At 65.1% G+C, this 43535-nt stretch carries 40 protein-coding genes; 15 read left to right on the forward strand and 25 right to left on the reverse strand.

Going from position 1 to position 43535, the window contains the following annotated elements:
• Nucleotides 1-184 (forward strand): hypothetical protein (locus P9273_RS00005; protein ID WP_278047077.1); only part of this gene is annotated, 184 nt, incomplete at its 5' end.
• 78 nt (nt 185-262) lie between these two features.
• On the opposite strand, the gene P9273_RS00010 is transcribed toward P9273_RS00005, so the two are convergent.
• From P9273_RS00010 to P9273_RS00035, 6 genes are all read right to left on the reverse strand, one after another.
• On the reverse strand, nt 263-1261 hold the full coding sequence (locus P9273_RS00010) for an ABC transporter ATP-binding protein (RefSeq protein ID WP_041000390.1): 999 nt from the start codon (nt 1259-1261) through the stop codon (nt 263-265).
• 15 nt (nt 1262-1276) lie between these two features.
• The gene (locus P9273_RS00015; protein WP_278047078.1) at nt 1277-2338 is read right to left on the reverse strand and encodes a Gfo/Idh/MocA family protein; all 1062 of its coding nucleotides are present in this window, start codon (nt 2336-2338) and stop codon (nt 1277-1279) included.
• A complete protein-coding gene (locus tag P9273_RS00020; protein WP_278047079.1) occupies nt 2335-3174 on the reverse strand; it encodes a carbohydrate ABC transporter permease in 840 nt (279 codons plus the stop codon). Before P9273_RS00020 ends, P9273_RS00015 begins: the two co-directional genes overlap by 4 nt.
• Before the next feature lie 8 nt (nt 3175-3182).
• Entirely contained in the window at nt 3183-4112 is a 930-nt protein-coding gene (locus P9273_RS00025; RefSeq protein ID WP_278047768.1) for a carbohydrate ABC transporter permease, read from the reverse strand.
• 243 nt (nt 4113-4355) lie between these two features.
• Nucleotides 4356-5615, reverse strand: a complete 1260-nt coding sequence (locus P9273_RS00030; RefSeq protein ID WP_278047080.1) for an ABC transporter substrate-binding protein — start codon at nt 5613-5615, stop codon at nt 4356-4358.
• 53 nt (nt 5616-5668) lie between these two features.
• Nucleotides 5669-6577, reverse strand: a complete 909-nt coding sequence (locus P9273_RS00035) for an N-acetylmuramic acid 6-phosphate etherase (protein WP_278047081.1) — start codon at nt 6575-6577, stop codon at nt 5669-5671.
• A 200-nt stretch (nt 6578-6777) separates the two neighbouring features.
• Between P9273_RS00035 and P9273_RS00040 the strand changes: the two genes are divergently transcribed.
• From P9273_RS00040 to nagA, 4 genes are read left to right on the forward strand one after another with little or no spacing between them, the layout of a single operon-like run.
• The gene (locus P9273_RS00040) at nt 6778-7659 is read left to right on the forward strand and encodes an N-acetylglucosamine kinase (RefSeq protein ID WP_278047082.1); all 882 of its coding nucleotides are present in this window, start codon (nt 6778-6780) and stop codon (nt 7657-7659) included.
• The gene (locus P9273_RS00045) at nt 7656-8435 is read left to right on the forward strand and encodes a GntR family transcriptional regulator (protein ID WP_278047083.1); all 780 of its coding nucleotides are present in this window, start codon (nt 7656-7658) and stop codon (nt 8433-8435) included. Before P9273_RS00040 ends, P9273_RS00045 begins: the two co-directional genes overlap by 4 nt.
• On the forward strand, nt 8432-9466 hold the full coding sequence (locus P9273_RS00050; protein ID WP_278047084.1) for an SIS domain-containing protein: 1035 nt from the start codon (nt 8432-8434) through the stop codon (nt 9464-9466). Before P9273_RS00045 ends, P9273_RS00050 begins: the two co-directional genes overlap by 4 nt.
• The gene (gene nagA, locus P9273_RS00055; RefSeq protein ID WP_278047085.1) at nt 9463-10623 is read left to right on the forward strand and encodes an N-acetylglucosamine-6-phosphate deacetylase; all 1161 of its coding nucleotides are present in this window, start codon (nt 9463-9465) and stop codon (nt 10621-10623) included. The genes P9273_RS00050 and nagA overlap by 4 nt, the downstream gene beginning before the upstream one ends.
• 148 nt (nt 10624-10771) lie before the next feature.
• Here the strand turns inward: nagA and P9273_RS00060 are convergent, their stop codons facing one another.
• The 13 genes from P9273_RS00060 to P9273_RS00120 form a co-directional block, all read right to left on the reverse strand.
• The gene (locus P9273_RS00060) at nt 10772-10960 is read right to left on the reverse strand and encodes a hypothetical protein (protein WP_278047086.1); all 189 of its coding nucleotides are present in this window, start codon (nt 10958-10960) and stop codon (nt 10772-10774) included.
• Between the two features lie 133 nt (nt 10961-11093).
• Complete coding sequence (locus P9273_RS00065) at nt 11094-12620, reverse strand: malonate--CoA ligase (protein WP_278047087.1); 1527 nt, start codon at nt 12618-12620, stop codon at nt 11094-11096.
• Nucleotides 12621-12727: 107 nt separating this feature from the next.
• Nucleotides 12728-13459, reverse strand: coding sequence for a GntR family transcriptional regulator (locus P9273_RS00070; protein ID WP_278047088.1), 732 nt, complete (start codon nt 13457-13459; stop codon nt 12728-12730).
• A 260-nt stretch (nt 13460-13719) separates the two neighbouring features.
• On the reverse strand, nt 13720-14397 hold the full coding sequence (rpe, locus tag P9273_RS00075) for a ribulose-phosphate 3-epimerase (RefSeq protein ID WP_278047089.1): 678 nt from the start codon (nt 14395-14397) through the stop codon (nt 13720-13722).
• A 200-nt stretch (nt 14398-14597) separates the two neighbouring features.
• Nucleotides 14598-18311, reverse strand: a complete 3714-nt coding sequence (locus P9273_RS00080; RefSeq protein WP_278047090.1) for a DUF7929 domain-containing protein — start codon at nt 18309-18311, stop codon at nt 14598-14600.
• Nucleotides 18308-20287, reverse strand: coding sequence for a hypothetical protein (locus P9273_RS00085; protein WP_278047091.1), 1980 nt, complete (start codon nt 20285-20287; stop codon nt 18308-18310). Before P9273_RS00085 ends, P9273_RS00080 begins: the two co-directional genes overlap by 4 nt.
• A 356-nt stretch (nt 20288-20643) precedes the next feature.
• Nucleotides 20644-21585, reverse strand: coding sequence for an alpha/beta hydrolase (locus tag P9273_RS00090; protein ID WP_278047092.1), 942 nt, complete (start codon nt 21583-21585; stop codon nt 20644-20646).
• Nucleotides 21586-21712: 127 nt separating this feature from the next.
• Nucleotides 21713-22495 (reverse strand): carnitinyl-CoA dehydratase, encoded by a 783-nt coding sequence (locus P9273_RS00095; protein WP_041000356.1) that lies wholly within the window; start codon nt 22493-22495, stop codon nt 21713-21715.
• On the reverse strand, nt 22488-24566 hold the full coding sequence (locus P9273_RS00100; protein WP_278047093.1) for an acetate--CoA ligase family protein: 2079 nt from the start codon (nt 24564-24566) through the stop codon (nt 22488-22490). The genes P9273_RS00095 and P9273_RS00100 overlap by 8 nt, the downstream gene beginning before the upstream one ends.
• A 64-nt stretch (nt 24567-24630) precedes the next feature.
• Nucleotides 24631-25794, reverse strand: a complete 1164-nt coding sequence (locus P9273_RS00105) for an acyl-CoA dehydrogenase family protein (protein ID WP_278047094.1) — start codon at nt 25792-25794, stop codon at nt 24631-24633.
• A gap of 4 nt (nt 25795-25798) precedes the next feature.
• Nucleotides 25799-26947: a carnitine 3-dehydrogenase gene (locus tag P9273_RS00110; RefSeq protein WP_278047095.1), complete on the reverse strand. Its 1149-nt coding sequence runs from the start codon at nt 26945-26947 to the stop codon at nt 25799-25801.
• A gap of 2 nt (nt 26948-26949) precedes the next feature.
• A complete protein-coding gene (locus tag P9273_RS00115) occupies nt 26950-27573 on the reverse strand; it encodes an HD domain-containing protein (RefSeq protein WP_278047096.1) in 624 nt (207 codons plus the stop codon).
• Nucleotides 27574-27590: 17 nt separating this feature from the next.
• Nucleotides 27591-28514 carry a 3-keto-5-aminohexanoate cleavage protein gene (locus P9273_RS00120; RefSeq protein ID WP_278047097.1) on the reverse strand — a complete coding sequence of 308 codons (924 nt, stop codon included), beginning with the start codon at nt 28512-28514 and terminating at the stop codon, nt 27591-27593.
• Nucleotides 28515-28652: 138 nt separating this feature from the next.
• Here P9273_RS00120 and P9273_RS00125 point away from each other — a divergent pair, with 138 nt between their 5' ends.
• The gene (locus tag P9273_RS00125; protein ID WP_041000351.1) at nt 28653-29633 is read left to right on the forward strand and encodes a GlxA family transcriptional regulator; all 981 of its coding nucleotides are present in this window, start codon (nt 28653-28655) and stop codon (nt 29631-29633) included.
• Here the strand turns inward: P9273_RS00125 and P9273_RS00130 are convergent.
• From P9273_RS00130 to xylA, 3 genes are all read right to left on the reverse strand, one after another.
• On the reverse strand, nt 29614-30375 hold the full coding sequence (locus tag P9273_RS00130) for a TIGR01458 family HAD-type hydrolase (RefSeq protein WP_336619352.1): 762 nt from the start codon (nt 30373-30375) through the stop codon (nt 29614-29616). The genes P9273_RS00125 and P9273_RS00130 overlap by 20 nt on opposite strands.
• Before the next feature lie 75 nt (nt 30376-30450).
• Complete coding sequence (locus tag P9273_RS00135; protein WP_041000347.1) at nt 30451-30654, reverse strand: hypothetical protein; 204 nt, start codon at nt 30652-30654, stop codon at nt 30451-30453.
• 184 nt (nt 30655-30838) lie between these two features.
• The gene (gene xylA, locus P9273_RS00140; RefSeq protein ID WP_041000345.1) at nt 30839-32164 is read right to left on the reverse strand and encodes a xylose isomerase; all 1326 of its coding nucleotides are present in this window, start codon (nt 32162-32164) and stop codon (nt 30839-30841) included.
• Between the two features lie 111 nt (nt 32165-32275).
• On the opposite strand from xylA, the gene P9273_RS00145 reads away from it, so the two are divergent.
• Nucleotides 32276-32638 (forward strand): nuclear transport factor 2 family protein, encoded by a 363-nt coding sequence (locus tag P9273_RS00145; protein ID WP_278047099.1) that lies wholly within the window; start codon nt 32276-32278, stop codon nt 32636-32638.
• A 92-nt stretch (nt 32639-32730) separates the two neighbouring features.
• Here the strand turns inward: P9273_RS00145 and xylB are convergent, their stop codons facing one another.
• From xylB to P9273_RS00160, 3 genes are all read right to left on the reverse strand, one after another.
• The gene (gene xylB, locus P9273_RS00150; RefSeq protein WP_278047100.1) at nt 32731-34185 is read right to left on the reverse strand and encodes a xylulokinase; all 1455 of its coding nucleotides are present in this window, start codon (nt 34183-34185) and stop codon (nt 32731-32733) included.
• Nucleotides 34186-34267: 82 nt separating this feature from the next.
• Complete coding sequence (locus P9273_RS00155) at nt 34268-35587, reverse strand: tetratricopeptide repeat protein (protein WP_278047101.1); 1320 nt, start codon at nt 35585-35587, stop codon at nt 34268-34270.
• A gap of 29 nt (nt 35588-35616) precedes the next feature.
• The gene (locus P9273_RS00160; protein ID WP_278047102.1) at nt 35617-36240 is read right to left on the reverse strand and encodes a LysE family translocator; all 624 of its coding nucleotides are present in this window, start codon (nt 36238-36240) and stop codon (nt 35617-35619) included.
• Nucleotides 36241-36584: 344 nt separating this feature from the next.
• On the opposite strand from P9273_RS00160, the gene P9273_RS00165 reads away from it, so the two are divergent.
• The 8 genes from P9273_RS00165 (at nt 36585) to P9273_RS00200 (ending at nt 43474) form a co-directional block, all read left to right on the forward strand.
• On the forward strand, nt 36585-37253 hold the full coding sequence (locus P9273_RS00165) for a L,D-transpeptidase (RefSeq protein WP_442920181.1): 669 nt from the start codon (nt 36585-36587) through the stop codon (nt 37251-37253).
• A gap of 85 nt (nt 37254-37338) precedes the next feature.
• Nucleotides 37339-38505, forward strand: coding sequence for a diphosphate--fructose-6-phosphate 1-phosphotransferase (locus tag P9273_RS00170; RefSeq protein ID WP_041000333.1), 1167 nt, complete (start codon nt 37339-37341; stop codon nt 38503-38505).
• A gap of 14 nt (nt 38506-38519) precedes the next feature.
• Nucleotides 38520-39266: an MBL fold metallo-hydrolase gene (locus P9273_RS00175; RefSeq protein WP_442920182.1), complete on the forward strand. Its 747-nt coding sequence runs from the start codon at nt 38520-38522 to the stop codon at nt 39264-39266.
• 188 nt (nt 39267-39454) lie between these two features.
• Complete coding sequence (locus P9273_RS00180) at nt 39455-40990, forward strand: DegQ family serine endoprotease (RefSeq protein WP_278047104.1); 1536 nt, start codon at nt 39455-39457, stop codon at nt 40988-40990.
• Between the two features lie 122 nt (nt 40991-41112).
• Entirely contained in the window at nt 41113-41724 is a 612-nt protein-coding gene (locus P9273_RS00185) for a sulfite oxidase-like oxidoreductase (protein WP_278047105.1), read from the forward strand.
• Between the two features lie 23 nt (nt 41725-41747).
• On the forward strand, nt 41748-42494 hold the full coding sequence (locus tag P9273_RS00190) for a ferredoxin reductase (protein ID WP_278047106.1): 747 nt from the start codon (nt 41748-41750) through the stop codon (nt 42492-42494).
• A 469-nt stretch (nt 42495-42963) separates the two neighbouring features.
• Nucleotides 42964-43170, forward strand: a complete 207-nt coding sequence (locus P9273_RS00195) for a DUF680 domain-containing protein (protein ID WP_041000325.1) — start codon at nt 42964-42966, stop codon at nt 43168-43170.
• Nucleotides 43171-43240: 70 nt separating this feature from the next.
• Complete coding sequence (locus P9273_RS00200; RefSeq protein WP_278047107.1) at nt 43241-43474, forward strand: DUF680 domain-containing protein; 234 nt, start codon at nt 43241-43243, stop codon at nt 43472-43474.
• Nucleotides 43475-43535 lie beyond the last annotated feature (61 nt).

Genomic DNA, 43535 nt, shown 5'->3' on the forward strand with positions numbered 1-43535 from the left:
CAAGATCCGGCTGGCCAGCCGGATCTTGGCTCAATCGCTTCAATCCCACGAAATCTCTCTCGTGGAGATACAAGGTGTCGAGCGAAGCTCGACGGAGTGGGGGTCGACCTGGCTCGACCATTGTTATTTCAAGCTGAGCAACGATCAGGGCTCTGTGGTGAGTCGTCAGCGGCGGCGCATTTGAGGACTGCCTTCCCCCACTCCGTCGCCGCTTCGCGGCGCCACCTCTCCTCCCTCCGGAGGGAGAGGAAAGAAGCGCCGCCTACTTCAGCACCTTCCCATCCGCCCCGAACCTGTATGTCTTCGCCGCATCCGGCGTCGCGTAGAGCGTTGCGCCCGGCTCGGCATTGTAGACGCCGAAGATGCGCACGGTGATCAGTCCGGCCTTCTCGCAGTCGAGATAGAGGTTGGTGTCGGCGCCGAGATGCTCGGCATGCACCACCGTGCCTTTCCACGTGCCGGATTTCGCGTCGACCGTCAGATGCTCCGGCCGCACGCCGATGGTCTTGGCCGTCTCGCCCAGCCGCGCGCCGTCGATAAAGTTCATCTTGGGCGAGCCGATGAAGCCGGCGACGAACTCGTTGGCCGGCGCATTGTAGAGTTCCATAGGGCTGCCGATCTGCTCGATCCGCCCGGCATTCAGCACCACGATCTTGTCGGCCAGCGTCATCGCCTCGACCTGGTCGTGCGTGACATAGATCATCGTCGCTTTCAGCCGCCGGTGCAATTGCGCGATTTCGAGTCTCGTGTTGACCCGCAGTGCCGCGTCGAGATTCGACAGCGGCTCGTCGAAGAGAAAAAGCTTCGGCTCGCGCACCACGGCGCGGCCGATGGCGACGCGTTGGCGCTGGCCGCCCGACAGTTCTGCCGGCCGGCGTTCGAGATAGGGCTCGAGCGACAGCATGGCGGACGCGATCTTGATGCGGCGCTCGATTTCGGCCGCCGGCGTGGCGGCCTGCTTGAGGCCCAGCGCCATGTTGTTCTTCACCGTCAGATGCGGGTAGAGCGCATAGGTCTGGAATACCATGGCGATGCCGCGTTTCGCCGGCGGCGTGACCGAGACGTCCGCGCCGTCGATCAGCACCCGGCCGGAGGTCGAGTCCTCCAGCCCGGCGATCACGCGCAGCAGCGTCGATTTTCCGCAGCCGGACGGGCCGACGAAGACGACGAACTCGCCATCAGTCACTTCGAGGTCGATGCCCTTCAGCACCTCGACCGGCCCGAAAGCCTTCTTCACATTCTCGATCTTCAGCGAGCCCACGGCTTCGTTCCTGTTCTAGAGTTTGACGGCCTTGCCGCTGCGCACGCTCTCGTCGGCGGCGAGGCAGACGGCGAGGGACTTCACGGCATCGTCCATGTGGCGGGTTAGGTCGATATCTTCGCGGATGGCCTTGAGCAGGAAGGCCTGCTCGAGGTCGCAGAGCTCCTGGTGGCCCGGCTCGCCCTCCATCGACAGCAACTGGTCTTGCCTGGTGAATTTGCCGTCCGGTCCGGTCGCGGCACTGTGCAGCCGGATGGTCGAGGTCTTGGTATGGGTGTCGATGTCGTCGGACTTCACACCCTCCTTCATCACGATCGATACGCAGCCCTTGGGCGACATCACGTCCTTCACGAAGAAGGCCGTCTCCGAGATCATCGGCCCCCAGCCGGCTTCGTACCAGCCGACCGAGCCGTCCTCGAACAGCACCTGGAGATGGCCGTAATTGTACATGGAGGGCGCCAGCTCGTCGGAGAGTCGCACGCCCATGCCGCGCACCTCGACCGGTCTCGCATCGGTGATCTGCAGCATCACGTCGAGATAATGCACGCCGCAGTCGACGATCGGCGATGTCGTCTGCATCAGCTGCTTGTGCGTCTCCCAGGTGTGGCCGGAGGATTGCTGGTTGAGGTTCATGCGGAAGACATACGGGCCGCCGAGCTTGCGCGCCTCGGCGATCAGCCGCACCCAGGACGGGTGGTGGCGCAGGATATAGCCGATCACCAGCTTCCTGCCGTTGGCCTTGGCGGCGTCGACCACGCGTCTGGCGTCGGCAACCGTCGTCGCCAGCGGCTTCTCGACGAAGACATGGCATCCCGCCTCGAAAGCCCGCACCGCATAGTCGGCATGGCTGTCGGAATAGGTGGCGATCGCTGCCACATCCGGCTTCTCGTCGCGCAGCGCCTCCTCGAAAGAGCGCCTGATGCCGTAGCCCGAGAGAGCGTCGGGCAGCGGCACGTCGGAGCGGTTGACGAGCGCGGCGACCTCGAAGCCCGGATTGGTGTGATAGGCGAGCGCATGGCTGCGGCCCATATTGCCGAGCCCGGCAACGATGACGCGGAGAGGTGTTTGCGAACTCATTTCACGGCTCCCGACGTGATGCCGCGGATCAGCTGCCGCGAGAAGATGACATAGAGGATGAGCACCGGCAGGATCGCCAGCGACAGCGCCGCCAGAATGGCGTTCCAGTTGGTGACGAACTGGCCGAGAAAGAGCTGCGCGCCGAGCGTCACCGTCTTGGTCTCTTCCGACGGCGCCAGGATCAGCGGGAACCACAGATCGTTCCAGATTGGGATCATGGTGAAGACGGCGACCGTCGCCATCGCCGGCCGCACCAGCGGCAGCACTAGGCGGAAGAAGATCGTGTATTCCGAGAGCCCGTCGATGCGGCCGGCATTCTTCAAATCGTCGGACACCTGCTTCATGAACTCCGACAGGATGAAGATCGCCAGCGGCAGGCCTTGCGCGGTGTAGACCAGGATCAGCGCCGCCAGCGTGTTGACCAGCCCCGTCGCCACCATCAACTGCAGGATGGCGACGGTGCCGAGGCGGATCGGGATCATGATGCCGAGCGCGAGGTAAAGCCCCATCAGCGCGTTGCCGCGGAAACGGTATTCCGACAGCGCGAAGGCGGCCATCGCCCCGAACAAAAGCACGAAGAACAGCGAAAGCACGGTGACGATCAGGCTGTTCTGGAAATAGTGCAGGAAATCGCCCTGGCCGAACACGGTGGTATAGCCGATCAGGTCGAAGGTCTTCGGCGTCGGCGGCGTCAGCGGCGCGCCGAAGATGCCCGCGCGCGACTTGAACGAATTCATCACCACCAGGATCACCGGAAACAGCGCGATCACGGTGTAGGTGATAAGGATCGCATGCGCGCCGATGGTGCGGGGAAGCGAGCGGGTGGCTGTGCTCATGGCGCGCCTCAGAACTGGTAGCGACGCAGTCGCGTCTGCACGAGGAACAGATAGACGCAGACGCCGGCGAGGATGATCAGGAACATGATCGTGGCGATCGCGGCGCCCATATTGGGATCGCCGACCTGCAGCTGGAAGCCGAAAAAGGCGCGGTAAAGGAAGGTGCCGAGGATGTCGGTCGAATAGTTCGGCCCGGCGAGCGCGCCTTGCGCGGTGTAGATCAGGTCGAAGGCGTTGAAATTGCCGACGAAGGTCAGGATCGAGATGATGCCGATCGAAGGCAGGATCAGCGGCAGCTTGATCTTCCAGAACTGCGCCGTGCCGGTGACGCCGTCGCATTCGGCCGCCTCGATCACCTCGTCGGGGATGGACAGAAGTGCCGCATAGATCAGCATCATCGGGATGCCGACGAATTGCCAGACCGAGACCAGGCTGAGCGCGGTGAGCGCATATTGCTCCTTACCGAGCCATGGCGTGAAGAAGCTCTTCAGGCCGACGAAATCCATCAGATGCGGCGCCACGCCCCAGATTGGGGACAGGATCAGCTTCCAGGCGAAGCCGACAATGACGAAGGACAGGATCGTCGGCACGAAGATCGCCGTGCGGTAGAAGGCGGTGAAACGCAGCCTGGGGCTGGAAAGCAGCGCCGCGAGCAGGATGCCGATCGGGTTCTGCACCAGCATATGGATGATGAAGAACCAGACATTGTTTCTCAGCGCATTCCAGAAATTCACCGACCAGTTCGGATCGCCGAACAGCGTGCGGAAATTGCTGAAGCCGACGAAGACCTGGGACTGCTCGATGTTGCGGAACATGGAGAGCTGGAGTGTGCCGAACAGCGGCAGGATCATGAAGGCCGTGTAGACCAGCACCGCCGGCGCCAGGAAGACGCCGACATGCCAACGGATCGATCTTTTCGCCCGCGTTTCTGCAGCCATAGTTTCGGTAGCCATGAGTTCGGTTCCCCGCCGTCTCTGGGTTCCAGTTCAGGTGATGCTAGCTGATGCCTCGATGCACGGCCCGGCTGTCCCCTTCGGGGGAAGACAAGGCCAGCGACAGATCGGCTCCGTCTTCCCCGCGCGATCGAGGGTAAGACCGGGAGGCTGCGCCGACAATCGCTATCTGGAACTTGGTCGATGCCGGCCGGGCGCGTGCCCGGCCGGCACCGCTCTTTGATGTTCTTACTTCGCCGGCTTGTACCAGCCGTCGAGGCCGTCCTGCAGCTTCTTGGCCGCTGCCTCCGGCGTGTCGGTGCCGTTGATCACATTGGCCGATTCAACCCAGGTCTCGTTCTCGAGGTTCGGCGTGCCGCGCGACAGGATCTGGTAGGTCGAGCGGATGGTCGACTTGCACTTGCCGCGCCAGGAGACGAATTCCTGTGCCAGCGGGTCTTCCATCTTCACCGGCGTCGAGTTCAGGCTGAAGAAGCCGGGCAGCGCATTGGCATAGATGGTGGCGAAGTCGGGCGAGGCGACCCATTCCAGGAACTTCTTGGCTTCCTCCGGGTGCTTCGAGGCCGCATTCAGGCCCATGCCGATGTCGGTATGGTCGGAGATGTAGCAGGTGTCGCCGGCCTTCTCGACCGGCGGCGGGAAGGCGCCCATCTTGAACTGGGCCTGGGTGTTGAACAGCGCGATTTCCCACGATCCGGCCGGATAGATGGCGGCGCGGCCGAGCGTGAACAGGTTCTGGCTGTCCGGATAGGTTTGCGCCTCGAAGCCGTCGCCGAGATAGGGCTTCCACTTGGCCAGTTCCTCAAAGGGCGCGACCCAGTCCTTGTCGGTCAGCTTTTGGTCGCCCTTGATCAGCGCCAGGCGGCCTTCCTCGCCTTTCCAGTAGTTCGGGCCGATATTCTGGTAGCCCATGGTCGCGGCTTCCCAGAGATCCTTGGTGCCCATCGCCATAGGAATATAGGTGCCGTCGGCCTTGATCTTGTCGAGCGCCGCGAAGAACTCGTCGCGGGTCTGCGGCACCTTGATGCCGAGCTTGTCGAAGGCGTCCTTGTTGTAGATGAAGCCGTGGATCACCGAAGCCATCGGCACGCAGAAGCTCGTTTTGCCGTCGTCGGTCTGCCAGGCGGCCTTGGCGACGGGCGAGAAGTTCTCCATGCCGGGCAGCGAGCTGATATCGGCGAGGTTGCCCTTCTTGAACAGTTCGAGCGACTTGTCGAAGGGGCGGCAGGTGATCAGGTCGCCGGCCGATCCGGCGGCAAGCTTGGCGCCCAGCGCCGCATCATACTCCGTCGGGGCCGAAGGCGCGAACACCACCTTGATGCCGGGGTTCTTGGCTTCGAAGGCCGGGATCAGCTTGTCCTTCCAGATGGTCAGGTCGTCGCCGCGCCAGCTTTCGATGTTGAGCGTCACGTCCTCGGCCAGCGCCATCCCGGTGGTGCCGAGGATGCTTGTGCCGAGCAGAAGGGCCGTCAGTAGTTTGGTCTTCATCTTCAGTCTCCCTGTTGACCTTTTTCAGGTTCGGTTCTGATGAGAACAGGAGCTCAGCGCCCCTTGCTCCCCTCGATCGCGGAAAGCGCCGGCCGAAGCTTCTGGCCGGTTCCTTCCAGTATCTTCTCGGCCGCATCGGTGCTGGCAGCACCCGCGGCGAGCAGAATGGCGGTTTTTACGACGCCGCCGCTTTCCTCGAGCAGGCGCGCGGCGTCGTCGCGGCTCTTGCCACTGATGGCGGCAACCATGCGCACGGCGCGGTCGCGCAGCTTGATGTTGTCGGCGGTGAGATTGACCATGTAGCCGTCATGGACATGGCCGAGATGGATCGCGGTCAGCGTCGACAGCATGTTGAGCGCGATCTTCTGCGCAGTGCCCGCGCCCATGCGCGTCGAGCCGGCGATCAATTCGGGCGGGGTTTCGAGCAAAATGGCGACGTCGGCCTGTTTGAACAGCGCCGCGCCCGGGTTGTTGGCGATTGCGATGGTCGCCGCGCTGCGGCTGCGCGCATCCTGGAGCGCCTGAAGCGCATAGGCGGTCGAGCCGCTGGCGGAAATAGCGATCAGGCAATCGCCCTTGCCGATGGCGGCCGCGGCGACCGCCGCCGACGCTTCTTCGGTGTCGTCCTCCGGCCCGCCGGCCAGCGTGCGGAAGGCCTCGTCGCCGCCGGCGATCAGGATGGCGATGCGGTCACGCGCGATGCCGAACGTGCCGGGCAGTTCCAGCGCGTCGGCCACCGCCATCAGGCCGGAGCTGCCGGCCGCCGCATAGGCGAGCCTGCCGCCGCTCTTCAACTGCTTCGCAATGAGCTCGGCCGCGGCGGCGATCGCTGGAATGGCGCCGTGCACAGCCTTGGCGGCCTCGATCTGGGCATTGGCCAGGAATGCCAGGATAGCTTCCGGGGCCTGGACATCCAGCCCCTCGGCATTCTGGTGGAGCGCTTCCGTGCGCGTCTCGGCCATGCATTTTCCTCCAACTGGGTGAACAATACCAAAAAAATACCACTTGTCCACACGCATTAACGAATTTCAGGCCGGGGAATTCACTTCTCGGCAAATTGCTGCGGTTTTTCAATAAAATACGCCTTAATCTTTTTTGAACCGAAATTAACCCTTGGCTATTGGTATTTTATTGGTATTATCCGGTTCCGAGGAGAAATTGCGTGAAATTCGTGCTTGGCATCGATGGCGGCGGCACCAGCTGCAGGGCGGCCCTTGCGGCCGTCGACGGCGCTGTCGTCGGCCGCGCCAAGAGCGGCGCCGCCAACATCCGCACCGACCTCACCGGCGCCCGCGCCAACATTGTCGAGGCGGCCAGGCAGGCTTTCCTTGCCGCCGGCGCCGATCCGGAACTGATTCCCCAAACGCCTGCCATTCTCGGCCTCGCCGGCGCCAATGTCGGCACCTACCGGCAGCAGCTCGAGGCGATCCTGCCCTTCAGCCGGAGTCGCGTCGAAACCGATGCCGAGATCGCGCTCGAGGGCGCGGTCGGCTCCGGTGACGGCGCCATGGCGATTCTGGGCACCGGCACCGCCTATATGGCGCGTAAAGAGGGCAAGTCGCGCGCCATCGGCGGCTGGGGCTTCCAGGTCGGCGACCAGGGCAGCGGCGCCCGCATCGGCCGCGACCTGCTGGAACAGACCCTGCTTGCCTATGACGGCATCCGCCCGGGCTCGCCCTTGACCGACGCCATGCTCGCCGTCTTCCGCAACAATCCCGAGGACGTGGTCGAATTCACCACCAACGCCAAGCCCGGTGATTTCGGCGGCTTCGCGCCGAAGGTCTTCGAGCATGCCGAAAAGGGCGATCTCGTCGCCAACTTTATCCTCGACAAGGCGGTGGCCGATGTCGAGGCTTCGCTTGGCGCGCTCGATCTTTCCGACGACGCTCCGCTCTGCCTGCTGGGCGGCCTGGCGCCGCTTTACGCGCCGCGCCTGTCGGCGCGCTATCAGTCGTTGCTCAAAGCCCCGCTCGACGACGCGCTCGGCGGCGCCGTGCAGATGGCCCTGCGCCTCTTTGCCGGCAAATCGGAGGCCGCCCGATGAGCGCCGCCGACCAGATCTTCGCCATGCTGAGGGAGTCGTCGCAGAGCGGCGCGCCGCTTTACCTGCAGCTCAGGCGCAGCATCGAAGAGGCGGTCAATCGCGGCCTGATCGGCCCGGGAGATGCGCTGCCCTCCGAGCGCGATATCGCCAGCAAGGCCGATATCTCGCGCGTCACCGTGCGCAAGGCTGTGCAGGACCTGGTGAAGGGCGGCATCCTCGTCCAGCGCCATGGCTCGGGCACTTTCGTCGCGCCGCGCATGGAGCGCGTCGAGCAGTCCCTGTCGCGGCTCACCTCCTTCACCGAGGACATGGCGCGCCGCGGCATGACCGTGCGTTCGGTCTGGCTCGACCGCGGCCTCTATGCGCCGTCGCCGGACGAGATGATGGTGCTTGGCCTGTCCTCGACCGAGCTGGTGGCGCGCGTCGCGCGCCTGCGCATCGCCAACGACACGCCGCTGGCGATCGAGCGCGCCGCGCTCTCGGCCAGCGTCCTGCCCGATCCCGAAGCGGTCGGCTCCTCGCTCTATGCGGCACTGGGCACGAGCGGCAATCGCCCGGTGCGCGCCGTGCAGCGCATCTCGGCCACCAATCTCGGCGATGCCGATGCGCGCCTCCTGGCGGTGCCGCCGGGGGTTGCCGGACTGCAGATCGAGCGCATTTCCTATCTGGCGAGCGGCAAGGTGATCGAGTTCACCCGCTCGGTCTACAGGGGCGATGCCTATGATTTCGTCGCGGAACTCCGGCTGACCGGGCCGGGAGAGGAGATCCGGCCATGAGCGCCAGCACCACCACCCATATGCGGCGTGAGATCGACGAGATCCCGGAAGCCGCCGCCCGCCTTCTCGATGGCTCGGCCTCGGCGCTGGCCGATGCGGGGCGCGGCCTGCGCGAGCGCGACCCGCATTTCGTCGTCACCGTGGCGCGCGGCTCGTCCGACCATGCCGCGACCTTCATGAAATATGCCGTCGAGCTGACGGCAGGCCTGGCGGTCGCCTCCGTTGGGCCATCGATCGCTTCGATCTATGGCGCCAGGTTGAAACTCCGAGGTTCGGCGTGTCTGGCGGTCTCGCAGTCGGGCAAGAGCCCGGACATCGTCGCCATGGCCGAAACCGCGCGGGCCGGCGGTGCGCTGACCGTCGCCATCACCAACACGGCGGACTCGCCGCTGGCGCGCGCTTCCGACTACGCCATCGACATACTGGCCGGGCCGGAACGTTCCGTCGCGGCCACCAAGACCTTCGTCAATTCGGCCGTCGCCGGTCTCGCGCTGATGGCGCATGCCACCGACGACCAGCCACTGCTCAAGGCGCTCGCCGGCCTGCCCGGCCATTTCGAGAAGGCGATCGCCTGCGACTGGATGGCGCTCGCTGCCGCGCTGGAAAATCCGCAATCGCTGTTCATCCTCGGCCGGGGCCCGTCCTTCGCGATCGCCAGCGAGGCGGCGCTGAAGTTCAAGGAAACCTGCGCCATGCATGCCGAGGCCTACAGCGCCGCCGAGGTCATGCATGGGCCGCTGGCGCTGGTCGGGCCGGGTTTCCCGGTCCTGGCGCTTGCCGCCCGCGATGCGTCCGAACCCTCGCTCGCCGAGGCCGCCGATGGTTTGACGGCCAAGGGCGCCGCCGCCTTCATCACCTCCGACAAGGCGAAGGCCGCGAGGCTTCTTCCCCATGTCGCCACCGGCCATCCGCTGACCGATCCGCTGCCGCTGATCGTGTCCTTCTACGGCTTCGTCGAGGCCTTCGCCCGCCATCGTGGCCTTGACCCCGATACGCCGCGCAATTTGCGCAAGGTGACGGAAACCGTATGAGCGGCCGTTTCGCCCTCACCGGCGCCCGCATCTTCGACGGCGCCGACTGGCATGACACCGCCGCCCTTGTCGTCAAGGGCGACGTGGTCGAGGCCATAGTACCCGCCGGCGCCATTCCCTCCGGCGTTCCGGCGGTCGAGACCGGCGGCGGCCTGCTTGTGCCGGGTTTCGTCGACATCCAGGTCAATGGCGGCGGCGGCGTCATGCTCAACGACCACCCCGATCTCGCCTCGATCGAGACCATCTGCAAGGCGCATGCGCCTTTCGGCACCACGGCGCTGCTGGTGACGCTGATCACCGACACGCCGGCGATCACCGCCGCCGCGGTCGCCGCTGGCGCCGAAGCGGCCAGAGAGAAGGTGGCGGGCTTCCTCGGCCTGCATCTGGAAGGGCCGCATCTCTCCATAGCCCGCAAGGGCGCGCATGATCCGGCGCTGATCCGGCCGATGACGGACGCCGATCAGGCGGCGCTGATCGCGGCGCGCAGGGAGCTTCCCGTCCTGCTCACCACGGTCGCGCCGGAATCGGTAGAACCGGCCCGCGTCGCGGCGCTGGCCAAGGCCGGCGTGGTCGTCAGCCTGGGCCACAGCGATACCGACTACGCGACGGCCACCGCCTTCGCCGAAGCCGGCGCCACGGTCGTCACGCATCTCTTCAACGCCATGAGCCAGATCGGCAACCGCGAGCCGGGATTGGCGGGCGCGGCGATCGATACCGGCGGCTTGTATGCCGGCATCATCGCCGACGGCATCCATGTCCATCCGGCCACCATGATCCTCGCGCTGCGCGGCAAGCCGGGACCGGGCAAGATCCTGCTGGTCACCGACGCCATGGCGACGATCGGCACCGACATGACCTCCTTCACGCTGAACGGCCGCACCATCTACCGCAAGGACGGGAGTCTGCGGCTTGCCGACGGCACGCTCGCCGGCGCCGATCTCGACATGATTTCCGCCGTGCGCTACGTCCACCGCGTCGTCGGGCTCGAGCTCGACGAGGCCCTCCGCATGGCCTCGCTCTATCCGGCCGAGGCAATCGGCCAGGCGCACCGCCTCGGCCGTTTCGCCAACGGCACGGCCGCCGACATCGTTGGTCTGTCGGACGGCCTGGACGTCAGGAATGTCTGGATCGGCGGTGAAAAGGTGTTTGGAGCGTAGGCTTACTCCTTCGTCATACTCGGGCAGGTTTCTGCCGGGGTAGACATTTTCTGACCATGAAGATTGAGGCTTGGTGCTTATCGGCCTTAAAATGTGCCGCGCATTTTGAGAATTTCGCGACAAAAGAGATGCGCGAAAGGTAGAAATGTCAGGGCTTGTATACCGTGACCCTCGGTACGCCGTCTTCGCCGACCTCGATCTTGATGCGTTCATCGCTAGGGGTAGGGGGAGGTGCCAAACTGACAACTTTTCCATCCTCCAGCCGATCCTCGGCTAAAAGTTCCTTTCCTCTTGCCGTTTTAAGGCGTTCCAGATGATCGATTATGATCCCTGACATCTTTGCCTTCCAATGAACACGAAAGTAGGCGCAGAGCGCTCCCGAAGAGATGTATGTCATCGCGACATGATCTGCAAAGAAAATAGTACAACAACCGCGATGATCGGAATAATGGCGCCTTAGAAGAAATACGCTATCGTGCCCGGTTCGCCAGGTAAATATCCTTATACGTCTCGCGCAGCACGTTCTTCTGCACCTTGCCCATCGTGTTGCGCGGCAATTCGTCGACGAAGATCACCTGCTTCGGATGCTTGTATTTCGCCAGTCGCCCGCCGATGGCCTGGGCTATGTCGGCGGCGCCGATCGACGATCCCGGCTTGCGCACCACCACCGCGGTGACGCCTTCGCCGAAATCGGGATGGGCGACGCCAATCACCGCGCTTTCGCTGACGCCGTCCAGCGCGTCGATCTCGCTTTCGATCTCCTTCGGATAGACATTGTAGCCGCCCGAGATGATCAGGTCCTTGCCGCGCCCGACGATGTGCACATAGCCGTCGGCATCGATCAGCCCGAGGTCGCCGGTGATGAAGAAGCCGTCGTCGCGGAATTCGGCTTTGGTCTTCTCCGGCATGCGCCAATAGCCGGCAAAGACGTTCGGGCCCTTGACCTCGATCATGCCGATCTCGCCCTGGGGCAGCGGCCTGGCGGTCTCGGGATCGGTGATGCGCAGCGAGACGCCTGGCAAGGGGAAACCGACCGTGCCGGCGCGCCGCTCGCCGTCATAGGGGTTGGACGTGTTCATGTTGGTCTCAGTCATGCCGTAGCGCTCGAGGATGGCGTGGCCGGTCCTTTCGCGCCAGGCCCTGTGCGTCTCGGCGAGCAGCGGCGCCGAGCCGGAGATGAAGACCCGGATCGTTTTCGCCGCCTCGCGTGTCAGGCCGTCCTGCTGCAACAGCCGCACATAGAAGGTCGGCACGCCCATCAGCGCCGTCGCGTGCGGCATCAGGGACAGGATGCGCACCGGATCGAATTTCTGCTCGAAGAACATTTTCGCGCCGGACATCAGGACGACGTTGGTGGCCACGAATAGGCCATGCGTGTGGAAGATCGGCAGCGCGTGGATCAGCACATCGTCGGCGCCGAAACGCCACTGCTCCACCAGCACGCGCGCGTTGGAGGCGAGGTTCTCGTGGCTGAGCATCGCGCCCTTGGAACGGCCGGTCGTGCCCGAAGTGTAGAGGATCGCGGCAAGATCGTTCGGCCCGCGCGCGACATCGCTGAAATCCGTCGCCTGCCGCGACGCCTGACCGGGGAGCGTTCCCTGCCCGTCGCGGCCGAGTGTGAGCACCGTGGCGCCGACCGCCGCAGCAAGCGGTTCAACGCCCGAAAGACGGTCCGGATCGCAAACGATCAGCCTCGGCTCCGCGTCGCGGAAGAAATAGTCGAGCTCGGGCAGCGTGTAGGCGGTGTTGAGCGGCAGGAAGACCGCGCCGGCGCGCAACGAAGCGAGATAGAGCAGCGCCGCCTCCGGGCTTTTCTCGACCTGGACCGCGACTCGGTCGCCGGGCTCGACGCCCGCTTGCGCCAGCGCATGCGCCAGCTGCGCAGACTTCATCAGCATGTCGCCATAGGTGATCGAACGGCCGTCATCCGTCTCCATCAGCAGCCGGTCGGGGGCCGGCATGCGGGAACGGAAGGCGCTGAACAGATGATTGGTCATGCAATGTCCTCAAGGCGGACGAAGGCCGAATGGCGCATGCGATGCGCTCGCCTGAGCGAATACCAGATTTGGCAGCCGGAGCAAAAATTGCGCGGCAGTTTCAGTCGCTATCTGCGGCGCGCCTTGCTGACGCCGACCCTCGCATCATAGGCGAAGCGTTCCATGCACATCGCCGCGGTGAGCCGGTAATGGTTGAGAAGCGCCTCGACTGCGCCGTCGGCGTCGCCATCCAGCGTGCGCTCGGCGATGATGCGGTGCTCGCCAAGATCGTCGCGTCCCATCCCCGGCGCGTTTTGGGAGATCAGGCGGTAGCGCGAGGCTTGATCGGAAAGCTGATCGCAGAAGGCGATCAGCCACTTCGACCGGCATGCCGCGATCAATGCGCGATGAAAGGCGCGGTGCAGCTTTTCCCACTCGGGATTGTTGGTTGTCGGGTCATCCGGCAGCCGGCGCTCGGCGCGCGCAAGGCGGTGCAGGGCGAGCACCAGCTGCTCTTCCCACTCGGCGGTGCGGTGCGCAATGGATTCGCGCAGCGCCCGCTCCTCCAGCCAGCAGCGCGTGCGCGTCAATTCCTCCAGTTCCGCGGCGCTGACCGGCATCAGGAAGAAGCCGCGCTGGTCGTGACGGCCGAGCAGGCCCTCGGCGGCCAGCCGGTTGAGTGCCTCTCGTACCGGCGAGGCGCCGGCGCCGTAGCGGGAAACGACCCATTCGACCCGCAGTTTCGTCTCGGACTCCAGAGCGCCGCGCAGCAGGTCGTCGCGCAGTTGCTGGTAGACCGAGCTGGCAAGCGTGCTTTTGCCGCCCTTGCTTTCGCCCGGCTCGGTGTTTCCGTTTGTCAAACGAACTCCTGTTGCTTGCCCCTGGTGTGCCAGGGCCCCTCGGCGAAGCAATTTCCCGTAACTATATTATACAGCCGGGCAACGGCGCCTCAAGCGGAAGATGAGATATTCGACTTTAAGACAAGACGACGCGTTTATTCATTGAACAAAGTAGAATCTCGGCAAAAAGCCGATATTTCTGCACTGCTTCGCTTTATTGAACAGTCGTTCAATCTCCCATGCGCTCTGCAACTTACGCGGGAGATCGCATCGGTACACGTTCAGCTTGCGGTCCCGTCGGCAGCCGTGCGAATTGCTTCGATGTTTGCCCGATAGGCCTCGACGCTGCCGCCCTTGAAGACGGCGGCGCCCGCCACCAGCACATTGGCCCCGGCCGCGGTCACCAGCGGCGCCGTCTCGGCCGAGACGCCGCCGTCGATTTCGATATGGATCGGCCGGCTGCCGATCAGCGCCTTCACCCGCTTCACCTTGTCGACGATCGCCGGGATGAAGGCCTGCCCGCCGAAACCCGGATTGACCGTCATGATCAGGATAAGGTCGAGCCGGTCGAGCACATATTCGATCGCCGTTTCCGGCGTCGCCGGATTGAGCGAGACGCCGGCCTTCTTGCCCAGGCTCTTGATGGTCTGCAACGAGCGGTCGAGATGCGGCCCCGCCTCGGCGTGCACCGTCATGCCGTCGCAGCCGGCTTCGGCGAAGGCCGCCAGGTAAGGATCGGCCGGCGCGATCATCAGATGGCAATCGAAGAAGGCCTTGGTGCGGTTGCGGATCGCCTTGATCACCGGCGGGCCGAAGGTGATGTTGGGCACGAAATGGCCGTCCATCACGTCGAGGTGGATCCAGTCGGCGCCGGCCGCCGCGACGGCCTCGACCTCATCGCCCAGCTTCGAAAAGTCGGACGCCAGCACTGATGGCGCGATCAGGGTCTTCTTGCTCATCAAAGGCCTCTCCAGGCGTCCTCATCGGCGCGCTGCCTGCACGCCTTCATGCGGCGTCTGCCTAGACCATCGTCCAGCCAAGGGGAAGCACGTTTTCCGCATCGGTCGGCGGACAGGCAAAAACCGCTGGCCCCGACCCGGGAAAGAAAGACCCCGCCGGATTGCTCCGGCGGGGTTCGGGCGCGGTAATAACCGGCTCCTTACTGAAGGTTGTTGGTCGCGGGGTTCCGCTGCAACCTTGGTCGGTCTCGTGGCACCAACTGCTGCAGGATATCGGGATTGAGCAGCAGGTCCGGATCGATCTCCAAGCCTGGCCGTCGGCGGATCGGGAAGCAATCCGGGTACCGTCCGGTCGTCCCGACCGGGCATCGCCGCCGGATGATCGGCTGGCAAATGCCATCGATCATCTCCGAGCCCGGAGCGCATTCAGCGTCAACAACCCTGCGGCACGCGCCTTCGATCACTTCCGTTCCGCGCGGGCACACACAGGCGCCGCGCTTGTTGAGGATCTGGCCGCGGATGGAGCAAGCTTGCGGTTTCCTGACTGGCGCGCAAACCTTGCCTCTCACCTCCGTCCCTTTCGGGCAGACGCAATCGCCATCGGCATTGCGCACTTGGCCACGGATGCGGCACTGGGCGGGCGGCTGCCTGTCAGGCACGCAAGCCTTGGCGGCGCGGTCGAAATGCGTACCCTTGGGGCAGACACACCCGTTCGCCGTCGGCACCGCGCCGCGAATCGTGCATTTCGGCGGGGCGACCTGACAGACGCCGTTCACCAACTCGCCGCGGCGGCAGACGCAGTTGCCCTCCTGGTCGCGGTACTGGCCAGGACGCAATGTGCATTGCGGCTCCTGCGGCTCGCCGCCTTTGACGCACTTGCCGTTTTCCAGCTCCGTGCCGCGCGGGCAGATGCAGCGCCCGTCCGCCGTCCGGATCTGGCCCTGCAGCAGGACGCAGCGCGGCGGCACCGGCAGCGGTTGCAGCTTGCCGCCGCCCGAACTGCACTGGCCGTTGCGGAAGGTGGTGCCTTCCGGGCAGGCGCAGCGGCCGGCCTGGTTGAGCACCATGCCGTTCGAGCACTGGTCCTTCACCTCATGCCGGATGGTGAAGGAATGGCAGGCATAGGCCCTGCCGCGATCGCCCTGGACGTTGGTCTGGTCGCGCGACAGCACATCGCCGCCTTGCACCGGCGTGTTCGGAGGAAGTGCGCCGACGCAGTTCTGGCCGTTGACCGTGCCCTTGAGATCGGCAAGGCGCCCGTCCTCGGGAAGGGTCACGGTGACGTGGTGGCTGTGGCTTTCGCCGGCGCCCAGCGTCAGATCGGCGATGCAGGACGCAGGCAGCGCCGTCGGCTCGGGCGCGCAGCCGAAGGGCGGGTCGATCGAGGTGATCTGAACGCCTTCCAGCCGGCCGAGACCCTCCACGCCGATCGCATCGCCGATGCGGACCGGACCGGAGAAGGGATTCGGCCCGTCATTCGTGATGGTGATCTCGAACGAGCAGGGTTGTCCCGGCTGGCACTCGGCATCGCCGGTCTTCTCGACGCGGATGGTGGAGGCGCCGCCGCCCTTCGCGCAAGCCTGGCCGATCGGATAGACGATGTCGTCGCCCGGCGCTGGCCCCAAGCTGCCGCGCGCGCAGTTCTCGAACGCACCGTTGCCGCTCACCGTCACGTCGAAGTGCCGGCTGGTTCCGGCCGTCACTGCGGCGCCGGGAATCTGGCACGACAGCGTGTCGGCAGGCACCGGTCCGCAAGCCCACTCCGCGCCGTCAGGGGTGACGGTCTGGATCTGGACAGGCGCGCCGCCCGATACCAGCGTCGCGGCATCGCTCACCCGCACCGGTCCGGTGGGAGCCGAGGTGCCGGCATTGGTGACGGTGATGCGGCAGGAAACAGCGGCACCGGCCAGAGAGCCGCCGCAGGTCTTGGTGATGCGCAGGCCGGGCTGGCCGCCATTCGGATGGCGGATGCGCTCGATCGCGCAGGCCTTGTTGTTGGCGAGGTCGGCCTCGCCGGGAATGCCTTTCACCTCGGCGCAGTTCTCCACCGTGTCCGGCCGGTAGTTTGCCGGCATCGCCGCCTTGACGACGATCGGCGTCGAGGCGCCCGGAGGCAGCGAGATGCCGGCATTGTCGCAGCGGAACTGTCCAGGGCCGTTCGGCCTGCAGTTCCATGGCGGGCTCGGCCCGAAGGTCGACGAGGTCGGCGCGCCGCCCGGATAGGTGTCGATCACCGTCAGCGGCCCATTATAGGTGCCGGTGCCGTTGTTGATGATGTCGATCACGAAGGTGCAGACGCCGTCCGGTGTGCAGACCGGGGTGCGGGCGCGCTTCTTCAGGATCAGGTCGACCTTCTTCTCCACCGGCGGACTGCACTGCGGATCGCGGTCGCCACGGCGGCAGATTGGGATCGAGGCGCAGCCGCGGTCGTTCTCCTGGCTGCCGAACAGCGGCTTGCCGCTGGCCTTGTAGTCATAGGCGACGCAATTGCGCAGCACGCCGCCCTGCCAGCCGCCCGCCGGCTTGAAGCCGAGCTTGAGGTTGACGGAAGCTCCGGGATTGAGCGTGGTGGCCGGATAGGTGCAGGTCATCGGCGTCGTGCCTGGCACGCAGGCCCAAGGCGCGTTTGGCCCGGAGGTCAGCACGGAGCCGGCCGGCAGCGTCACCTCGTCGAGCACGATGTTGCCGTTATAGGGCGCGTCGCCGACATTGGTGACGGTGATGGTGAAATCGCAGCCGCCGGCCATCGTGCAGCGCGGCACGTCGGCATGCTTCTCGACCTTGAGGTCGGGCTGTTTTTCGGGCGGGCACTTCAAGTCGCGCGGGATGACGATGTCGATCACCTGCGTGCAGCAGAGCCCCCAGCCCTCCTTCGGCCCGGCATAGGTCTCGATGCCGGTGACGATGAGGTGGATGGCCTCGCCGGGCGAGGCGCCGATGATCTTCCAGTTCAGCACGCCGCCGCCGACCGGCACCTTCTGCGTGTCGGGAACGATGCTGATGCCTGGTGTCGTCGTCGACACCTGCACCCATTTGCCGGCCATCTCGGGTCCGACCGGCATATGGTAGATGAAAGCGCCGCCGCCGGGCACGCAGTCGACTGTGCCGTGCTCGACCTTGAAGCATTCCTTGTCCGGAGGCGGAGGCGGCGGGTTGCACTTGGTCGGGTCGATCTTGATCGAGGTCTTCACCCCGGTAAGGAAATCGCCGTCGTCGGGCTTGTCCGGATCCTGCGAGGGGATCGTTGTTGGCGGACCGCCCCTGAAGACCACCTCGATCTCACCCTGATTGTCGACCGCCGTCGGCACGGGAAAGGTCGCATGGTCTATCTTGGCGGTGATGCGGAAAGTGATGACGCGTTCGTTTGCGGCGCCCGCGCCATCGAGGTTGGCAGCACTGATGCGGAAGTTGGAAACGCTCGCCGTGTCGTTCGGGCCGGCCGACGTGCTGATGGAAGCAGCCGGCAGCGGTCCGCCGGAAGCGCCAGTGCCGTCGCCGGCGACATCGACGCTGACGATCTGCAGGCCGTGCGGCAGTTGGTCCTTGAAATCGAGCCTTGTCGCCTTGAGCAAGGCAGCCACGCTTGGCCGGTCGAAGTCCTGCGGGTCGCCATGGATGCCGAAGCTCAGGACATATTCGACCGCATCGCAGCTTCTCTGGCCGCCTTTCTTGGTGAAGAACGGCACGATCCGCGCAAGCTCCGCATTGATGCCGCGTGACGCTGGATTGGCGGCCTGGTTGGTCGCGGCCGGAGCCTGGTCCTGGGCGAGCGCCGGCAAGGCCGGCATCATGGCGACTGCGATACCGGCCGCCATCAGCCAGCGCGCGCCGCGCCTGGCATATGACAGGGGTTTCGTGATCATTTTCATGACGCTTTTGCGCGAGGCGAAGCGGGAATGGGCGAGATCGCTCATCTGTCCCTCCTCGGCGCTTCGCACTCGACGGCTGGCGTCCTGAGCGGCAGTGTCATCTTGCAGCAAGGGTAGTAGCCGCCCTTGTCCTGATCGGACTTGCGGTAGAAGCAGAGCCCGACATCGACGGTGTCGCCTGGATTGTGGCCGGTGATGTCGACCGTGTAGGGCTTGCCCGGAACATGCGACATGGGGGTTGTCACCCCGACGCCGGGCGTCCTGGACTGCGCCTTGATCGAATCGCCGCCTAAGCCGGCATGGTCATGGAGAGTAAGTTCGGCCCGCAGCCCGCGCGGCGTGCAGTAATAATGCACGTCCTCGACATCCACACAGGGCGGCGTATTGCCGGGCGGCGGGAAATCGGGCGGATAGAACGGAGGCAGATAGCCGCCGCCGGGGATTTCCTCGTAATAGCCGGCGCGGCCCTCGCAAGGGCGCCAGACCCTGACGTCGCCGACATGGCCTTGGACACCGGGGTCTTCGAAATAGCCGTCGAAATCGACGAACCAGGACCCGAAAGGCGGCACGTTGGCCGGCTTGACCAGCGCGCTCGGCGTCAGCTGCACGCCATGCACGGCAAGCGGTCCGCCGGCACCGAGCCGCTCGGCGAGCTCGGGATTGTCGCGCAGCTTGTCGCCGGTGTTGATGACGGTGTCGGTGCAGACGGACGTGTCGAGATTGCCCTCGGCGTCGTAGCGATATTGCAGGTCGACGCCGCCGGCCGACTGGCGATTGCGCTGTGGGAAGCCGACCGCATATTCCTGCGGCGCCTCGACCCAGGCCGATTCCGTCGCCGGATCGTCTGGATCCTCGCGCCAGTAGCGGATCAGCTCGCCTTTGCCGGAGGAGGCGAAACGGCTGTAATCGAAGCGGTTCTCGACCGGGCCGCGCTGGGCGAGATACATGAAGCCCTTGTTGTCGAAGGCGATGTCGGTGACGGCGTAGTCCTGGTCCGCCTTGACCGTCAGCTCCCAGCGCGGATCGCCGGCAAAGCTTCCGTCGCTCGCAGTGCCGACCGACCAGATCTCGGCCTTCTCGCCGACGGAATAATAGAGCCGCCCGCCATGATAGGCGACGGCCCGGACGCGGCGCGCATCCTGCGTATAGCCCCAGGTCTCCGGGTTTTCGCTATCGAAAGCGGCAGCCTGGATGTCCATCACGGCGCCGTCGTCGGCGACCGGGGCGAGTCCATGCGCCGGGCGTCCGGCAACGCCGTGGTCGAAACTGTCGATCAGATTCCCTTCGATATCGATGCGGTGAATGAGCCCGGTGTCGAGATCCGAAGCGAAGAACTCGCGATGGGTCGGATCGAAGGCGAGATTGCCGATACCGGGCCCGCTGTTGGTGTCGATATCGGCGAATTTCGAGACCGCGCCCGTGATGCCGTCGATCTTCCAGATCGTGCCTGGACCGCCGCCATTCTCGGTGCCGAACTGGCCGTCCATGAAGACCGCACCCGCGGCGCCGCGGCGCTGCCGTTCCGGTCTGCCGTCATTGTCGGCGTCCGGCGTGACGATCTCGATGCCGTGCAGCGAGGTCGCGGCCGCGTAGAGGTCGGGAACGCTCGATGGCACGCCGTCGCGCACGCCGTCGTCATAGGCGAGGCCGAACACCTCGCCGATCTGGCCGGCCGTCACCTCGAAGGGCGGAGGCGTGTTGACCAGTTGGCCGGAAGCCGGCCCGCCGAGATTGGAAACATTGAAAACGCGCAATGAGGCGCGGGATGTGTCGATGAAGGTCTCGTCGACCGGGTCGACGCCGGGCGGCAGGCCCTGATCGAAATCGGGAATGGTAGTGCCCGGAAAGCCGGTGACCGCCATCGAGCCGGGATAAATGATCCGGGTTTCCTGCGCCTTCGCCACGCCACCGAGAAAGAGGCCGGCGGACAGCGCCAGGGCAAGAATTCCGCTGCTTGTCGCGATTGCGCGGAGCAAATTGTCGCCGTGGGAACGCAGGAACGAGCCGCGAACGCCAGACATTGAACTCCCCCCGAAGCCGCTGGAAGGAACGTCCGCCTCCGCCGCTCCAATCAGGGCAAGGCGCGGCGTTGCAGCACGTTCTTCCCTGATCGAATTGTCTGTTTTCCTCCTTGTGACGATACGCCGGCTCCTATGCGGGGTCAACGAAATCAGCCGGAAGCCCAGCGCGTCGGCCCCTTCCCGAAGGCGGTGATCGCGCTGGACTCCCGTTGCTCCCGGAGACCGCGAAGTCTCTGGGTTCCTGATCATGGCGGCTTTCCTTTCCGGGCCGCACCATAGCGGCGCCTGACCGTCAGTCGCTGGCTGGCGGGAAAAGGTTCACGGGAAGATAGCGGAGCGGAAAGCGCCCTCGATTGTCACCAGATCCAGTCGCCCCGGCCGAGCGCCGAAACCGCCTCGACGATGCGGGTGAAGCTCGTCCGTGCACGGCCGACCATGTGCCGGGCCCTGAGGTAACCATGCACCAGCCCTGGCTCCTCGAACCAGGTGGCGCGTCCGCCGGCCGCGACGACACGGTCGCGATAGGCTTCGCCGTCGGAGGACAGCGGATCGCATTCCGCGGTGATCAGCACCGTTGGCGGCAAGTTTGCGAAATCGGCATCGGCGAGCGGGTAGAGCGTGATGTCGCCGGTCAGGTCGGCGCCGCCGGTGCGGATATGCTTGTAGAAGTCGAGGTCGCGCACGGTCAGCATCGGCGCCTCGGCATGGGTCACATAGGAGCCGCGCGAATGGTCGCCGCCAAGGCCGGGATAGATCAGCACCTGGCCGGCCGGCTTTTTCCTATGGCCGCGGGTCGCATGCGCGACGGCCGCGCAGAGATTGCCGCCGGCGCTGTCGCCGCAGAGCAGCACCGGGCAGTCATAGGTCCTGGCGGACCATTCGAAGGCGTCCATGGCGTCGTCGAAAGCGGCCGGATGCAGATGCTCGGGTGCCAGCCGGTAGTCGAGCGAGACCACATCGAAGCCGGTGCGGGCGCAAAGCTCGGCGCAGACATCGTCATGGCTGTCCAGCCCGCCAAGAATGAAGCCGCCACCATGGATATAGAGCACCATCGCGGTCTTGTTCGGCGCCGCATTGCGGTAGATGCGGATCGAGATCTTATTGGTGGGCGCGGCAACGGCCATCGTCTCCGCCGTCACCCCTTGCGGATAGCCGGCAAAGAACTCACGGCACATCCGGTCGTAGATCGCCCGCTGCTCTTCGATCGTGTAGTCGATCGTATCGGGCGGGTAGTAGGAGTTGGTTTTCTCGATGAAGGCCCAGGTCTCGGCGTCGATGAGGGTTTTGTAGTCGGTCATAGACACTCCTTACCTCCCCCTCGATGGAGGAGGTCGCCGCGAAGCGGCGGGTGGGGGTGGCGGCGCTTCACCCCGCCCCCCGGACCTTCGGTCCGACCCTCCCCATCGAGGCGAGGGTAAGGCAGCGTTATCGTCCCTTCCACACCGGGTCGCGCTTCTCCGCGAACGCGCGGAACCCTTCCATATTGTCTTCCGACCCGTAGAGCTTGTCGACCGTCGGCAGCTGCCGGCGCGTCACCTTGTTCATGGCGTCCTGGAAGGTCAGCGCCTCGGCAACTCGCGCCGTCTCCTTGATCGAGGCGAAGACCAGCGGCGGGCCGCTGGCCAAAAGCCTCGCGATCTCCCAGACGCGCTCCTCGAGCTTTTCCTTGGGCAGCACCTCGTTGACCAGGCCCCAGCGATGCGCTTCCGCCACGTCCATCCAGCGGCCGGTGAACAGGAGGTCCATGGCGATGTGGTAGGGAATGCGCTTCGGCAGCTTGATCGTCGCCGCGTCGGCCAAAGTGCCGGCGCGGATCTCGGGCAGCGCGAAGGAGGAATGGTCCGAGGCATAGATGAGGTCGCAGGATAGCGCCAGCTCGAAGCCGCCGCCCACCGCCATGCCGTTGACGCAGGCGATCACCGGCTTGTTGAGATCGCGCAACTCCTGCAGCCCGCCAAAGCCGCCGACCCCATAGTCGCCGTCGACCGCATCGCCGGCGGCGGCCGCCTTCAGGTCCCAGCCGGCGCTGAAGAACTTGTCGCCGGCCGTCTTGACGATGGCGACGCGCAATTCCGGATCGTCGCGGAACGCCTTGAAGGTCTCGCCCATTAGTCGCGATGTCTTGAGGTCGATCGCATTGGCCTTCGGCCGGTCGAGCGTGACCTCGAGGATCGCGCCTTCGCGGCGGGTGGTGATGACGTCAGCCATTCTTCTTCTCTCCAAGCACGAGCAGGGCGTCCGCGATCCATGCGCCCTTGCCTTCGGCGCAGACGATCAGCGGGTTGATGTCGAGTTCTTCGATCTCGCCTTCGTTCTTCTGCACGAAGTCGGCGATGCCGGCGATGGCGTCGATGGCGGCGTTGACGTCGGCCTTCGGCCGGCCGCGATAACCTTCGAGGAGAGGATAGAGCTTGAGCCCACGCAATGCCGCCTCGATGTCGTCACGCGTCGCCGGCAGCATCAGGGTGACGCTGTCGCGCAGCAGCTCGACCAGCACGCCGCCGGTGCCGAGCGTCATCACCACGCCGAACATCGGGTCGCGGGTGAAGCCGACGATCAGTTCGGCGACGCCGTCGCGCACCATGCGCTCGGCATAGAGTCCCGTGCCGAGCGGCAGAAGGTCATGCGCGGCGGCGCTGACGGATTCGGCATCCTTGAGGTTCAGCCTGACGGCGCCGACTTCCGATTTGTGCGTCACGCCGAGCGCCTTGAGCGCCACCGGAAAGCCCAGCGTCATGGACGAGATCACCGCCTCGACCGCATTGGAAGCACGTTCGCCCTTCGGCACCGGCAGGCCGGCCTTGATCAGCCTTTCCTTGGCTTCGGCCTCGTCCGGCGTGACGCGCTTGGCTTCGGCCGCGCCGGCGGCCGTTGTATCGACCGGCTGCGCCTGCGGCTCGCGCCACGCCCAGCCGATGAAGGCGGCGGCCTGGGCGGCATCCATGGCTTCGGAGATGCCGAACAACGGCACCATGCCGCGCGCCATCAGGCCGGCGGTGTATTCCTCAGGCAGGTTCTCCGGCAGCGAGGAGACGATCGCGCCTTGCGCCTTGTTGGTCTTCAGCGCCGCCTCGAAGGCACGCAGCGTCGCCCACCAGTCCACGTCCGAGCAGCGGTCCGGGCGCGGGAAGTCGAGCACCAGCATGTTGAGATCGAAGCCGCCCGACACCATCGCGGTGAAGGTGGCGGTCATAGCCGGCTCGTTGTTCCAGATGAAGGTGTGGTAGTCGAGCGGATTGGCGACAGCGACCAGCGGGCCGAGCGTCGATTTGACATGCGCGCGATGCTCGGCCGTCAGTGCGGGGAAATGCACCCAGCGCCCCTCGGCGCTGTCGGCCATCACCGAAGCCTCGCCGCCGGAGCAGCTCATCGACGACAGCCTGTAGCCGGGGAGAGGCCCGGTAATGTGCAGCAGCTTCAGCGCCTCGATGAAGGCCGGAATGGAATCGACGCGCGCAATGCCAAGCCGCTTCAGGAAAGCGCCGGAGGCGGCGTCGGAGCCGGCCAGCGAAGCGGTGTGCGAGACCGTCGCCTGCCGCGCCTGTTCGGACCGCCCGACCTTCATGGCGATGATCGGCTTCTTCAATTCGCGCGCCCGTGCCGCCAGCTTCTCGAAGCCGGCGACTGAGTCGAAGGCTTCGATATGCAGGCCGAGCGAGGTGACGCGTTCGTCCTCGATCAGGCCCAATGCCATTTCCGAAAGGCCGGTCTGCGCCTGGTTGCCCGCCGTCATCAGGAAGGCGATCGGCAGGCCGCGCTTCTGCATCGTCATGTTGATGGCGATGTTGGACGACTGGGTGATGATGGCCACGCCCTTGCCGCCCTCAGCCAGGCGGATGCCGCCATGCTGGTCGGGCCACAGCAACGCGCCATCGGCATAGTTGATCAGGCCGTAGCAGTTCGGGCCGATGATCGGCATATTGCCGGCGGCGGCGACGAGCTCCGCCTGCAGTCGCTCGCCGTCCTCGTCATAGGCTTCGGTCTCGAGGAAGCCGGCGGCGAAGCAGACGGCGCCGCCGGCGCCGCGCTCGGCCAGCGCCTTGATCACCTCGATGGTGAGATGCCGGTTGACGCCGACAAAGGCGGCGTCCGGCGCTCCGGGCAGGTCGGCGACCGAGCGGTAGGCCTTGCGGCCGGCGACCTCGTCCTTGGTCGGGTGCACCGGCCAGATTTCGCCGGCAAAGCCCATCTTGATCGACTGCGCCACGACGGCGGCGGCCTGCGCCCCGCCGAACACGGCGATCGATTTCGGGCGCAGGAGACGTTCGAGTTTATGCATGGCCATCTTTTCGTTTGAGCGCGATCTTGTCCAAGGCCGGATTCCGGCCTTGGCATATCATGCTCTAAGCTCCGAACGGACGCAGCAGCGCCCGCGAAATAATATGTCGCTGAATCTCCGAGGTCCCTTCCCAGATGCGCTCGACACGGGCGTCGCGCCAGATGCGCTCCAGCGGCAGGTCGTCCATCAGCCCCATGCCGCCATGGATCTGGATGGCTTCGTCGGCGACATAGGCCAGCATTTCGGTGGCCTTGAGCTTGGCCATGGCCATGTCCTGGTCGGTGACGGTGCCCTGATCGTACTTCCAGCCGGCTTCGAAGACCATCAGGTCGGCGGCTTTCAGTTCCGTCGCCATGTCGGCGAGCTTGAAGGAGATGCCCTGGAACTTGCCGATCTGCTGGCCGAACTGCTGGCGCTGCGCGGCATATTCGATGGCATGCGACAGCGCGCGCTCGGCGCGGCCGAGGCAGGTGGCGCCGACCTGGAGCCGCGTGGCGCCGAGCCAAGAGTTTGCAACTTCGAAGCCCTTGTGCACTTCGCCTAGAATCTGACTTGCCGGCAGCCGGCAGTCGTCGAACTCCAGGATCGAGTTGGTATAGCCGCGATGCGAGACATTGCGGTAGCCGTCGCGCACCGTGAAGCCCTTGGTGCCCTTGTCGACGAAGAACGCGGTGATCTTCTTGCGTTTGCCACGCGGTGAATCCTCTTCGCCCGAGGCCATGAAGACGATGGCGAAGTCGGCGATGTCGGCGTGGCTGATGAAATGCTTGGTGCCGTTGAGCACCCAGTCAGAGCCGTCCTGCATGGCGGTGGCCTTCATGCCGCGCAGGTCGGAGCCTGCGCCCGGCTCGGTCATCGCCAGGCAGTCCCACTTCTCGCCGCGAATGCAAGGGAAGAGGTATTTCTCGCGCTGCTCCGGCGTGCCGGCGAGCAGGATGTTGGACGGGCGCGCCACGCAGGTCCAATGCAGCGCGTAATTGGCGCGGCCGAGCTCCTTCTCGTAGAGCAGCCAGCTCACCGTATCGAGGCCGGCGCCGCCGACATCGGCCGGCATGTTGGCCGCGTAAAGCCCGGCCTCGATCGCCTTGGCCTTCAATTCGTCGATCAGCTCGCGGCGCAGCACGCCGGTGCGCTCCACCTCGCGCTCATGCGGGTAAAGCTCGTTCTCGACGAAGGCGCGCGTTGTGTCGACGATGAGCTTCTGTTCTTCCGAAAGACCGAAATGCATCGCCTCACCCCTTCTTCTTGCTCTTCTTTGCCTTATCGGCCTTGGCGGGCTTCCCGGCTTTTATCGGCTTTTCAGCCTTTGCCGGCTTCTCGGCCTTCTTCGCCGGCTTGGTCGCCTTGGCCTTTGCGACAGGCTTGGCCGGGCTCTTCCTTGCCGCCAGCTTGGCGAGCTGCCTGGTGTAGTCCTTGTGCAGCGCGCCGGCGCCCCAGCCCTTGCCCTTGTTCTGCTTCGATAGCGCTTCCATGATCGCGACCAGATTGTCGTCGCGGATGCGCTCCAGCTCGCGGATCGAGAGGCCATGCGCCTGCTCGTCCGACTGCGTGGCGATCAGGTCGACCAGTTCGTCGTTGAACTCCGGCACGTCCATCAGCTTGGTCCATGGCCATTTCAGACACGGTCCGAACTGCGCCATGAAGTGGCGCATGCCGGCCTCGCCGCCGGCGACGCGATAGACCTGGAACATGCCCATCTGCGCCCAACGCAGGCCGAAGGAATAGCGCATGATGTCGTCGAGCTCCTCGACGGTGCAGATGCCGTCCTTGACCAGCCACAGCGCCTCGCGCCAGGCGGCTTCGAGCAGGCGGTCGCCGACAAAGGCCTCGATCTCCTTGCGCACCACCACCGGCTTCATGCCGATCGAGGCGTAGAGCTCCTTGGCGACCTCGATCGCCTCGGGGAAGGTCTGTTCGCCGCCGACGATCTCGACCAGCGGCAGAAGATAAACGGGGTTGAACGGATGGCCGACGACCAGCCGCTCCGGATGCTTCTTCATCGCCACCTGCATGTCGGTCGGCTTGATGCCGGAGGTGGACGAGCCGACGATGGCGTTGGCCGGCGCATGCTGGTCGATCTCGGCCAGCACCTTGTGCTTGAGGTCGAGCCGCTCCGGCACGCTTTCCTGGATGAAATCGGCGTCAGCGACCGCCTCGGCGATGGTCTTGGCAAAGGTCAGCTTGCCTTCCTTGGGCAGGCCGTCCGGCAGCATCTGCTTATAGGCGCGGCGTGCGCCCTTCATCACTTCGCCGACCTTGCGCGACGCTTCCGGATCCGGATCGAAGATCGACACATCTATGCCGTTGAGCAGCAGCCGCGCCACCCAGCCGGCGCCGATGACGCCGCCGCCGATGGCGGCCGCCTTGTTGATGATGCTCATGGTCAGGCTCCGGTTCTCGTCTTGGCTATATCGGGATTGGTGAGGGCGACGCGCTCGCCGGCGCGGATCACCGCCGGATCGTAGGCCTTGCGGGCAAACACTTCGAGCACGAAGGGCCGGAAGAACTCGACCGGCAGCGTCTCGTAGTCGGGATCGAAGCTCGACTGGTCCCAGCGCTCGCAGAACTGGTCGCAATCGTCGAAATAGGGATGGCCGGCGAAGCGGTCGCGGGCATGCCGGTTGCCGCCCAGGTGATGAGCGTAATAGAGGCGCTGGAAGTCGCCGTGCTTCTCCACCACCCAGGTGCATTGCTCGCGCACAAAAGGCTTCAGGATCGTCGCGGCATACTCATCGTGATTGTAGGGCGCGTAGATATCGCCGATGTCATGCAGCAGCGCCGAGACGATCCAGTCGGTGTCGGCGCCATCCTTCCAGGCGCGCGTCGCCGCCTGCAGGGAATGGTCGAGCCGGGTGATCTTGTAGCCGGAAAGCCCTTCGTCCAACTGCACGAGCGCGTCGAGCAGCCGGTCGCCCGTCTTGGCGGCATAGTCGATCTCATGGGCGGTCAGGAATTCGTAGTCTTCCTTGTCGCCGTCCTTCATCGCGGTGAATTTGACGGTAGCCATGATGCCCGCTCCCCGCCTTATGCCGCGGCTGTGATCGGCGCCCGCTTGGTCAGATTGAGCTTCTTGCGCACTTCCTCAGGCCCGAGCACGCGCGCGCCGAGATTGGTGACGATGCTCACGGCGCGTTCGACCAGCTGTGCGTTGGTGGCCAGCACGCCCTTGTCGAGCCAGAGATTGTCCTCGAGGCCGACGCGGACATTGCCGCCGGCAAGCACGGCGGCCGCCGCATAGGCCATCTGGTTGCGGCCGATCGAGAAGGCCGACCAGTTCCAGGTCGAGGGCACGTTGTTGACCATCGCCATGAAGGTGTTGAGGTCGTCCGGCGCGCCCCACGGCACGCCCATGCAGAGCTGCACCAGCGCGTCCGGGTTGAGCACCTTCTCCTCGACCAGCTGCTTGGCGAACCACAGATGGCCGGTATCGAAGGCCTCGATCTCCGGCTTGACCCCCAGTGCCGTCATCATGCCGCCCATGGCGCGCAGCATGCCCGGCGTGTTGGTCATCACATAATCGGCCTCGGCGAAGTTCATCGTGCCGCAATCCAGCGTGCAGATCTCCGGCAGGCACTGGCGGACATGCTCCATGCGGTTCGACGCGCCGCCCATGTCGGTGCCTTTCTCGCTGAGCGGCAGCGGGCTTTCCGGCGGGCCGAACACCATGTCGCCGCCCATGCCGGCGGTGAGATTCAGCACCACGTCCACATTCGCCTCGCGGATGCGCTCGGTCACTTCGCGGTAGAGATGCACGTCGCGCCTGGGCTTGCCGGTCTCGGGGTCGCGCACATGGCAGTGGACGATCGCGGCGCCCGCCTTGGCCGCATCGATCGCCGAATCGGCGATCTGCTTGGGCGAGCGCGGCACGTGTGGGCTGCGGTCCTGCGTGCCGCCGGAACCGGTCACGGCACAAGTAATGAAGACCTCACGGTTCATCGCGAGCGGCATCGTCTTTCCTCCCAGATTCGATCGGCCATCCATGTCGAGCAAAAAGCTGGAAACCGGCTTTGCTATGACAACCATGCGCCGAAGCTAGCCAAGAATGACCGACTTGCCGGAAACTGTTTTGCGTTTTACGAAGCTCTCATGATAAAAAGCGAAAAGCCGACCATCTTTCGTGCCGAGCGCGAAACGCTGAAGGTTACGTTCCTGGTGTTCTCGGGCTCGTCGATCATGTGCGTGGCTTCGGCGGTCGATCCGTTGCGCGCCGCAAACCGCGTCTCGGGCGAGACGCTGTTCGATTTCAAGCTGGTCTCGGTTACCGGCGAGGCGCCGGTCACGACTTGCGGCCTTCCCGTGTCCGTCAGCGGCCGCTTCGACGCGGCCGAGCCGACCGACATGCTGGTCGTCGTCGCCGGCTTCGGCACGCAGAACTACGCCACGTCGGCATTGCTTGCCGGCTTGCGCAGGGCGGCGCGTGCGGCCCGCGCCTGCGGCGGCGTCGAGGCCGGCACCTGGCTGGTGGCGCGCGCCGGCCTGCTCGAGGGCCGCAGCGCCACCACGCATTGGGAGGACATGGAGGATTTTTCCGCCGCATTCCCGGGCGTCGACGTTCGGCCGGACCGCTATGTCATCGACGGTCCGGTCTTCACCTCTGGCGGCGCCTCGCCAACCTTCGACCTGATGCTGCATCTCGTCCGCACAAGGCTCGGCATGGCCGTGGCGCTCGATGTGGCGAGCGTCTTCATCTACGACCAGGCCCGCGCCGCGACGGATGCGCAGCCGCTGGTCTCGCTCGGCCGGCTCGACGGCTACGACCCCAGGCTCGCCCAGGCGATCCGCCTGATGGAATCGCATGTCGACCAGCCGCTCACCATCGATGCGGTGGCAAAACGCGCCGGCGTCACGGCACGGACGCTGGAAGGCATTTTTCGCAGATCGATCGGCGAGACGCCCGGCGCCTACTATCTGAGGCTGCGCCTCAGCGCCGCCCGCCGCTTGGTGGTCGACACGCGCATCGCCATGGCCGATATTGCCGGACGCACAGGCTTTTCGTCCGCCGCGGCCTTTTCCAGGGCGTTCTCCAGGGCGTTCGGCGAGGCGCCGGTCAGGCTGCGGCGCGGCTGATTATCCAATCGGTCGCTGCCGCCAGATCGTCGACCACAGCTGTAGGCGCCGGGTCGAAGCGCGTTTCGTCGCCAGGACGGTACTTGCCGGTCCGCACGAGCAGCGCCGCGCCGAGCCCGGCGCGCAAAGCACCGGCAACATCGCTCTCCGCATCGTCGCCGACCATGACCGCATCGGCCGGCGGGCAACTCAAACCGGCAAGCGCCGAGTGGAAGAATTCAGGCGACGGCTTGCCGAGCACGACCGGGCTGCGGCCGCTGGCGAATTCGAGCGCCGCGACGAAGGCGCCGGTGTCGAGGCTGAGCAGTCCGTCAACATCCTTGAAGGTGCGATTGGTGGCCAAAGCCAGAAAATCGGCGCCGGCGATCAGTTCGCGGAACGCTCGGTTGAGGCGTGCATAATCGAAAGCCTCGCCGGCATCGCCGACGACGACGGCTTTATCGCTTCCGCCTTCCGCTCCGGAAAACTCGACCTCGAGGTCGGGATGGACGAGCAGATGCGGCCGGCGGCCATGTTTGCGGAGCCATTCGACGGCTGCGCGCGCCGGCGTCTGCAATTCCTCGTCATCTATCTCGATGCCCAGCCCGGCAAGCTGGGCGATGATTGCGTCGCGCGACGAACGTGTCGTGTTGCTGACGAAACGGAGCGGCAGACCGGTGCCGCGCAGCCGCTCCATGGCTGCCGCGGCGCCTGCTATCTGGACGTCGCCATCGTAGACAACACCCAGAAGATCGAGCAGCACCGCGCGTATCATCGATGCAGGATGGAGAAACAGTCTCCGTTCGTCAAATTAAGGAAGAATCAGGCCATGGAAGAATCAGGCGGCGTCGCGGCCTTCACCGACGATGCGCGAGCGCATGCTCCTGGCCAGCGCCGTTTCGAGCCGCGCGGCGACCGCGCGATCCCATTCATTTGGCTTGCGGGCGCCGTCTTTCGAATGCGGCAGCGCCATCAGCCGATCGATGATCGAACCAGCCTCGCTGGGAGAGAGCAGGGCGTCGATTTCGCGTTCGTGCTGCATACGTTTCGCCTCCTTCTTTCCTTCCCGCCACAGGAGTCACGTTTATACGAGTTCCGTGACGGCTGTTTGAAGGCAAGGATGGGGCGATTGAGGGGCGGTTCGGGGCAAGACCTTGTCGTGAAGTCCTGCCCCGCGCGAAGGCGAATTTAACGGCAGCCGCTGCGGTCGGGCAGCCGCTGCGCAGTCAGACGTAGCGGTTGACGATGTTTTCGAGCAGCTCCTGCCGGCCGGAGCGCGGCTGCGGCTCGATCTTCTCCTTCACCACGCGTTCGGCGATCTCCTCCAGCGTGCGCTTGCCCGACAGCATCGCCTTGCCTTCGGCCGTGTTCCAGCCGGCATAGCGTTCCGCGAGCGGGCCGGATAGCGCTTTGTCCTCGATCATCTTGGCCGCCGCCTTGAGGCCGCGCGCGCAGGCATCCATGCCGCCGATATGGCCGATCAGGAGATCGTCCGGGTCGAGGGACTGACGCCGGAGCTTTGCGTCGAAATTGGTGCCGCCGGTCTTGAAGCCCCCGCCTTGCAGGATCTGGTAATAGGCCAAGGCCATTTCCGGAACGTTGTTGGGGAACTGGTCGGTGTCCCAGCCCGACTGGTAGTCGTTGCGGTTCATGTCGATCGAGCCGAAGATGCCGAGCGCATTCGCTAGGGCCAGTTCGTGCTCGAAGGAATGGCCAGCGAGGATGGCGTGGCCCTGCTCGATGTTAAGCTTGACCTCCTTCTCCAATCCGAAACGCTTGAGGAAACCATAGACGGTGGCGACGTCGTAGTCGTACTGGTGCTTGGTCGGCTCCTGCGGCTTCGGCTCGATCAGGATCGTGCCCTTGAAGCCTATTTTGTGCTTGTAATCGACGACGAGGTTGAGGAAGCGGCCGGCCTGTTCCTGCTCGCGAGCAAGGTCGGTGTTGAGCAGCGTCTCATAACCCTCGCGCCCGCCCCACAGCACATAATTCTCGCCTTTCAGCTTCTTGGTGACATCGATGCATTTCTTCACCGTGGCCGCCGCATAGGCGAACACATCCGGATCGGGATTGGTGGCCGCGCCCGCCATGAAGCGGCGATGCGAGAAAAGGTTCGCCGTCCCCCAGAGCAGCTTGACGCCGGTCTCTTTCATCTTGGTCGCGAAATAGTCGGTGATCTCGTCGAGGCGCGCGGCGCTTTCGGAGAAATCCTTGCCTTCCGGGCGCACGTCTGCGTCGTGGAAGCAGAAATAGGGCGCGCCAAGCAGCGAGAACATTTCGAAGGCGACATCGGCCTTGAGCTTGGCTAGTTCCATCGTGTCGATGCCGCCCGGCTTGGCGAACCAGGGCCGGTCGAAGGTCTGGCCGCCGAAGGGGTCGCCGCCCGGCCATGCGAAGGAATGCCAATAGGCGACGGCGAAGCGCAGATGGTCTTCCAGCCGCTTGCCGGCCACCACCTCGTCCGGATTGTAGAACCGGTAGGCCAGCGGATTGGTCGAATCCGGCCCCTCATACTTGATCTTTTTGATATCGCCGAAAAATCCGCTGCTCATGGTTTCCTTCCTCTCCGAGTGCTTTGCCCGATTACCTCAGGCGTAATTGGTTTCGCTCTTGCGGGGCGCGAAAAAGGTCATGTCGAAACGATCCAACGAAGGAGCATGACAATGACCGATCTCAACACGATTGCCAGCAACTACATCGCCGCCTGGAACGAGAGCGATGCGGCCCGCCGCAAGGCGCTGCTCGAAGCGGCCTTCACCAGCGACGTCAGCTATCGCGACCCGGTCATGCAGGGCGACGGCCATGACGGCGTCGCGGCGCTGATCGACGGCGTGCAGCATCGCTTCGCCGGCTTCCGCTTCTCGCTGAAGGGCGAGCCGGACGGCTTTGCCGACAAGATCCGCTTCTCGTGGAATCTGGGACCCGAAGGTACGGAATCCGTCATCGAAGGCACCGATATCGGCATCATCGAGAACGGCCGCCTGAAGAGCGTCACCGGATTTTTGGACAAGGTGCCGGCGCAGTGAGGCTGCAGGAGCGAGCGGGGCGCTCCAACTGCCAATCTCCCCCCTTGCGGGGGAGATGCCCGGCAGGGCAGAGAGGAGGGCCTCGCGTCCTCTCACGCGGCTACGGCCCGGATCGCCGGATAGAGCGCACGGTAGCGCTGATAAGCATCCGCAAAGGCGCCGCCCAGGCCAGCGTCCGGCTCGATCGTCGCATCTGTCGCCGGCGCCGTGCACACCGCAAGCGGATCGGCGCCCGTCGCGGCGATCAGACCCAGCCGCGCCGCGCCGAAGGCGGCGCCGAAATCGCCGTCGGCCGGAATATCGACCGGCACCTGCAGCGCTGTGGCGATCGCCTTCAGCCAATAGCGTGAGCGCGAGCCGCCGCCGATCGCGGTCACCCGGCTCAGCGTCGTGCCGGCTGTCTTCAGCGCTTCGAGACTGTCGCGGAAGGCGAAGGCGACGCCTTCGAGCACGGCCTGCGTCAGCACGGCCCGGCTCGACTGATGCGCCAGCCCGGTAAACGAGCCGCGAATGGCGGAATCATTGTGCGGCGTGCGCTCGCCCGACAGATAGGGCAGGAAGGTGACACCCGTCGGCGCCTTCAGCGTGTCGCCGATCTCGCCGGTCAGGTCGCCGGCGCTCTTTCCCGTGATCTCCGAAAGCCAGTTGAGCGAATCGGTGGCCGACAGGATCACGCCCATCTGGTGCCAAGTGGCGGGCAGCGCATGGCAGAAGGTATGCACCGCGCTTTCCGGATTGGGCAGATAGGAGGCGTTCGCCGCGAAGAGCACGCCCGACGTGCCGAGCGACACGAAGGCATGCCCGGCGCCGACCGTGCCCATGCCGCAGGCGGAAGCCGCGTTGTCGCCGGCGCCGCCGGCGATCGGGATGCCGGCCGCAACGCCCCACTTCGCCGCGAGCTCGCCGCGCAAGCCGCCGGCCTTCGCCGTGCCCTCGACCAGCGACGGCATGTGCTTTTCGTCGAGCGATGTCGCCGCCAGCAATTCGGGCGCCCAGCGCCGCTTGCCGACATCGAGCCAGGACGTGCCGGCCGAATCCGACATTTCGGAGATATGCTCGCCGGTCAGCCAGAGCCGCAGGTAATCCTTGGGCAGCAGCACTTTCGCTACCTTGGCAAAAATCGCCGGCTCGTTGTTCTTCACCCAGGCAAGCTTCGGCGCGGTGAAGCCCGGGAAAACGATGTTGCCGGTGAGCTTGCGGAAGCGCGGATCGGCATCGAGCGCGGCCGCCTCGACATGGCTGCGGGTGTCGTTCCACAGGATGCAGGGGCGCAGCACCTTGTCCGATTGATCGAGCAGGGTGGCGCCGTGCATCTGGCCGGAAAGACCGATGCCCTTGACCGCGGCAAGCTCCTTCGGGTGCGAGGCCTTGAGTTCGGCAATCGCCGTCTCGCAGGCCCCGATCCAATGCGCCGGATCCTGCTCCGACCAGCCCGGATGCGGCCGCGAGACGTCGAGCGAGCCATGGCCGGAGCCGATGACCTTCTGGCCGTCGTCGATCAGCAGCGCCTTGACGCCCGAAGTGCCCAGGTCCAGGCCGAGATACATGATTTCCTCCCATTGCCATTAATTTTTTCGGGTCTCGAAAAAATCTGGCTTGGCCAGTTTTTAAGACAAGATCCGCCCCGGGTCAATTGTCCGGCAAATCGGCGGCGCGGCGCGAGAACAGCGTCGACAGCGGGCTGTCGGGACGGGCGAGCTGCCGCTCGGCTGTCAGCGCCCGCGCCAGCGCAATATGGCCGGCGCGCAGCGCGGCCTCGATCAAGGTCAGGTCGATCACGTCGCGCTGCGCGTGGCTGCCGCCGAAACGGTGCGCGATCGAGCGGATCGGCCGGATCAGGCGCACGGTCTCATCGTAGCGGCCTTCGCCGAAGGCCTTGATCGCAAGCGTCAGCGGATGGCCGACATCGCGCGTGAAGACGGCATTGTCGTCGCTGCCGCGCATCGCTTGGCGCTGCGCCTCGAGAAGCGTTTTAGCCGGCGCCTCCAGCCCGGCGCCGACAAAGGCCATCATCGCATGGGCGTCGTTGAAGGCGTAGTTGCCGGCGGCGGCTTTCGGGATCCAGTTTTCGGCAAGTGCCGCCCAACGGTCGCCGACATCGATGCCGCCCAGGGTGAGGCGCCACAGGATCGCCGAGGCATCGACCATGTTGAGCGCCAATGTCGAGCGGTCGCCATAGATCGGCCCGTCATAGAGCTTGAGCACCTCGTTCGTCTCGCCGAGGTCATAGTGGAACAGCGCCAGGTGCCACCAATTGTGGATTTTTAGGAAGCTGTTCTTCGACCACGCGTCGGGATTGGCGCGCATCCAGGCTATGCCATCCCTTTGCCGGCTTTGCATTTCCATGACATGCGCGACCGCATGCTGCGCCCAGCCGTCGCGCGGCTCGATCTCGATGGCTTGCCGGCCCAGGGACTCGGCGCGGGCGTAATCGCCCATTTCCTCCAACCCGAAGGCCTGCATGCCGAGAATGGCGTGGTAACCCGGCATGTTTTTCTGCCACGCCGGCAGCGCCCGGCCGATGCGGTCGCGCAGCATGCGCGCGTTGCCGGTGAAGAAATCGATCTGGTGCCCGACTTGCAGCGCCAGCGCGTCGCGAGGATTGTCGATCGCGATATCCTCCAGGATACGGGCGGCTTCATGCCATCGCCCGTCGGCAAGATGGCCAAGCGCCGCGACATGCGCCTGTTCGCGCGCCGTGGCGGCGAGCGGCAGCGCCGCCTGATGGCTGGATCGGGCGACCGCCGTCGCATCCCGCTCGGTGGCGAGGCCGAACAGATAGCCCTTGAAGACATGCGCCATCACAAAGGCCGGGTCATTGGCAATGGCGCACTCGATGGAACCCACCGGGTCGCCGATGAAGCATTGCAGCTCATGCACGGCGCGGGCGTAGGACGAGTATCCGGCTTCGGTCGCACCGGAATAGGTAAGACCGAATGCGTCCTTCATCATATATCCTCGCTATCGACGGCTCGAACCTAGCCGCTGGAGCGCATCGCTACGGTAGCGATGCCGGCGCCGACCAGCAGCGTGCCGCCGGTGCGGTTGAAGATGCGGATCGCCTTCGGGTTGCGCACGACCGCCCGGGCCCTGGATGCAATCAGCGCGTAGCCGAAGGCGTTGAGGAAGGCCAACGTCAGGAAGGTCGTCTCGAAGACCAGCATCTGCGTCCAGAAATCGGCATGCCGGTCGAGGAACTGCGGCAGGAAGGCGACGAAGAAGGTGATGCTTTTCGGGTTGAGCGCCGTCACCAGCCAGGCGTGGGCCATCATTCTTGCCGCCGAGACGGCGTCGGTGCGGGGTTCCGCCTTCAGCGCGCCGCCGGCGCGGAACAGCTTTATGCCGAGATAGATCAGATAGCCGGCACCGATCACCTTGAGCACGGTGAACACCGTGGCCGAGGCCGCGAGCAGCGCGCCGATGCCGAGCATCGACAGCGTCATTGTGGTGAAGTCGCCGAGCGCGACGCCCACCGCCATCGGCAGCGCAGTGCGCCAGCCCTGGCCCAGCGCATAGGAGACGACCAAGAGGATCGTCGGGCCCGGAATGACGAGAAGGATGGAAGAGGCGGCGGCGAAGGCGGCCCAGTTTTCGAAGGACATTTCCCTGCTCCTTGAGCGCAAAGAACAGGATAAATCCCGGGGCCGGCGGGAATGTAAAGGGGCCGCTGAAAGAATCTTCGGCGAAAATCTTCAGCGCTTGGGCCGCAGCCCGATCGATCGCCGCAACGATTGGTTAGGGTTAAGCCGGACGCCCGCGTTTCACCCTTTTTCAACCATGACTGCTGAAAATGCCTGCGATCCGGCCGGACCGTGCTTCCCGCCGGCAGCGTAGGGTTTGGTGCATGCGCGAGTTGCCGCAAAGTCTGACGCCGCCTTCCAACGGCGCCGCAATCGATACCGAAATTCTCCTTTCCCGCCGCGCCGTGCTTTCGGGCGCCGGCGCCATGGCGCTGCTCGGCCTTGCCGCCTGCAGCACCACTGACACGCTCGACCTGCCGCAAATGCAGCTCGACAACACCGTCACTGGTTCCGTGCCGCCGATGCGCCCGGCGATCAGCGTCGACAAGAACATCACCGGTCCCGACGTCATGTATGCCTCGCTCACCGATGGTGGTTTCGAGGTTCCGGCCGTGCCGTGGCAGAAGGTCAAGCCGCAGTTCCGCCGCCAGATCGTCGTCGACAAGACCGGCGAGGCGCCCGGCACCATCGTCGTCCATCTTGAGGAGCGCATGCTCTATCTCGTCCAGCCGGGCGGCGATGCCATCCGCTACGGCGTCGGCATCGGCAAGGACGGCTTCCGCTGGTCGGGCCGCGCCAACATCCAGTACGGCCGCGAATGGCCGGTCTGGACGCCGCCGCCGGAGATGATCCAGCGCAAGCCGGAACTGGTAAAATGGCAGGGCGGCCAGCCCGGCGGCCTCACCAATCCGCTCGGCGCGCGGGCGCTCTACATCTACCAGAACGGTAAGGACACCGGCTACCGCATCCACGGTTCGCCCGAATGGTGGAGCATCGGCCAGGCGATGTCGTCGGGCTGCGTGCGCTTGATCAACCAGGACATCATCGACCTCTACAGCCGCGTTTCCAAGAAGAACCCGGTCGTCGTGGTCTGATCGCTCCGTCGGCCCACTCTTCCGTTGCGCGATGCCGCAAGACAGGCGAAGGTGCCGTGAAAACCTTCGCCTCGGGAGAAAAAGCATGGCTGGAACCTTCGTCATCGCGCAAGGCGGCGGTCCGACCGCCGTCATCAACCAGACGGTCGTCGGCGCCACGCTCGAAATTCGCAAGCGCCATCCAGGCGCCAAGGTGCTGGGCTCGATCCACGGCGTGCGCGGCATCCGCGACGGCAATTATGTCGATCTCTCCGCCATTCCCGAGGATCGGCTGCGGCTGATCGCCGGCACGCCGAGCGCGGCCCTTGGCTCGACCCGCGACAAGCCTGACGCCGCCTATTGCGAGGTCATCCTCAACGGCCTGAAAAAGGCCGGCGCCGACGCCTTCATCTATATCGGCGGCAACGACACCTCGGGCACGCAGCAGATCCTGACCGATGCCGCCGGCGGTTCGATCGCCTTCGTGCATGCGCCCAAGACCATCGACAACGATCTCGAGGAGAACGACCACACGCCGGGCTTCATCTCGGCGGCCGAATTCGTCGCCGGCGCCTTCCTCTCGGTCGACCTCGATTTCCGCGCCCTGCCCGGCATCTATGTCGGTATCGTCATGGGCCGGCACGCCGGCTTCCTGACCGCCGCCGCGGCCGCTTGGCAGCTCGATCCTGACAGCGGCCCGCATCTGGTCTATGTGCCGGAGCGTGCCTTTTCGGCGAAGCGCTTCATCGATGAAGTGCGCGAAAAGCTGGATCGCCACAAGCGCTGCATCGTCGCCGTCTCGGAAGGCGTCAGCACCGCCGACGGCAAGGCGCTGGTCGAAAGCCTGGTGCCGCCGGACAAGCTCGAGCGCGACCAGCACGGCAATGTCAAACTGTCGGGCAGCGACCTGCCGGCGGCGCTGGAACGGGCGCTGGCCGAAGGCCTGCCGGGGAAGCGCGCGCGGGTTGACGCGCTGGGCTACATGCCGCGCGGCTATGTCGGCGCGATCAGCGCCGTCGACGCGCAGGAAGCCTTCGATGCCGGCGCCTTCGCGGTTGCCGTCGCCGGCGAAGGCGGCGGCTCGGTCGCGCTGCAATATGACGGGTCGAAGACGGTGTTGAAGAAAGTGCCGCTGAAGGCGGTGGCCGGCAAGACGCGGCACATGCCGGACGATTTCCTGAAGCCGGACGCCAACCAGCTCTCGGAAGCCGGCATGGCCTATTTGAAGCGACTGGTGCCGGAAAAATACAAGGTCGGGAAGCCCTTCGTCTGATGGGTGGCGGCTCGATGCCCGAGCTTGTGGTGGGCGACTGGTTCGGCAAGGCGGAAGTCGAAGTCGGGACGACGATGCTGACCGAGCCCTTCGTGCATGATTTCGTGCGCGCCAATATGTGGCATCTGAAGGGCCGCGACGCGGATCTGCTGGTCGACACCGGCATGGGCATCTGTCCGCTGGCGCCCGAGATCGACACGCCGCCCGGCAAGCCGCTGATCGTCGTCGCGACCCACATCCATCTCGACCATGTCGGCTCGCTTCACGAATTCCCGCTGCGCATGGGGCCGAGGATGAGCGCGGCGCAGTTCGACGGCATGGATGATGCCGTCACCTACGCCCATATGTTCCACAATCTCGACGGCGCCGTCTCGAAGCTGCCGGCGCCGGACTGGAAGGCGGCCGATTACCGGATTCCATCCGCGCCGCTGACCCGCGCGCTCGACGAGGGCGAAGTCGTCGATCTCGGCGACCGGAAATTCCGCGTGCTACATTTGCCGGGACACTCGCCGGATTCGATCGGGCTTTTCGACGAGGCCGACGGCCTCTTCTTCTCCGGCGACGCCGTCTATGACGGCATGCTGATCGACGACCTGCCGGATTCGGACCGCGCCGCCTATTGCCGCACCATGCAGCGCCTGCTCGACCTGCCGATCCGCATCGGCCATGGCGGCCACGGCCCATGTTTCGACCGCGCCAGACTGCGCCAAATTGCCTCCTCTTATCTGCGCCGGCGGGAGCGCTTCGTAAGCGCATCCTGAATTAAATCTTTGTAAGGTCGCCGCAAAACCCTAATTCGGGCCATTCCGCATCCTAGATGTTTGTCTGTCGAGACGGCCGGCTGCCATGCACGGCGAGACAGGCAGATCCGGCCCTCGGCACGTCGACGGACGACCCCTTGGGAGCGTCCGCGATGCCGGATCAACCACTCGCCCGGACAGAACCGACCATGTCACCATCAAGCACTCTTCGCAGACATCGCGTCGCCGCCCTGCTGGGCGCCGCGCTGATCATTTCTCCCGTTGTCGTCTCTTTCGCCCAGAACAATGCCGGCGTCAGCACCGTGGCCGCGACGACGCAGACGCCCGTCGCCGGTATCACGGCTCCGAACGGCTCTTTCGCTCCGGTCATCGCCGTCACCAAGCCGGCCGTCGTCACGATCACCTCGATCATGAAGGCGCAGTCTAGCGAAGGTTCGCCTTTCGGCGGCAATGCGCCTTTCGACGAGTTCTTTCAGCAATTCTTCGGCGACCAGGGCATGCCGATGCCGCGGACGCCGCCGCAGCAGCAGGGCCCGCGCGCCGAGGCGCTCGGTTCCGGCTTCATCGTCAATTCGGATGGCACCATCGTTACCAACAATCACGTCATCGACGGCGCGAGCTCGATCAAGGTGACGCTCGACGACGGCACCGAGCTTCCCGCCAAGCTCGTCGGTCACGACGCCAAGAACGATCTCGCGGTGCTCAAGGTCAAGGCCGACAAGCCTCTGCCGACCGTCAAATGGGGCGATTCCAACAAGCTGATGACCGGCGACCAGGTGCTGGCGATCGGCAATCCGTTCGGCATCGGCACCACCGTCACCGCCGGCATCGTCTCGGCGCGGGGCCGCGACCTGCATAGCGGGCCCTTCGACGATTTCATCCAGATCGACGCGCCGATCAACCACGGCAATTCCGGCGGCCCGCTGGTCGACGTCAACGGCAACGTCGTCGGCATCAACACCGCCATCTACTCGCCCAATGGCGGCAGCGTCGGCGTCGGCTTCGCCATTCCGTCGGACCAAGCGCAGAAGGTTGTCGCCAAGCTGATGAAGGGCGGCGACATCGAATATGGCTATCTCGGCGTGCAGATCCAGCCGGTCACGCCGGATGTCGCCAGCGCCATCGGGCTCGATCATCCGGGCGGCGCGCTGGTTTCCCAGGTCACCGACGGGTCGCCGGCGGCCAAGGCCGGTATTGAAACCGGCGACGTCATCACCGGTTTCGGCGGTCAGGAAATCAAGGATCCCAAGGATCTGTCGCGCGCCGTAGCCGACGTGTCGCCGGGGGCCAAGGAAACGGTCAATATCTGGCGCAAGGGCAAGGCGATGCAGATCTCCGCCGATGTCGGCCGCAACGCGGACGATCAGAAGACCGCTTCGAACGGCAATGAAGGCCGCAGCCCGTCGGCCGAACAGGGCTTGCGCGTTCCCTCGCTTGGCCTCGGCCTGACCGACCTCACGCCCGATATCCGCGACCAGCTCAATCTTTCCGAGAACCAGCGCGGCGCGGTGGTCGAGCGGGTCAATCCGGACAAGGCGGCCTCGGCGGCCGGCATCCAGCCCGGCGACGTCATCGTCGGCGTCGACCAGACGCCGGTGAAGACGGCCAGGCAGGCCAACCAGGCGATCGCCGAGGCCGGCAAGTCTGGCAAAAAGTCGGTGCTCCTGCTGATCGATCGCGGCGACGCGCAGATCTTCGTCGCGGTCCCGTTCGCCGCCGGCTGACAAAAGCCCTGACGCAGCCTGCCGGCTTTCCCGGCGGGCTGCGTTCTCGAGATTCCTGTTGCCCGTAGAGGCATATTCGAGAACACTGCCCGCATCGTTCGGCCGGTGCAGGAGGCGTCTCGATGGTCACGCGTGGCTTCTTCTCCGGACGGCGTCCTCCTTCCGACACCGACTCGCGCATTCCGCCCGGCCAATATCTGGAACAGGGTTTCCCGGTTCTCTCCGCCGGGCCGACGCCGCGCGTGCGCACCGAGGACTGGTCCTTCACTCTCAAGCAGGGGCCAAAGCCGCTCAAGAAATGGAACTGGGCCGAATTCAACGCCTTGCCGCAAAGCAAGATGACGCGCGACATCCATTGCGTGACGGCCTGGACCAAGTTCAACACGCCCTGGCAGGGCGTGTTGATCGACGACATCCTCGCCGATGCCGGCATCGAGCCGCCGACGGCCTACACGCTGGCGCTGTCCTTCGACGGCTATTCGACCAACGTACCGACCAAGGACCTCGTCACCGGCAAGGCGATGGTGGCGCTGCTCTATGAGAGCAAGCCGATCCCGCCCGATCATGGCGGCCCGGCGCGGCTTCTGGTGCCGCATCTCTATTTCTGGAAATCGGCCAAATGGGTGAGCGGGCTGCAGTTCACCGACCGCGACGAACCGGGCTTCTGGGAGCTGCGCGGCTATCACATGTATGGCGACCCCTGGCGCGAGCAGCGCTATTCCAGTGACCCGTGAGGGCCATCCGTGAGCAGCAATCGATGAGTGCCGAGCCGTCGCCGCAATCGCCCTGGCAGGCAGCCACAATCAGCCGCATCGAAAAGCGCACGCCGCGCGTCACCAGCTTCTGGTTCCAGCCGTCGCGGCCTTTCGCCCATCTGGCCGGACAGCATGTCGACATCAGGCTGACGGCGCCGGACGGTTATCAGGCGCGCCGTTCCTATTCCATCGCTTCGGCGCCGGAAACAGGTGGCGCCGTCGAGCTCGCGATCGAGCGGCTCGACGATGGCGAGGTCTCGCCCTTCTTCCACGACGTGGCTGCCGTCGGCGACGAAATCGAATTGCGCGGGCCGCTCGGCGGCCATTTCATCTGGGAGGAGGGCGACGGCGGGCCGATCCTTCTGGTCGGCGGCGGCTCGGGCGTCGTGCCGCTAATGGCGATGGTGCGCCATCGCACGCTGCGCAACACGGCGGTGCCCGTTGCGCTGGTGTTCTCGGCGCGAGTCTGGGACGAGGTGATTTTTCGCGACGAGCTGATCGGTCTCGACGATCGTCGCGACGGGTTCGATCTGGTGCTGACGCTGACCCGCGAACCGGCCAGGCGGCCGTCCGACTATTCGCGGCGCGTTGACGCCCGCATGATGGCGCAGGCCGTGGAGCGCCTGCCGAAGGCGCCGAGGCTCGCCTATGTCTGCGGCTCGAACGCGTTCGTCTCGGCCGCCGCTGATGCCCTGATCGGCGCCGGCGTTGCGGCGGGGATGATCCGCACCGAGCGCTACGGGGTTTGATAGAAAGGCTTGGACTGCCGCCCCCTTCCAGCGCAACGCCGCTGGCCCATCCGGCAGGAAGCCCCCCGGTTATCAGCCAGAACGCGAATTGAAGCGAGTCGATTCGCCCCCTTGGAACAGGGTAGGGTGGTTATGGGTATCCAAAAGTAACTATTAGGAGATTCTAAAATCGAACCGAACGGTTCGTTTCTGTTGACGGTGCGTGCAAGACGGTGTGAACGTTGGCGCTCCGATACATTTGGTGAGCCAACTGCTAAACAAGACTAAACCTCTGATAAGTCTGGAAAAAAATAAAGTTATAGGCATGCTTATCAAAACTTCAAGATGCGGATTCTTGGTCCAGGCGAAAAAACTTCGTGATTGGAATCCGGCAGTCGGGTCACCCAGATCAGCGCTGTCCGAACGACGCGATTTCATTCCCAAGACACGCCGCTAGACGGACGGAATAAAAGATACTGGAGTAGCAAAAATGAAAAAGATTGTTCTCACTGCCGCAGCCCTTCTGGCAATTTCCGGCAGCGCCTTCGCTGGTAGCGACCATTACAACCCGAACGAAGCCAATCAGGCGTCGGCCAAGGTCGACTCGTCCTACACGGCTTCGGTCCGCCAGTCCGCGCCGGCCACTCAGCAGCCTGCCACGACGGGCGCCGACCACAACCTTTTCGGCAACAACTAACAGCCGACCTCGACCCGGCGGCGGGCTTGCCCGCCCCATCGGTCGGACCATAGGATTTAGGAGCACTGAAATGAAGAAGATCGTTCTTGCCACGGCGGCTTTGATGGCCGTTTCCACCGCTGCTTTTGCGGGCAGCGACAATTACAACAACAGCGGCGTCAATCAGCCGGCTCCGGCCGTCGACACCACGCGCACCTCGTCGATCGGTGCCGACTCGCCTGTTTACAAGCTGCTGAACTCGTCGCGCGACGTACACAAGTCGGCTCCGCAGGGTAGCGACCGCGACCACTTCGGCAACCACTGACGGCCGACTGTGATTTGAAGAGAGAGGGGGGGGGGGGGGGGGGGGGGGGGGGGGGGGGGGG

It is taken from the genome of Mesorhizobium sp. WSM4935 (assembly GCF_029625735.1).
Classification (GTDB): Bacteria; Pseudomonadota; Alphaproteobacteria; order Rhizobiales; family Rhizobiaceae; genus Mesorhizobium.

Excerpts from the sequence above, each read along its gene's own strand:
- rpe (WP_278047089.1), bottom strand. The coding sequence starts at position 14,397 with ATGAGCAAGAAGACCCTGATCGCGCCATCAGTGCTGGCGTCCGACTTT.
- P9273_RS00085 (WP_278047091.1), bottom strand. The coding sequence starts at position 20,287 with ATGTCTGGCGTTCGCGGCTCGTTCCTGCGTTCCCACGGCGACAATTTG.
- P9273_RS00035 (WP_278047081.1), bottom strand. The coding sequence starts at position 6,577 with ATGGCCGAGACGCGCACGGAAGCGCTCCACCAGAATGCCGAGGGGCTG.
- P9273_RS00095 (WP_041000356.1), bottom strand. The coding sequence starts at position 22,495 with ATGGCTGACGTCATCACCACCCGCCGCGAAGGCGCGATCCTCGAGGTC.
- P9273_RS00135 (WP_041000347.1), bottom strand. The coding sequence starts at position 30,654 with ATGCAGCACGAACGCGAAATCGACGCCCTGCTCTCTCCCAGCGAGGCT.
- P9273_RS00065 (WP_278047087.1), bottom strand. The coding sequence starts at position 12,620 with ATGACCAATCATCTGTTCAGCGCCTTCCGTTCCCGCATGCCGGCCCCC.
- P9273_RS00060 (WP_278047086.1), bottom strand. The coding sequence starts at position 10,960 with ATGTCAGGGATCATAATCGATCATCTGGAACGCCTTAAAACGGCAAGA.
- P9273_RS00115 (WP_278047096.1), bottom strand. The coding sequence starts at position 27,573 with ATGGCTACCGTCAAATTCACCGCGATGAAGGACGGCGACAAGGAAGAC.
- xylB (WP_278047100.1), bottom strand. The coding sequence starts at position 34,185 with ATGTATCTCGGCCTGGACCTGGGCACTTCGGGCGTCAAGGCGCTGCTG.
- P9273_RS00030 (WP_278047080.1), bottom strand. The coding sequence starts at position 5,615 with ATGAAGACCAAACTACTGACGGCCCTTCTGCTCGGCACAAGCATCCTC.
- P9273_RS00125 (WP_041000351.1), top strand. The coding sequence starts at position 28,653 with ATGATAAAAAGCGAAAAGCCGACCATCTTTCGTGCCGAGCGCGAAACG.
- P9273_RS00105 (WP_278047094.1), bottom strand. The coding sequence starts at position 25,794 with ATGCATTTCGGTCTTTCGGAAGAACAGAAGCTCATCGTCGACACAACG.
- P9273_RS00120 (WP_278047097.1), bottom strand. The coding sequence starts at position 28,514 with ATGCCGCTCGCGATGAACCGTGAGGTCTTCATTACTTGTGCCGTGACC.
- P9273_RS00185 (WP_278047105.1), top strand. The coding sequence starts at position 41,113 with ATGGTCACGCGTGGCTTCTTCTCCGGACGGCGTCCTCCTTCCGACACC.
- P9273_RS00110 (WP_278047095.1), bottom strand. The coding sequence starts at position 26,947 with ATGAGCATCATCAACAAGGCGGCCGCCATCGGCGGCGGCGTCATCGGC.
- P9273_RS00045 (WP_278047083.1), top strand. The coding sequence starts at position 7,656 with ATGAGCGCCGCCGACCAGATCTTCGCCATGCTGAGGGAGTCGTCGCAG.
- P9273_RS00015 (WP_278047078.1), bottom strand. The coding sequence starts at position 2,338 with ATGAGTTCGCAAACACCTCTCCGCGTCATCGTTGCCGGGCTCGGCAAT.
- P9273_RS00180 (WP_278047104.1), top strand. The coding sequence starts at position 39,455 with ATGTCACCATCAAGCACTCTTCGCAGACATCGCGTCGCCGCCCTGCTG.
- P9273_RS00195 (WP_041000325.1), top strand. The coding sequence starts at position 42,964 with ATGAAAAAGATTGTTCTCACTGCCGCAGCCCTTCTGGCAATTTCCGGC.
- P9273_RS00100 (WP_278047093.1), bottom strand. The coding sequence starts at position 24,566 with ATGCATAAACTCGAACGTCTCCTGCGCCCGAAATCGATCGCCGTGTTC.
- P9273_RS00080 (WP_278047090.1), bottom strand. The coding sequence starts at position 18,311 with ATGAGCGATCTCGCCCATTCCCGCTTCGCCTCGCGCAAAAGCGTCATG.
- P9273_RS00090 (WP_278047092.1), bottom strand. The coding sequence starts at position 21,585 with ATGACCGACTACAAAACCCTCATCGACGCCGAGACCTGGGCCTTCATC.
- P9273_RS00050 (WP_278047084.1), top strand. The coding sequence starts at position 8,432 with ATGAGCGCCAGCACCACCACCCATATGCGGCGTGAGATCGACGAGATC.
- P9273_RS00160 (WP_278047102.1), bottom strand. The coding sequence starts at position 36,240 with ATGTCCTTCGAAAACTGGGCCGCCTTCGCCGCCGCCTCTTCCATCCTT.
- P9273_RS00200 (WP_278047107.1), top strand. The coding sequence starts at position 43,241 with ATGAAGAAGATCGTTCTTGCCACGGCGGCTTTGATGGCCGTTTCCACC.
- P9273_RS00025 (WP_278047768.1), bottom strand. The coding sequence starts at position 4,112 with ATGGCTGCAGAAACGCGGGCGAAAAGATCGATCCGTTGGCATGTCGGC.
- nagA (WP_278047085.1), top strand. The coding sequence starts at position 9,463 with ATGAGCGGCCGTTTCGCCCTCACCGGCGCCCGCATCTTCGACGGCGCC.
- xylA (WP_041000345.1), bottom strand. The coding sequence starts at position 32,164 with ATGAGCAGCGGATTTTTCGGCGATATCAAAAAGATCAAGTATGAGGGG.
- P9273_RS00155 (WP_278047101.1), bottom strand. The coding sequence starts at position 35,587 with ATGAAGGACGCATTCGGTCTTACCTATTCCGGTGCGACCGAAGCCGGA.
- P9273_RS00170 (WP_041000333.1), top strand. The coding sequence starts at position 37,339 with ATGGCTGGAACCTTCGTCATCGCGCAAGGCGGCGGTCCGACCGCCGTC.
- P9273_RS00020 (WP_278047079.1), bottom strand. The coding sequence starts at position 3,174 with ATGAGCACAGCCACCCGCTCGCTTCCCCGCACCATCGGCGCGCATGCG.
- P9273_RS00175 (WP_442920182.1), top strand. The coding sequence starts at position 38,520 with ATGCCCGAGCTTGTGGTGGGCGACTGGTTCGGCAAGGCGGAAGTCGAA.
- P9273_RS00165 (WP_442920181.1), top strand. The coding sequence starts at position 36,585 with ATGGCGCTGCTCGGCCTTGCCGCCTGCAGCACCACTGACACGCTCGAC.
- P9273_RS00190 (WP_278047106.1), top strand. The coding sequence starts at position 41,748 with ATGAGTGCCGAGCCGTCGCCGCAATCGCCCTGGCAGGCAGCCACAATC.
- P9273_RS00145 (WP_278047099.1), top strand. The coding sequence starts at position 32,276 with ATGACCGATCTCAACACGATTGCCAGCAACTACATCGCCGCCTGGAAC.